Below are 53118 nucleotides of genomic sequence, written 5' to 3' on the forward strand. Positions count from 1 at the left end.
GCCAGACCAATGGAATTCAACGTCAAGACCCTCGAGGGAAAAGACGCAGGGAAGGTTTCTCTTTCTGACGCGATTTTCGGTCTCGAGCCCCGCGAAGACATTCTCGCCCGCGTAATCCGCTGGCAGCTTGCCAAGAAGCAGCAGGGCACTCACCAGGCAAAGGGCCGCGCCGACGTATGGCGCACCGGCGCCAAGATGTACAAGCAGAAGGGTACGGGCCGCGCTCGTCACCATTCGGCTCGTGCTCCGCAGTTCCGCGGCGGTGGTAAGGCTCACGGCCCGGTTGCTCGCAGCCACGAACACGACCTTCCGAAGAAGGTTCGCGCTCTCGGCCTGCGTCTGGCTCTGTCGGCTAAGCTGAAGTCCGATGATGTCATCATCATCGACAACCTGGTTGCTGCTGAAGCAAAGACCAAGGCTCTGGCTTCGACCTTCGCAACGCTCGGCCTGACCAACGCTCTCTTCATCGGCGGCGCCGAACTTGATGGCAACTTCAAGCTCGCAGCCAAGAACATCCCGAACATCGATGTTCTGCCGATCCAGGGCATCAACGTTTATGACATCGTGCGCCGTGGCAAGCTCGTGCTTTCCAAGGCTGCCGTTGAAGCTCTAGAGGAGCGTTTCAAGTGTCCGATCTTCGCCACTATGATGTGATCGTCTCGCCGTCGATCACCGAAAAGTCCACTCTGGTATCGGAAAACAACCAGGTTGTTTTCAACGTCGCTAAGACGGCGTCGAAGCCGGAAATCAAGGCTGCAGTCGAGGCGCTCTTCGGCGTCAAGGTCACGGCCGTCAACACTCTGCTCCGCAAGGGCAAGACCCGTCGTTTCCGCGGTTTTGTCGGCAAGCAGAAGGACGTGAAGAAGGCAATCGTGACTTTGGCTGAAGGCCAGACGATCGACGTCTCCACCGGTCTCTGAGGAATAAAAACATGGCATTGAAAACATTCAATCCTACGACCCCGAGCCAGCGTCAGCTGGTCATCGTCGACCGCTCTTCGCTCTACAAGGGCAAGCCGGTCAAGGCGCTGACGCAGGGTCTGACCAAGAGCGGCGGTCGTAACAACCTCGGTCGCATCACGGCTCGCTTCATCGGCGGCGGTCACAAGCGTACGTATCGTCTGATCGACTTCAAGCGTCGCAAGTTCGAAGTTGAAGGCACGGTCGAGCGTATCGAATACGACCCGAACCGTACCGCGTTCATCGCGCTCATCTCCTACGCCGACGGCGAACAGGCCTACATCATCGCTCCGCAGCGCCTTGCTGCCGGCGACAAGGTCATCGCCTCTGAAAAGGCTGTGGACGTAAAGCCGGGCAACACCATGCCCCTGCAGTACATCCCGGTTGGCTCCATCATCCACAACGTGGAAATGAAGCCGGGCAAGGGCGGTCAGATCGCTCGCTCCGCTGGTTCCTACGCACAGCTCGTAGGCCGCGATGCGGGTCTGGCGATCCTTCGTCTGAACTCTGGCGAACAGCGCCTCGTGCCGGGCTCCTGCCTTGCTTCGATCGGTGCGGTTTCGAACCCTGACCACGCCAACATCAACGACGGCAAGGCCGGTCGTACCGTATGGCGCGGCAAGCGTCCGCATAACCGCGGTGTTGTCATGAACCCTGTCGACCACCCGCACGGTGGTGGTGAAGGCCGCACTTCCGGTGGTCGTCACCCGGTTACCCCTTGGGGTAAGCCGACCAAGGGCAAGCGCACCCGGTCGAACAAGTCGACCGACAAGATGATCATGCGCTCGCGTCATCAGCGTAAGAAGTAAGAGAGGAAGTCTCCAATGGCTCGTTCAGTATGGAAAGGTCCGTTCGTTGACGGCTATCTTCTCAAGAAGGCTGAGAAGGTTCGTGAAGGCGGACGTGCAGAAGTAATCAAGATCTGGAGCCGTCGCTCCACGATCCTGCCCCAGTTCGTCGGTCTCACCTTCGGCGTCTACAACGGCAGCAAGCATATTCCGGTCAACGTCAATGAAGACATGGTCGGTCACAAATTCGGTGAATTCTCTCCGACCCGGACCTACTACGGTCACGGTGCGGACAAGAAGGCAAAGAGGAAGTAACGATGGGCAAGGCAAAAGCCGAACGCCGGCTGAAGGACAACGAGGCGCAAGCAGTCGCCCGCACGCTCCGCGTCAGCCCACAGAAGCTCAACCTGGTTGCCGCGGCTATCCGCGGCAAGAAGGTCGAGCGCGCACTCGCTGAGCTGGAATTCTCCCGCAAGCGCATCGCAGGCGCCGTCAAGAAGACGCTCGAATCTGCGATCGCAAACGCCGAGAACAACCATGATCTCGACGTTGACTCGCTGGTCGTAGCGGAAGCTTACGTCGGCAAGTCGATCGTCATGAAGCGTTTCCACGCTCGTGGCCGTGGTCGTGCATCGCGCATCGAAAAGCCCTTTGCGCACCTCACGATCGTTGTTCGCGAAGTTGAAGCCGCCACCGAGGAGGCCGCATAATGGGTCAGAAAATCAATCCAATTGGTTTCCGTCTTGGCATCAACCGTACCTGGGATAGCCGCTGGTTCGCGGACAATGCCGAATACGGTCAGCTGCTGCACGAAGACCTGAAGATGCGCAAGTTCGTCATGAGCGAACTGAAGCAGGCTGGTATCTCCAAGGTGGTTATCGAGCGTCCGCACAAGAAGTGCCGCGTCACGATCCACTCGGCTCGTCCGGGCCTGATCATCGGCAAGAAGGGCGCAGACATCGACAAGCTCCGCAAGAAGCTGTCGGACATGACGAACTCCGAAACGCACCTCAACATCGTTGAAGTTCGCAAGCCGGAAGTCGACGCTGTTCTGGTCGCTCAGTCGATCGCTCAGCAGCTCGAGCGTCGTGTTGCTTTCCGTCGCGCCATGAAGCGCGCCGTTCAGTCCGCAATGCGTCTTGGCGCCGAAGGCATCAAGATCACCTGCGCGGGCCGTCTCGGCGGTGCTGAAATCGCTCGTACGGAATGGTACCGCGAAGGTCGCGTGCCGCTGCATACGCTGCGCGCTGACATCGACTACGGCACAGCCGAAGCGGAAACCGCTTTCGGTATCTGCGGCATCAAGGTTTGGATCTTCAAGGGCGAAATCCTTGAGCACGATCCGATGGCCTCCGAGCGCCGCGCACTCGAGGGTGATGCTCAGGGTCCGGCTAGCCGTGACCGCGATCGTCGCCGCGACAACGCTTAATAGCGTTGGTGGCAGATAAGTTCGGAGAATAAGAAAATGTTGCAGCCCAAGAGTACCAAGTACCGCAAGCAATTTAAGGGCCGCATCAAGGGCGTCGCCAAGGGTGGTTCCGACCTCGCCTTCGGTGAATTCGGCCTTAAGGCTCAGGAGCCAAACCGCGTAAATGCACGCGAGATCGAAGCGGCCCGCCGCGCGATCACGCGCTACATGAAGCGTGCTGGCCGTGTATGGATCCGCGTGTTCCCGGATGTTCCGGTAACCGCAAAGCCGACCGAAGTCCGTAGGGGTAAGGGTAAGGGCTCTGTTGAATATTGGGCATGCAAGGTCAAGCCAGGCCGCCAGATGTTCGAGATCGACGGCGTCAGCGAAGAAATCGCTCGCGAAGCGCTTCGCCTCGGCTCTGCCAAGCTCTCGGTCAAGACGCGCTTCGTACAGCGCATTGCAGAGTAAGGAGCAAGGCACATGAAAGCCGAAGAAGTTCGCGGCCTGACGGCCGATCAGCTCAAGGACAAGCTCGCCGACCTGAAGAAGGAGCAGTTCAACCTGCGCTTCCAGAAGGCCACCGGTCAGCTCGAAAAGTCCTCCCGCGTCAACGAAGTTCGCAAGGACATCGCCCGCGTGAAAACCATTGCCCGCCAGAAGGCGGCAGAAGCAAAGGCCTAAGAATATGCCGAAGCGCATCCTGCAGGGCGTCGTCGTTGGCGACAAGAACGAGAAGACTGTAGTTGTCCGCGTTGAGCGTCGTTTCGCTCATCCGCTGATGCAGAAGACCGTTCGTCGTTCCAAGAAGTACAAGGCCCACGACGAAAACAATCAGTACAAGATTGGCGATACCGTATCCATCGAGGAATGCGCGCCGATCTCCAAGGACAAGTGCTGGACGGTCATTTCCGGCCAGGCAAAGTAAGAATTTCTCGCGAGGCCTTGCGTCTCGCGGAAATTTCTGTATGAAGCAGCGTCAGAACGCTCGTTCGTCGAGCGTTCTTTTGCTTTGAGCGCACGGAAGGTCCCGTTTGGGAAACCACCCTGGCACGATCGATCCCGCGCTAGTCAAGCTAATGCCGTGTTTTCGCCTGCTCTCGTGGCAAGCGGCCGGCTGACAATTTTCATATGCCGGGGTAGGGGGCGACAGCCCAACCATTCCGGTAAACACAAGAAGGCGACCTGATATGATTCAGATGCAAACAAACCTCGACGTGGCGGATAATTCCGGCGCACGTCGTGTCATGTGCATCAAGGTGCTGGGCGGTTCTAAGCGCAAGTATGCCTCGATCGGCGACGTTATCGTCGTTTCGATCAAGGAAGCTATTCCGCGCGGCCGCGTGAAGAAGGGTGACGTGATGAAGGCGGTTGTCGTTCGCACCGCCAAGGAAATCCGTCGCGTAGATGGTTCCATCATCCGCTTCGACACCAATGCAGCAGTCCTCATCGACAACAAGAAAGAGCCGATCGGCACCCGTATCTTCGGACCGGTTCCGCGCGAACTTCGCGCCAAGAACCACATGAAGATCATCTCGCTCGCTCCAGAAGTACTGTAAGGAGCACGAACGATGCAAAAGATTCGTAAGGGCGACACGGTCGTCATGCTCGCAGGCAAGGACAAGGGCCGTACCGGCGAAGTCCTTCAGGTTCTGCCCAAGGAAGATCGCGCCGTAGTCCGTGGCGTCAACGTCGTAAAGCGCCACCAGCGCCAGACGCAGACCCAGGAAGCCGGCATCATCAGCAAGGAAGCCTCGGTTCACTTGTCCAACGTCTCGATCATCGACAAGGACGGCAAGCCGACCCGCGTTGGTTTCAAGGTTGTTGACGGCAAGAAGGTCCGTGTGGCCAAGCGTTCCGGTGAGGTGATCTGATGGCTCAGGCAAAGTACGAGCCGCGGCTCAAGAAGGAATATGTCGAGCGCATCCGTGCGGCGATGCAGGAGAAGTTCTCCTACGCCAACGAGATGATGATTCCGAAGCTCGACAAGATCGTAATCAACATGGGTGTTGGTGAAGCAACGGCTGATTCGAAGAAGCCGACTGTTGCCGCAGCTGACCTGGCCGCTATTGCTGGTCAGAAGCCGGTCATCACCCGTGCACGCAACTCCATCGCTGGCTTCAAGGTCCGCGAAGATATGCCGATCGGCGCAAAGGTTACCCTGCGCGGCGCTCGCATGTACGAGTTCCTGGACCGTCTCGTGAACATCGCGCTTCCGCGCGTTCGCGACTTCCGCGGCCTGAACCCGAAGAGCTTTGACGGCCGTGGCAACTTCGCCATGGGCATCAAGGAGCACATTGTGTTCCCTGAGATCAACTACGATAAGGTTGATCAGATGTGGGGCATGGACATCATCGTTTGCACGACGGCCACCAAGGACGACGAAGCACGGGCTCTGCTCACAGAGTTCAACTTCCCGTTCCGTCAGTAACCGTAACGACGAGCGTAGAAAAGGAACCACACATGGCGAAGACCAGCGCAGTTGAAAAGAACAAGCGCCGCCGTATTACGGTCGCCAACCAGGCCGCTAAGCGCGCCGAGTTGAAGGCGATCATCATGAACCAGGCTCTTCCGATCGAAGACCGGTTCAAGGCCTCGATCAAGCTGGCATCCCTGCCGCGCGATGGATCGAAGACCCGTATTCGCAACCGTTGTGAAGTATCGGGCCGTCCGCGCGCATACTACCGCAAACTGCGCATGTCGCGTATCGCGCTGCGTGAACTCGGCAATCTCGGCAAGGTGCCGGGCATCGTCAAGTCCAGCTGGTAAGGAGCAGGTTAGATGACAATGACTGATCCGTTGGGCGATATGCTCACCCGCATCCGTAACGGCGCTTCCCGCCGCAAGTCGTCGGTCTCGACGCCTGCTTCGAAGCTCCGTGCACGTGTTCTCGATGTTCTCCAGGCTGAAGGCTACATCCGTGGCTACGCTCTTGTCGATTTCGGCAATGGCAAGTCTGAAATCAACATCGAGTTGAAGTACTACGAAGGCGCATCGGTGATCCGTGAGATCGGCCGTGTGTCCAAGCCGGGCCGCCGGGTTTATGTCTCGGTCAAGTCCATTCCGCAGGTCGCGAACGGTCTCGGCATCACCATCCTTTCGACTCCGAAGGGTGTGATGGCTGATCACCAGGCTCGCGAACAGAACGTTGGTGGCGAGGTTCTTTGCTCGGTATTCTAATACCGAGCATCGATCTCCATAGCGAACAGACAGGATATAAAAATGTCTCGTATCGGTAAGAAGCCCGTTCAGATTCCTGCTGGGATTACGGCTACGGTCGAAGGCCAGAAGGTTACTGCAAAGGGCCCGAAGGGCGAGCTGTTCTTCGTCGCAAACGACGAAGTCGGCGTTAAGCTCGAAAACAATGCGGTTGTCGTGACGCCGCTCACGCAGTCGAAGGATGCTCGTTCGAAGTGGGGCATGTCCCGCACGATGATCGAGAACATCTTCACGGGTGTTAAGGACGGCTACGAGCGCAAGCTCGAAATCAACGGCGTTGGTTACCGCGCGTCGCTTCAGGGCAAGAACCTGCAGCTCGCTCTCGGTTTCAGCCACGACGTGGTTTATGAGCCGCCGGTCGGCATCACGATCGCTGTGCCGAAGCCTACTGAAATTGTTGTCACTGGCATCAATAAGCAGCAGGTCGGCCAGGTTGCCGCTGAAATCCGCGAATACCGCGGTCCTGAGCCTTACAAGGGCAAGGGCGTCAAGTATGCCGGCGAACGTATCGTTCGCAAAGAAGGCAAGAAGAAGTAAGGATCACGCGAAATGGCTAGCAGGAAAGAAGCACTTGCACGTCGTGCCAACCGCGTGCGCCGTCATCTCAAGTCGGTGGCCAATGGCCGTCCGCGCCTGTCGGTTCATCGCTCCTCGAAGAACATCTACGTTCAGGTTATCGACGATGTTGCCGGCAAGACCCTCGCGGCTGCCTCGACGCTCGATAAGGACCTGCGCGGTTCTCTGAAGACCGGTGCTGACACCGCGGCAGCCGCCGCCGTTGGCAAGCTCGTCGCCGAGCGCGCCTCCAAGGCTGGTGTCAAGGAAGTCGTATTCGACCGTGGCGCCTTCATCTATCACGGCCGTATCAAGGCCCTGGCAGATGCAGCCCGCGAAGGCGGTCTGACCTTCTAATGAATTTCCGGCCGGAGCCCAGCGCTCCGGCCGGATTTTAACCGGACCGCAAACGCTCCTCGATAGGGGAGGCTGATGCGGTCCTCGTGTTGTCTGCCGTTCCACCCGCAAAAGAAAAAGGAAAAGGACAATGGCACAGGAAAGAAAAGGTTCGCGCGACGATCGCCAGAACCGCGAAGAGCGCGATAGCGAATTCGTCGACAAGCTGGTCGCGATCAACCGCGTCGCCAAGGTCGTCAAGGGCGGCCGTCGTTTCGGTTTCGCAGCCCTCGTCGTCGTCGGTGACCAGAAGGGCCGCGTTGGCTTTGGTCACGGTAAGGCACGTGAAGTGCCGGAAGCAATCCGCAAGGCAACTGAAGCTGCCAAGCGCGAACTGATCTTCGTACCGCTGCGTGACGGCCGTACGCTGCATCACGACGTTCACGGCCGCCACGGCGCCGGCAAGGTTCTGCTTCGTTCGGCCAAGGTCGGTACCGGTATCATCGCCGGTGGTCCGATGCGCGCTGTTTTCGAAACGCTCGGCGTTCACGACGTCGTCGCCAAGTCGACCGGTTCCTCGAACCCATACAACATGGTTCGCGCTACCTTCGACGCTCTGAAGCACCAGGTTCACCCGAAGGACATCGCAGCACAGCGCGGCATCAAGTATGCAACGCTTCAGGCTCGCCGTGCCGCTTCCGGTAACGCTTCTGAAGAATAAGAGGAGCTGATCCATGGCCAAGGCTACAAAGAAGACCGAAGCAAAGACGGTTACCGTCGAGCAGATCGGCAGCCCGATTCGCCGTCCGGATGTCCAGCAGCGCACGCTGATCGGTCTCGGGCTGAACAAGATGCACCGTCGTCGCACGCTGGAAGATACCCCTTCCGTTCGTGGCATGATCCGTGCTGTCCAGCATCTCGTTCGCATCGTCGACGAGAAGTAAGCAGGGAGTATTCGCTATGAAACTCAATGAAATCAAAGACAACGAAGGTTCGACCCATAGCCGCAAGCGCCTCGGCCGCGGTATCGGTTCGGGCTCCGGCAAGACCGGTGGTCGCGGTGTCAAGGGTCAGAAGTCCCGTTCGGGCGTAGCCATCAACGGCTTCGAAGGCGGTCAGATGCCAATCTACCGTCGCCTGCCGAAGCGCGGCTTCAACAACATCTTCAAGGCCGACTTCGTTGTCGTGTCCCTGGAGCGTGTTCAGGCTGCTATCGACGCTGGCAAGCTCGACGCCAAGTCCACGGTTGATGCAGCAGCTCTCAAGGCTGCCGGCGTTATCCGTCGCGTCAAGGACGGCGTTCGCGTTCTCGCCGACGGCGAGCTGAAGGCAAAGGTCAAGTTCGAAGTTGCTGGCGCTTCCAAGCCGGCTGTCGAAAAGATCGAAAAGGCTGGCGGTTCCGTCACGCTTCTTTCTGCCGCAGCTGCAGAATAATTTAATCTATGATAAACCGCCCGGGGTGCTTCACACCGGGCGGTTTTGCTCCCATATGTGAGCCTCACAAAAACCGGTCGGATGCACGTGCGTCAGGACAGGTTAAACGAACAACAGGGTGAGGCATAGGTTGCGCCCGCAATCCGTCCGAAGCCCGCTTTTGAATAATTCAGAAATGCCGATCCGGCGTTCTGCCTTTCGCTTGGTCAGAGCCCGAAACCGGTAGCGCGGAGATACGCATGGCGTCTGCAGCGGAACAGTTGGCTTCCAACCTCAATTTCTCGACCTTCGCCAAAGCCGAGGATCTCAAGAAGCGCCTGTGGTTTACACTGGCAGCTCTCCTCGTCTATCGGTTGGGAACGCACATTCCGCTTCCCGGCCTCAACCCGCAGGCCTATGCACAGGCCTTCCAGGGGCAGGCAGGCGGCATTCTCGGCCTCTTCAACATGTTCTCGGGCGGCGCTGTTCAGCGCATGGCGATCTTCGCGCTCGGCATCATGCCTTACATTTCCGCTTCGATTATCGTGCAGCTGATGACCTCGGTCGTGCCTGCGCTCGAAAACCTGAAGAAGGAAGGCGAGCAGGGCCGCAAGATCATCAACCAGTACACCCGTTACGGCACCGTGCTTCTCGGTACGCTGCAGGCTTATGGCATTGCCATTGGTCTGGAGAGCGGGCAGGGGCTCGTGGTCGATCCGGGCATCTTCTTCCGCGTCTCCACCGTCATCACGCTGCTCGGCGGCACGATGTTCCTGATGTGGCTCGGCGAGCAGATCACCTCGCGCGGTATCGGTAACGGCATCTCGCTCATCATCTTCGCCGGCATCGCTGCTGGTCTGCCTGCGGCTCTTGCCGGTACGCTCGAACTCGGCCGCACAGGCGCGCTGTCGACGAGCCTTATCCTGTTGGTCATCGTCGTTGCGATCGCCGTCATCGCGATCATCGTCTTCGTCGAACGCGCCCAGCGCCGCCTTCTGATCCAGTATCCGAAGCGCCAGGTGGGCAACCGCATGTTCCAGGGCGATACCTCGCACCTGCCGCTGAAGCTCAATACCTCGGGCGTTATCCCGGCGATCTTCTCGTCCTCGCTGCTGCTCCTGCCGGCAACGATCGCGGGCTTCGCCAGCACCACCAACATGCCGACCTGGGTGACCTCGATTGTCGCGGCTCTTGGCCATGGCCAGCCGCTCTACATGCTCCTCTACGGTCTGCTGATCGCCTTCTTCGCGTTCTTCTATACGGCCATCGTCTTCAATCCGAAGGACACGGCCGACAATCTGAAGAAGCATGGCGGCTTCATCCCGGGCATCCGTCCCGGTGAGCGCACCGCCGAGTACATCGATTACGTGCTGACCCGCATCACGGTCATCGGCGCGATCTACCTCGTATTCGTCTGCATTCTTCCGGAAATCCTCGTGTCGCAGACAGGGATCCCATTATCCCTTGGTGGCACTTCGCTTTTGATTGTCGTTAGCGTAACTCTTGACACGGTCGCGCAGATTCAGGGTCACCTGATCGCGCAGCAGTACGAAGGCCTGATCAAGAAATCGAAGTTGCGTGGAGGAAAGAGGGGTCGATGAGACTTATACTTTTGGGGCCGCCGGGCGCGGGTAAGGGGACTCAAGCTCAGCGGATCGTGGAAAAGTACGGCATTCCGCAACTTTCCACGGGTGACATGCTTCGCGCCGCCGTTCAGGCCGGTACCGAAGTCGGCAAGCGCGCCAAGGCCGTCATGGATGCTGGCAAGCTGGTCTCTGACGACATCGTCATCGCAATCGTGTCGGAGCGTATCGACCAGCCCGATTGCGAGAATGGCTTCATCCTCGACGGTTTCCCGCGTACGCTGGTTCAGGCCGATGCGACGGAAGCCATGCTCAAGGGCAAGGGCATCGAACTGTCGAAGGTCGTCGAGATCCAGGTCGACGACGCTATCCTTGCGGACCGCGTTTCGGGCCGCTACACCTGTGCGAACTGTGGTGCCGGCTATCACGACACCAACGTCAAGCCGAAGGTGGAGGGCGTCTGCGACCGCTGTGGTTCGACTCACTTCAAGCGTCGTCCCGATGACAACCGCGAAACCGTGGTGACGCGTCTCGGCGCTTACTACAAAGAAACATCGCCGCTGATCGGCTACTACTATGCCAAGGGCAAGTTGCAGTCGGTGGATGGCATGGCAGACATCGATCACGTCACCGGCGAGATCGAGCGCATACTTTCGAAGCTGTAAGGCTTTGGAAATAAAACTTGGCGGGAGCGGTTGCTTTTCAGCACTGATTCCGTTAAACACCGCGCCAACTCGCGATATCTGATGCGATCGGCGCGGACTTCCGATAGGAATTCCGGGTTCGATCGTTTTGACTTGTTGAGAACCTGAATTGTAATTGCGGCCTTTCAAGGTCGTGTAACGAGACACCACTTGCCGGATGGCAACTGGAACGCAAGGAGAATAGGCGTGGCACGTATCGCTGGCGTCAACATCCCGACCGCAAAGCGCGTTGTAATCGCGCTGACGTACATTCACGGGATCGGTCCGAAATTCGCACAGGAAATCATCGAGAAGGTCGGTATTCCTGCTGATCGTCGCGTGAATCAGCTCACCGACGCTGAAGTCCTGCAGATCCGCGAAACCATCGACCGCGATTACCAGGTCGAAGGTGACCTGCGTCGCGAGACCTCGATGAACATCAAGCGTCTGATGGACCTCGGCTGCTACCGCGGCCTGCGTCATCGTCGTGGCCTTCCGGTCCGCGGTCAGCGCACGCACACCAATGCTCGTACCCGCAAGGGCCCGGCAAAGGCTATCGCTGGTAAGAAGAAGTAATTTCCGGGAAACCGGAGGTGAGGGGGCTGGCGGTCTGCGCCGGCCTCTTTTGAGTTTGGGGCAGGGCCGCAAGGTCTCGTTCCGGTGTAGCCGCTGGTATTACGGCGGTGCAGAGATCCAAGAAAGGGATTAAAATGGCCAAGGAAGCCGTACGCGTTCGCCGTCGCGAACGTAAAAACATTTCGTCGGGCGTCGCTCACGTCAACTCGACCTTCAACAACACGATGATCACGATCACCGACGCACAGGGCAACGCCATTGCCTGGTCGTCTGCTGGCGCCAAGGGCTTCAAGGGCTCGCGCAAGTCGACCCCGTTCGCCGCTCAGATCGCTGCTGAAGACTGCGCCAAGAAGGCTCAGGAACACGGCATGAAGTCGCTGGAAGTTGAAGTTTGCGGTCCGGGTTCGGGTCGTGAATCCGCTCTGCGCGCCCTCCAGGCTGCTGGTTTCATGATCACGTCCATCCGCGACGTGACCCCGATCCCGCACAATGGTTGCCGCCCGCGCAAGAAGCGTCGCGTCTGATCATCGCCATTCACAACATCGGTGAGCGGATCCTCGCTCCCGATGCTTCTCAAGCTCGGTTGTCACGATTGGATGGTGGCAACGAACGGAAGGCAAAAATATGATTCAGAAAAACTGGCAGGAATTGATCAAGCCGAACAAGGTCGAGTTCTCTTCGAGCTCGCGTACCAAGGCGACGCTCGTAGCAGAGCCGCTGGAGCGCGGTTTCGGCCTCACCCTCGGCAACGCGCTTCGCCGCGTTCTGCTGTCCTCGCTGCGCGGTGCCGCAGTGACGGCCGTGCAGATCGATGGCGTGCTGCATGAATTCTCGTCGATCCCTGGCGTTCGTGAAGATGTCACCGACATCGTCCTGAACATCAAGGAAATCGCCATCAAGATGGATGGCGACGACGCAAAGCGCATGGTCGTGCGTAAGCAGGGTCCGGGCGTTGTAACGGCTGGCGACATCCAGACGGTCGGCGATATCGAAATCCTCAACCCCGAGCATGTGATCTGCACGCTCGACGAGGGCGCCGAAATCCGCATGGAATTCACCGTCAACAACGGCAAGGGCTATGTTCCGGCCGATCGCAATCGTGCGGAAGATGCTCCGATCGGTCTCATCCCGGTCGACAGCCTTTATTCGCCGGTCAAGAAGGTGTCCTACAAGGTTGAAAATACCCGCGAAGGACAGGTTCTCGACTACGACAAGCTGAACATGACCATCGAAACCGATGGCTCAATCTCCGGTGAAGATGCCGTCGCTTTCGCGGCTCGCATCCTGCAGGATCAGCTTGGCGTGTTCGTCAACTTCGACGAGCCGCAGAAGGAAACCGAAGAAGAAGCAGTCACCGAACTCGCTTTCAACCCGGCTCTCCTCAAGAAGGTGGACGAACTCGAACTGTCTGTTCGCTCGGCAAACTGCCTGAAGAACGACAACATCGTCTACATCGGCGACCTCATTCAGAAGACCGAAGCAGAAATGCTCCGCACGCCGAATTTTGGTCGCAAGTCGCTGAACGAAATCAAGGAAGTTCTCGCTTCCATGGGCCTGCACCTCGGCATGGAAGTGCCGGCATGGCCGCCTGAGAACATCGAAGATCTCGCCAAGCGTTACGAAGACCAATACTAACCATCAAACGGCGGGCGAGATGCCTGCATGTGAAGGAGAATAGCAATGCGCCACGGTAAAGCCGGCCGCAAGCTGAATAGAACCGCTAGCCACCGCAAGGCAATGTTTGCCAACATGGCGGCTTCGCTCATCACCCATGAGCAGATCGTGACCACCCTGCCGAAGGCAAAGGAAATCCGTCCGATTGTTGAAAAGCTCGTAACCCTCGGCAAGCGCGGCGACCTGCACGCTCGTCGTCAGGCGATCTCGCAGATCCGCGACGCCGCTGTTGTTTCGAAGCTCTTCGACACGATCGCTTCGCGCTACGCAACCCGCAACGGCGGCTACCTGCGTATCATGAAGGCTGGCTTCCGCCAGGGCGACAACGCCGCTCTCGCCGTCATCGAATTCGTTGACCGCGACACCTTCGCCAAGGGCGCAGCCGACAAGGCTCGCGTTGAAGCCGAAGCAGCTGCTGCTGAAGCCGCTTAATATTTTCCGGTTCGCCGGAAGCAAAACAGCCGGGCTGAAAAGCCCGGCTGTTTTCGTTTGAGGTATTGATCTGTCATCGAGTGTGCTTCGGCCGCTTGCCGGTCTTACTGAAGTGCTGAAGCCGCGCCGGTGGTGCGCCGTCTATGATCTCGACATCACCCTGCGCCTCTAGCGCTGCCTTGAAACGCGCAGCATTTCGCTTTCCCCATACTCCAAGAAAACAGGCCCCGGTCAGGTCGTCCTTGAAGACGATCGCGCCACCAAAGGCCGCGCTTAGGCCAGCCTCGCCAACGAGCCCGCCGCCACCGTAGGCGTCTACGACGATGTCAAGCGGCGCTGCGGCAACGACTGTGTCCCCGGCCGGGGCGAAATGCGGGTCACGGTAGATGTATAGTGGCGACGCGGCTTCCATGCGGGCAGTCTGTCAGCCCTCACGGTCTCAAACAAGAGCTCAGCCGGCAGCCTGGGCAGGACGCGTTCTGCCGCCTTGCCCGTTTCGGCTACGCTTCCTGCTCCGCGCAATTGGCCGCCATGACCGATAGAGGATCATCAGGATGATCAGGCCGACATAGACATACTGCTCGAGATCCAGAAGCTTCGTCGACAGCGCGAAATGCACCGCGCCACAGGCGGCGATGATGTAGATCAGCTTGTGCAGCCAGATCCATTTCGAGCCGAGCTTCCGGATCGACAGGTTGTTGGAAGTGACAGCCAGCGGTACGAGCAGCACAAGGCCGGCCATGCCGAACATGATGAAGGGCCGCTTCATCACATCGTCGAGGACGGCGGAAACGTCGAGCGCTTGGTCAAGGACCATGTAGACCGTGAAGTGCATGACCACGTAGTAAAAACAGAGAAGCCCGAGCGCGCGGCGATAGCGCAGATAGTTCCAGCCGAGGAGATCGCGGGCAGGGGAGACGGCGAGCGTCAGCACCAGGAAGCGGATCGCCCACAGCCCGAGGAACAGCTCGAACGTCTTGACCGGATCGGCGCCCAGCTGGTCGGTGGCGCCGAGATAGAAGGTCCAGGCGGCAGGCAGCAGCCCGACGATATAGAGCAGCCAGACGGAGGCCGAGTGCCATCGCTTCGGCAGGCTGAACGAGAGCGTTGCCATCAGAAGTTCGCCTTCAGGTCCATGCCCGCATAGAGGCTCGCCACCTCATCGCCATACCCGTTGAACGGCAGCGTCGGATGGCGGCTGGCGCCGAAGAAGCCGCTCTCTCCGATCCGTCGTTCGGTCGCCTGGCTCCAGCGCGGATGATCGACGGCCGGATTGACGTTGGCATAGAAGCCGTATTCCTGCGAATTGGTGACCTGCCAGGTGTTCTTCGGCTCCTTGTCCGTCAACGTGATCCGCACGATCGACTTGATGCCCTTGAAGCCATATTTCCAGGGAACGACCAGCCGGATCGGCGCGCCGTTCTGGTTGGGCAGCGTCTCGCCATAAAGCCCGACGGCAAGCAGCGTCAGCGGGTGGTTGGCCTCGTCGAGGCGCAAACCTTCCACATAGGGCCAGTCAAGCGATTGGAAAATCCCCTTCTGCCCCGGCATCTCCTCAGGGCGCACAACGGTCTCGAAGGCGACATACTTGGCGCTCCCGAGCGGCTCGACCTTGCTGAGCAGCGAGGCCAGCGGAAAGCCATCCCACGGGATCACCATCGACCATGCTTCGACGCAGCGCATGCGATAGGTGCGGCTCTCGATCGGGAATTCCTTCATCAGCACGTCGAGATCGAAGGTGCCCGGCTTGTTGACCATGCCGTCGACCTTGATCGTCCAGGGCGTGGGCTTGAAGTCACCCGACAGCGCCGCCGGATCACCCTTGTCGAGCCCGAACTCGTAGAAGTTATTGTAAGTGGTCACATCCTTGATCGGCGTCAGCTTCTCGTCGACCTTGTACTTGCTGTCGATGGTCGTAAGCGCGGCCGCACTGGCTGTGCCGGCACCCAAGAGGCCGACGGCTCCGATCGCGGCAGCGCTGAGGAACTGACGGCGATCGAGATAGGTCTGGCGCGGCGTAATCTCCGAAGAGGCGATCCTGGGTGGACGGTAGACGGGCATAGTATCCTCCTGAGCAACATAAGCTCGGCATGGACCTTGAACGCATTCAAGGTTGTTTCGGATCACTGTTTACGCCTTGAAGCGGCCGGCCGGGAAGCCAACTTATCGTGTAGCGAAAACGTGGCGTCCGTCTGTAACAAACCACGTTCTGCCCACGTATATGATCGATGGGCGCCTGAGGCGTACCGAGGAGTACCGCTTTTGCCTTTCCCGGTAGTGACAGCATATACTCTTTGGATTAGGACAATTCCAAAAAGCAGCGATAGTAGAAGCGTGTTGTCAAAATCCGCCCGCTATCGCGGAAGACTTCCGATGTTGTGAGGAAACACCAATGCCAGCTTATCGTTCGAGAACCACGACCCACGGCCGCAACATGGCGGGTGCGCGCGGCCTTTGGCGCGCCACGGGCATGAAGGATTCGGATTTCGGCAAGCCGATTATCGCGGTGGTCAACTCCTTCACCCAGTTCGTGCCGGGTCACGTCCACCTGAAGGACCTCGGCCAGCTCGTCGCGCGGGAGATCGAAGCGGCCGGCGGCGTTGCCAAGGAGTTCAACACGATCGCCGTCGACGACGGTATCGCCATGGGCCATGACGGCATGCTCTATTCGCTGCCTTCGCGCGAATTGATCGCCGACAGCGTCGAATACATGGTCAACGCCCACTGCGCCGACGCCATGGTCTGCATCTCCAACTGCGACAAGATCACCCCCGGCATGCTGATGGCCTCGCTGCGCCTCAATATACCGACGGTTTTCGTCTCCGGCGGTCCTATGGAAGCCGGCAAGGTGGTGCTGAACGGCAAGAAGGTCGCGCTCGACCTCGTCGATGCCATGGTCGCGGCCGCCGACGACAAGATCAGCGATGAAGACGTCGCCGTCATCGAGCGCTCCGCTTGCCCGACCTGCGGCTCCTGCTCTGGCATGTTCACGGCAAACTCGATGAACTGTCTGACGGAAGCCCTGGGCCTGTCCTTACCAGGAAACGGCTCGACGCTTGCCACCCATTCCGACCGCAAGGAACTCTTCCTTGAAGCCGGTCGTCGCGTCGTCGAGCTTGCCCGCCGTTATTACGAACAGGACGATCTGACCGCTCTACCGCGCACCATCGCCAGCAAGGGCGCGTTCGAAAACGCCATGGCGCTCGACATCGCCATGGGCGGCTCGACCAACACCGTCCTCCACATTCTTGCGGCCGCGCATGAAGGCGAGATCGATTTCACGATGGACGATATCGATCGCCTGTCGCGCCGCGTTCCCTGCCTGTCGAAGGTCGCGCCGGCCAAGGCCGACGTCCACATGGAAGACGTTCACCGCGCAGGCGGCATCATGGCTATCCTCGGTGAACTCGACCGCGCCGGTCTGCTGAATGTCGATCTTCCGACGGTCCACGCTCCGACCATGCGCGAAGCGCTGGCGCAGTGGGATGTCGCTGTCACCGACAACAAGGCTGCCTTCGATCTCTTCAGCGCCGCTCCCGGCGGTGTTCCGACGCAGGTCGCCTTCAGCCAGAGCTCGCGTTGGGAAGAACTCGACCTCGACCGCGAAACCGGTGTCATTCGCGATGCCCAGCATCCTTTCTCCAAGGATGGCGGTCTGGCCGTCCTGAAGGGCAACCTCGCGCTCGACGGCTGCATCGTGAAGACGGCAGGCGTCGATGAATCGATCCTGAAGTTCTCCGGCCCGGCCAAGGTCTATGAAAGCCAGGACGCGGCCGTGAAGGCGATCCTGTCCAACGAAGTCGTCGCCGGCGATGTTGTGGTCATCCGCTACGAAGGTCCGAAGGGCGGCCCGGGCATGCAGGAAATGCTCTATCCGACGAGCTACCTGAAGTCGAAGGGCCTCGGAAAGGCTTGCGCGCTGATCACCGACGGCCGCTTCTCCGGCGGCACCTCGGGTCTGTCGATCGGCCACGCCTCTCCGGAAGCGGCCAATGGCGGCACCATCGGCCTCGTGCGCGAAGGCGACATGATCGACATCGACATCCCGAACCGCACCATCAGCCTGCGCGTGGATGACAAGGAACTGGCAACCCGCCGCGCCGAACAGGACGCCAAGGGCTGGCAGCCGGCCGAAAAGCGCAAGCGCAACGTGACGACCGCGCTGAAGGCTTATGCCGCCTTCGCAACCAGCGCCGACCGTGGCGCCGTTCGCGATCTCGGCGATCGCTGAACCTGCTGATTAAAAGTCAGTTGCTCTATTAAACCGGTCGCCTCAAAGCGGCCGGTTTATGTTTTTGTAGCTTTCGGCCAGCTGCTTCAGCCGCTCGTCATAGGCGGCCTGGATGCAGGCGACGTCGGCGGCGCACTCCTGGCGCTTCTTCAGCCACGCCGTCTGCTCGTCCTGCATCGTGCCGCGCGAGCCCATGGCAAGCAGGCCGGACAACAGGTCGAAGGTCGTCACCATCTTCACGTCGGCGTCGTTCAGCGCGCGGTTATCGCAGATCGCCTTCTCGTCCGGCTTCAACTCCTTGGCCTCGCAATCGAAGCTTGCCGCGTGGCTTGTCCCGGCGCAGCAAAGCAGCAGGGCGGCGGCGGTGAAGAGAAGGGGCTGGCGATATCGCGTCATGCAGTGGTTCCTGTCTGGTCTAGCTGGCTCTCAAGAATGCCATGCCGACGAAGATGATGCAGCAAAGCCAGATGGCAAGGATGACGATCAGCCCGGCGCGGCTGGACGGCCGCTCGATACGTGCTGCGGCGTCGACGCGCAGGTCCGCCATCACATTGAAGGGGATGAGCCTGACGGCGAGCATGATGCCGAGCGGCACGATCAGGAGATCGTCGAGATAACCGAGCACGGGAATGAAATCGGGGATCAGGTCGATCGGCGACAACGCGTAGGCAGCGACGCCGCCAGCGACCGCCTTGGCGTACCAGGGCACCCGCTTGTCGCGCGCGGCGAGCCACAAGGCCACGATGTCACGCTTCAGTGATTTCGCCCAGAGTTTGGCCTTTGATATCAGTCGCATGCCTGTCGTTCCTGACTCAGTTTGGCAAGTATGTCGCGCATCGGTTCACCCGCCTTGATCTTCCATGCTTCTGCCCTCTTTCCTTTCTAGCGTCCGGCACTACAACGTTCTCTCAAGACGATTTCAAGAAGGGATTCTTATGCACGACCTGTTGAAGCGCGCCTCTCTGCCGCTGCTTGCTCTGGTGCTTGCACTGCCGATCAATGCTCATGCCCAAACGGCAAATGGCGAGACGGCCAAGACCGTGCCGCAGAGCCAGATGGAAATGCAGCTGTCCTTCGCGCCGCTCGTCAAGCAGACGGCGGGTGCGGTGGTGAACGTTTATGCGGAAAAGACCGTCCGCCGCCAGTCGCCCTTTGCCGGCGATCCCTTCTTCGAGCAGTTCTTCGGTCAGCAGATGCCGAACCGTACGCAGAAGCAGTCCTCGCTCGGCTCCGGCGTCATCGTCGAGGCGAACGGTACGATCGTGACCAACAACCACGTCATCGAGGGCGCCGACGAAATCAAGATCGCGCTCTCGGATGGCCGCGAGTTTCCCTGCAAGGTCATTCTGAAGGACGATCGTCTGGATCTCGCCGTGCTCAAGGTCGATACCAAGCAGACATTCCCGGCGCTTTCGATCGGCAATTCCGACGCCGTTGAAGTTGGCGATCTCGTGCTTGCCATCGGCAATCCGTTCGGTGTCGGCCAGACGGTCACCTCTGGCATCGTCTCGGCGCTGGCGCGCAACCAGGTCGTCAAGGACGAGTTCGGCTTCTTCATCCAGACGGACGCCTCGATCAACCCCGGCAATTCCGGCGGCGCGCTGATGAACATGAAGGGCGAACTGATCGGCATCAACACCGCGATCTTCTCACGCGGCGGCGGCTCCAATGGTATCGGCTTCGCCATCCCCGCCAACCTCGTGAAAGTCTTCATCGCTTCCGCCGACGCGGGCGTGAAGACCTTCGAGCGTCCTTATGTCGGCGCGACCTTCGATGCGGTCACCTCCGACGTCGCCGATGCGCTCGGCCTCGAAAAGGCGCGCGGCGCCATCGTCGTCAAGGTCACGGAAGGCGGCCCGGCCGCAAAGGCGGGCCTGAAGGCAGGCGAAGTCATCACCGCCGTCGATGGCATCTCGGTGGAGCATCCCGACGCACTGTATTACCGCCTGACCACGGCCGGTCTCGGCAAGCCTGTCGATCTCGCCATCATCGACAATGGCAAGGAAGAGCATGTGAAGATGACGCTCGGCCAGGCGCCCGAGACGACGCCGCGCGACCAGCGCACGATCGGCGGCCGTTCGCCGTTCACAGGCACCGTCGTCGAGAACCTGTCGCCGCGCGTGGCCGATGAACTGCGCATGGCAAGCGAGAGCACGGGTGTCGTCGTTTCGGAAGTGAAGGATGGCTCCGTTGCCCAGCAGCTCGGCTTCGAGCCGAAGGACATCATCGTTTCCGTCAACAGCGCCGATGTGAAGTCCACCAAGGATCTCGCTACGCTCGCCGCGCAGAACCCGAGCTTCTGGCGCGTCGAGATTGAGCGCAACGGCCAGCGCATCCGGCAGTTCTTCCGATGAGCAATGATCTCTTCGCGCCGCGCATTCCGCCGGAGGTCGCCAACAGGCGGCCGCTGGCGGATCGGCTTCGCCCGCAGACCATCGCCGACGTCACCGGTCAGGATCACCTGACCGGCGAGGACGGTGTGCTCAGGCGGATGATCGAAAGCGGCTCGTTGGGATCGATGATCTTCTGGGGGCCACCAGGAACCGGCAAGACCACCGTCGCGCGCCTGCTGTCGGGCGAGGCGGGTCTTGCCTTCGAACAGATTTCGGCGATCTTCTCAGGCGTCGCCGATCTCAAGAAAGTCTTCGAGGCCGCCCGGCTGCGCCGCATGGATGGGCGCCAGACGCTTCTCTTCGTCGACGAGATCCATCGCTTCAACCGTGCCCAGCAGGATAGCTTCCTGCCCGTCATGGAAGACGGCACCGTCATCCTCGTCGGTGCCACCACCGAGAACCCGTCCTTCGAGCTCAACGCCGCTCTTTTGTCGCGCGCCCGCGTGCTGACCTTCAAGTCGCATGACGATCAGAGCCTTGCCGAGCTTTTGAACCGCGCCGAAGCGATCGAGGGCAGGGAGCTGCCGCTTACGCCGGAAGCCCGCGTCAGCCTGTTGCGCATGGCCGATGGCGATGGCCGCGCCGTGCTGACGCTCGCCGAGGAAGTCTGGCGCGCTGCCCGCCGCGACGAAATCTTCGACACCGAGGGACTGACGAAGATCGTCCAGCGCCGCGCCCCCGTCTACGACAAGGCCCAGGACGGCCACTACAATCTGATCTCGGCACTGCACAAATCCGTGCGCGGCTCCGATCCCGATGCGGCACTCTATTATTTGGCGCGCATGTTTGATGCCGGTGAGGACCCGCTCTATCTCGGCCGCCGGCTGGTGCGCATGGCGGTCGAGGATATCGGCCTTGCCGATCCCCAGGCGCTTGTCATCTGCAACGCCGCCAAGGATGCTTACGACTATCTCGGCTCGCCCGAGGGGGAGCTGGCGCTCGCGCAGGCGTGCGTCTACCTCGCCACCGCGCCGAAATCCAACGCCGTCTACACCGCCTTCAAGGCCGCCACCATGGCTGCCAAGCAGAACGGCTCGCTATTGCCGCCCAAGCACATCCTGAACGCGCCGACCAAGCTGATGAAGGATGAGGGCTACAACGAAGGCTATCGCTACGACCACGACGAGCCGGACGCTTTTTCCGGCCAGGACTATTTCCCGGAGAAGATGGGCCGCCAGACGTTTTACGATCCGCCCGAGCGCGGCTTCGAGCGTGATATCCGCAAGCGGCTTGAATGGTGGTCGAAACTCAGGAAAGAGCGCAATCAGCGCTGATCAAGACGCCCGCTTCTGGCCTGATGGAGTGGTGATGATCTTGACGGACGATTCCGCAAGGCCATGATGACCTTCCATGTCGACCACGAGATGCCAGTGGCCGCTGTCGGGGATCGGCACCCTAATCGGGGATTTGCGCGCAACGCCGCCCACATATTTGAAGTCGAGCACTTCGGTGAAACGCTGGTAGTTCGGCGAGGTCATGAGCCGAACATTGGCGACCGCGTTCAAGGTCACCTCGATCACCGTTCCGGCGCGCTGCTCCTTGAGATCGTAATGAGTGAAGCGGAAATTCGGCTTGTTCGGCATCGTGTCTGCTCGGCGTGGGGTAGGGGCAGATGATACGAAACGGCGGTTAAGGAAGCGTTCGCCAACGCCTGCGGGAACGCCGTCGCGCGCTCCCGCGGAGGTGGATCATGTCCCGTCAGTGCACATGTCCGCGACTATCGGGCCGATTGAACGGCAGCAGCGTGCGGGTGCGGATGATCGCGATCTGCGTGGCATCGTGATCGCACTCGTCGGAGGCGAAGTGCAACGCGGCGCTCTCGCTGATAAACAGACCGCCGACACGCCCCTCGCGATCCTGAACCACCCATCCGCCGCCCTTGCTCCGGCCGATGGTGAAGCGCGGCAGTGGGTTAGGCTGGATGGTCGCGGCGAGGGCGCGCGCGTTGGAGGAGGGCATGATCTTTCCTTTCAGGCTGGATGATCGAGGCTGTGATTGGAGTTGTTAGCCTTAGACGGCCCGCGCTTGGCGACGGCTCTCGGCCAGCCCTGTCAGGGCGGCGAAGACCGCAGCCTTCTCGGTGGTATCAAGGCCGACCATCGGCAGGCGGACGTCAGGGGACGTGCCAAGCAGCACATGCAGCGCGTATTTGACGGGAGCCGGCGAGCCATCTTCCGCAAGCGCCCGGATGAGTGGCTGCAGACGATCATGCAGCGCCGTGGCCGCTGCCACGTTGCCCGTCTTCGCTAGGCGATGAAGCGAAGCAAACAAGCGCGGCTCGACATTCGCACCAGACGACAGCATGCCGTCTCCGCCGCAAGCGAGAAACGAAAGCGCGCTGGCGTCATCGGATGACAAAGAGACGAAGCGCCGGCGCAAACGCGGCGCAAGCCGGGCCGCACCGCCTGAGTGGACGATGCCGAGAATGCGCTCGACGGGCGCCAGCGCATCGAGGCTCTCAGGCGCCAGGCTGCTGGCGCAACGGGAGGGGTTGTCATCGATGATGACAGGCAGATCGCTCTCCGCCGCCACCTGCTCAAGATGGTGGACGATGCCCTTCTGCCCCGGCTTCGCATAATAGGGCACCGTGACCAGCGCCGCGTCAGCACCGAGCTTCCGCGCCTCCAGCGTTAGCGCGATCGTGGTCGATGTGGCATTGGTGCCGGTGGCGGCGATGACGGGCACCCGCCCGGCCGCGACCCTGACGCAGGTACGGATGATGGCCGCCCGCTCGGTGGGCGACAATGTCGGCCCTTCGCCGGTTACGGTGCAGACAGCCAGTCCGTCGATGCCGGAATTGATCTGCCTCTCCGCCAGCCGCTCGAGCATTGCAAGGTCGAGCCGGTCGTTCCTGAATGGCGTGACCAGCGCCGTGATCACCGTTCCCAGTCGTAGTCGCGTGTCCATCCGCATGGCCGTGTCAGAAACTGCCCCAGATGACGTAGATCTCGACGGCGGCAAGCACGAGGCCGAAGATGATCAGTAAATGCGCCGTGCGCTTCTCGCGCATTTGCCGTTTGACCATCGGCCGTCGGGGCCGGCCGGTTGGAGGGTGGGGAAACAGGAAGTCTCGCATGACGTCTACCTCTGAATTTCGACCACAGGCTAACGCCGCGCGGCGTATGAAATCCATTCGCGGGTCTTCGACGGGAAATAGAAATCTCATAAAGGCGGGCTGGCTCGTGGCGGACAGCGATCGCTAAATCGAATTCGAAATCATGGACTTGCTGCGCGTTTCGGACTCGACTTGCGAAGCACTTGAATCAGAATGACAAGGCACGGGAGGAGATTGTGCAAGCGCATGTCGGGAGCGCGTCATGCCGTTCGTCCTTGCATGATAAGGCGGCGCGATCGCGCTGCGGAGCGTTCACGTATCAGCCGCTATCGGCACAGGGAGAGAAATATGGGCAGGACAATCGCAATTCTGATCGCAAGGCTGATCTTCGCCGGCGTGTTCATCATGGCGCTGAGCTTCAAGTTCATGGATATCACGGCCACGGCCGGTTACATCGCCAGCGCCGGCTTTCCATTCCCGCTCTTTCTTGCCTGGATCGCGGCCTTCTTCGAACTGGGGCTGGCGCTCGCTTTCCTGACCGGCATCTTCTTTTCACCGGCCGCCCTGCTGGCGGGGATCTATGTGATCTTTCTCGCCGTGTCATTCCACGGACCCGGGCGCTGGGCCGGCAATCAGGCGGAGTTCGGCTTCTTCATCGACCACTTCACCTTCCTGGCCGGTCTGCTCTTCGCGGCGGTCCACGGCCCCGGCGAGGCGCTGGTCGTCAGGACCGGTCAAGCCCGCCGGCCGTCTGCCCTAGCGCAGTAGGCCGTCGAGAGCGGGCATGCCGAGGAAGGCCGAGGCGCCGATCAGCCCGTAGCAGATGATCCGGAAGGTGCTCTCCTTGGCGAAGCCGAAAAGCTTGGAGCCGAGAAACAGGCCGATCGTATAGCTCGGCAGGATGACCAGCGTCAGCGCGAACACTGTATCGACGAACAGCCCGCCGGCGTAATAGCTGGCGACGCTGAAGCAGGTGGAGATCGCGAAATAGATGATGATGTTGGAGCGGACCTTGGTGAATTCCGTCTTTCCGCCCAGCCAGTAGGCGACGACGGGCGGCCCGCCGAGTTGGGCGGCACCACTGAACAATCCCGCCACCAGCCCGACCGCAGCACTCAGATAGGAATGCGGCTCCCCATGATAGCGCCAGCCCGAGACCAATAGCGCAAGCAGCAGCAGCGCGATGACGGTGATCGACCAGCGCAAGAGCAGCGGGTCCATCAGCGTCAGCACGGCGGTTCCGGCGGGAACGCCGAGCATCGCACCCGCAGCCATGGTGAAGACCTCGCGCCGGTTCGCCCGCTTCCACGCGGGCGGGATCATCCCCAGTGTTGCCAGCCCGTCGATGACGAGCAGTACCGGCGAGATCAGCTTCGGCCCGATGATGGCACCGCCGAGCGGAATGAAGATCAGCGCCGCCCCAAATCCGGAAAAGCCGCGGGCAAGCCCGGCAATGCAGGCTATGGCGATCAGCGTATAAAGTCCATGATCCGGCAGCGCGGCGGAAAGCCACGCCCCGATATCGGCCATGCTACCGGAAAACGACATGAACGTCCGACCTCGCTCAGGAGGCCAGCATCAGGTCCATGTTCTGCACGGCGGCACCCGAGGCACCCTTGCCGAGGTTGTCGAGCAGGGCGACGAGATTGACCTGCGAACCACCAGGCGTGCCGAAGACGAAGAGCTTCATCGTGTCCTTGCCAGCGAGCTCGACGGCATCGACGCGCGCCATCTTGCTGCTGTCTGCGAGCGGCACGACCGTGACGATATCCTGGCCGGCATAGTGCGCGGTCAGCGCCGCGTGAATGCTTTCCAGCGTCGTGCCTGCGGCCAGCATGTCGAGATGCAGCGGAACCTGCACGATCATCCCCTGCGCGAACTTGCCGACCGATGGCGCGAAGATCGGCGCGCGGTCGAGCAGGCCGTGGATCTTCATCTCAGGCACATGCTTGTGCGTCAGCGTCAAGCCATAGAGGAAGTGCGGCGCGCTTATCGCGTCGTCGCGGCTCTGGTCTTCCATCTGCGCGATCATCTGCTTGCCGCCGCCGGTATAGCCGGAGACAGCGTTGACGGTGACAGGATAGCCGTCCGAAAGAATGCCGGCGGCCCGCAGCGGTCGCATCAGGCCGATGGCGCCGGTCGGATAGCAGCCGGGATTGGCGACGAAGCGCGCCGAACTGATCTTGCCAGCCTGCTCCTTGTCCATCTCCGCGAAGCCATAGGCCCACGAAGGGTCGACGCGGTAGGCGGTCGAGGTGTCGATAACGCGGACATTGTTGTTGGCCGAGACCATCTGCACGGCTTCCTTCGATGCGTCGTCGGGCAGGCAGAGAATGGCGATATCGGCGCTATTGAGCATATCCTCGCGGATCGCGGCATTGCGGCGCTCCGCCTCCGGAATGGACAGAAGCTCGACATCGCGGCGGCCGGCCATGCGCGTGCGGATCTGCAGGCCCGTCGTGCCGTGTTCGCCATCGATGAAGATCTTCGGTGCCATTGTCTTGCTCACACTTTCAATAGTTTAGAAAGAAGTCCGGAATCATTTTGGAAGATGGATGAGTCAGCCGTGTGACGCTGTCGCGCGTCGTTCGGCGTGCAGCCCCAGCATATACATCGCGACCGTCGCCCCCGCAATGGCGGTGATGTCGGCATGGTCGTAGGCGGGAGACACCTCGACCACGTCGGCGCCGCGGATATCGAGCTGGTGCAGCCGCTGCAGCACGGAGAGGATCTTGGCGCTGGACGGGCCGCCCGAAACCGGCGTGCCGGTGCCGGGCGCATAGGCCGGATCCAGGCAGTCGATATCGAAGGTCAGATAGCTGGGCGCGCCCTTGGTGTGCGAGATGATCGTCGAGGCGATCTCGGAGGCACTCATCTCCTCGACCTGATGGCCGTACAGAATGCTGATGCCGAAATCGTCGGGCGCATGCGTGCGGATGCCGATCTGGATCGAACGATCGGGATCGATGATGCCGTCGCGGACCGCGCGCGCCACGAAGGAGCCATGGTCGATCCGCTTGCTGTCGTCGAACCACGTATCCTGATGCGCGTCGAACTGCACCAACGCCAGTGGGCCATGCTTGGCCGCATGCGCCTTGAGGATCGGCCATGTCACATAGTGGTCGCCGCCCAGCGTCAACATGAAGGCGCCAGCATCAACGATCGTCTTCGCCTGCCGCTCGATCGCTTCAGGCGTCTCATGGTGATTGCCGTAATCCAGCAGGCAATCGCCGTAGTCGATCACGGCCATCTCGGCAAAGAGATCGCGATTGAAGGGATATTGCGGATCATTGTCGAAAATCGCCGAAGCCCGCCGGATCGCTTGCGGCCCGAAACGCGTACCCGGCCGATTGGAGGTCGCGGCATCGAAGGGAACACCCCAGACCACTACATCCGCGCCCGTCAGATCCTTGGTGAAGCGCCGGCGCATGAAGGACAGGGCACCCGCAAACGTCGGGTCCGTTGCCGCCGAAGTGAGGCTCGTTGCCGTGAAAGCATGATCGATCGACTTGTTGGCCAAGTGAATACTCCTTCTCGCCTGTTCGAAGAGGTATGCGATTTGAATATCGATTCAACAATTCCCAAAACGAAAAAAGGCCGGGTTTGCACCCGACCTTTCCACATTCCGAAGTCCGAAGCGATTAACGCTTGGAGAACTGGAACGAACGGCGGGCCTTGGCCTTACCGTACTTCTTACGCTCGACGACGCGGCTGTCGCGGGTCAGGAAGCCACCCTTCTTCAGAACCGAGCGTAGGCCTGGTTCGAAGTAGGTGAGTGCCTTGGAGACGCCGTGACGAACGGCACCGGCCTGGCCGGAAAGGCCGCCGCCGGCAACCGTTGCGATGATGTCGAACTGGCCGTCACGGGCAGCAGCGACGATCGGCTGACGCAGAATCATCTGCAGAACCGGACGTGCGAAGTATTCCGTGAATTCCTTGCCGTTGATGACGATCTTGCCGGAGCCCGGCTTGACCCATACACGAGCAACAGCGTTCTTGCGCTTGCCGGTCGCGTAGGAGCGGCCAAGCGAATCGACCTTACGGACGTGTGCCGGAGCCGAAGCTTCGGTAGCCGTGCCGAGATCCTTCAGGGAGGAGAGGTCAGCCATTCTTAGGCGCTCCTTACGTTCTTCTTGTTCAGCGAGGCGACGTCGAGAGCGACAGGCTGCTGAGCTTCATGAGGATGGTTGGAACCAGCGTAAACGCGCAGGTTCTTCATCTGGCGACGACCGAGCGGGCCACGCGGAACCATGCGCTCGACCGCCTTTTCAAGAACGCGCTCCGGGAAGCGGCCTTCCATGATCTGGCGAGCGGTACGCTCCTTGATGCCGCCGGCGAAACCCGTGTGCCAGTAGTAAACCTTGTCGGAATACTTCTTGCCGGTGAATACGACCTTGTCGGCATTGATGACGATGACATTGTCGCCGTCGTCAACGTGAGGAGTGAAGGTAGCCTTGTGCTTGCCGCGCAGACGCATGGCGATAACAGAAGCGAGACGACCAACGACAAGCCCTTCGGCGTCGATGATGACCCACTTCTTCTCTACCTCTGCAGGCTTCTGGGAGAAGGTTGCCATAGTAGTTACTCTCTTTTGATCCCTTGGCCCGAAGGCGAAAGGGCGTTTCTTGTTGCTTGATTTGGGAGCCCTGGGGCGCACCAAAAAGAAAGCAGCCGGAAAGGGCTGCGTTCTGGCGGTGTGTATAGAGGTTGAGGCCGATAGCGTCAATATTGCCGCGGGCTGCGGCCGCAAAAACAAATAAATGAAATCAATGCGTTAGGTATGTGGTATTTTGATACCGCAATTTTCAGCGCCGCGATGGCAGCGCTTTGGCGCCAACGGCATCGCTTCTCCTCGAAATGACTGGCCTTTTATGGCAGGACTGATAGCACGAAATCGACATGCAGGGAGTTTCATCATGGCCGAAGTTCTATCGTTCCGCACCGATGCCAGCAAATCCAGCGGTTCGCTCGTGCTGCGCCAGCTTTCCGATGGCGTGCTGCGGCTGACCCTGAACAATCCTCCCGTCAATCACCTGTCGCTCGCCATGATGGAGACGTTGATGGGCGAGCTGCAGAATGCGGCCGAAGACGACGACGTGCGCGTCGTGATCATCGCATCGACGGGCGATGTCTTCTCGGCCGGCCAGGATCTCAAGGAGTTGACCGAGCATCGCGCCGATGCCGATGATGGCGAGGCCTTCTTCGAGGAGACCTTCGCGCTCGCGGCCGATCTGATGCTGGAGATCACCAAGCTGCCGAAGCCCGTCATCGCCGAGATCGACGGCCTTGCGACTGCCGCCGGATGCCAGCTCGTCGCTTCGTGCGATCTCGCGATCTGCACCGATACGGCGACCTTCTGCACGCCGGGCGTCAATATCGGCCTCTTCTGCGCGACGCCGATGGTGGCGCTGACGCGCTCCGCCCATCGCAAGCAGGCGATGGAGATGCTTTTGACTGGCGAGACGATCGACGCGTCCACCGCCAAGGATTTCGGTCTCGTCAACCGCATCGTGCCGAAACAATATCTGCAGCAGGTCGTCACCAAATACGCGTCGGTGATTGCAAGCAAATCGCCCATGGCGCTCCAGATCGGCAAGGAAGCCTTCTATCGACAGGTCGAAATGCCGGTCGAGGAGGCCTATGGCTATGCCGCCGAAGTCATGGTCGACAGCATGATGACAGAGGATGCGGAAGAGGGGATCGGAGCATTCCTGGAAAACCGGATGCCGGATTGGACGCGGGACTGAACCCGGCGGAGCTCGGAGCCGTCTACGCCAGCTTCAGCAATAGCCCGCCGAGCGCGATGATCGCGCCGGCGAGATAGCGCCAGGGGCTGGCTTTCTCTTTCAGGAATACGACGGAGATGATGAGCGCGAAGAGGATCGACGTCTCGCGCAGCGCGGCGACGGTGGCGACGGGCGCCTTGGTCATGGCCCAGAGCGCCAGCCCATAGGAGGCGATCGATCCGGTGCCGCCGATCAATCCGCGCCACCAATTCACCTTCACATGCATCGCAACCGCGTAGGCGCCGCGCCGTGAGATCGCCCAGCTGAGCAGCAGCACTGGCGGCAACAGCGACATCCACAGCGTATAGGAGATCGCATTGCCGGATATTCGCGCCCCGATGCCGTCGACATAGGTGTAGGTGGCGATGACCACGGCATTGGCAAGGGCCAGACGAATGGCGTGGCCGCTGCCGCGCTTGGCCTCGAAGGCGAGCGTCAGGATGCCGGCGCAGATCGTGATCGTGCCGATCAGCGCGCCGCCCGACAGGCTCTCGCCAAGAACAAAGCCGCTCGTCGCCGCCACCAGCAGCGGCGCGCACCCACGCATCAGCGGATAGACGAGGCCGATGTCGCCGGCTCGATAGGCGCCTGCGACCAGCTGGAAATAGGCGAACTGCAAAATCGCCGAAGCGCCGATATAGGGCAGGGCCTCGATAGAGGGAAACGGCAGGAACGGGAGGAACGGCAGGGCCGCGATCGCTCCACCCGCCGAGATCAGGCTGGCGTCCAGCGCCTTGTCCGTCCCGGCCTTGATCAAGGCGTTCCATGTCGCATGAAGAAGCGCGCCGAACAGGACCAGCAGGATGACGGTGAGGGACAAAAGAACTACCTGATGGTGTGGCGAAAAGACGGGACAAAGCTTGTTACGCCGTCATCAGGAAAATGCAACAGCGGCCATTGAGACGAAGCTATGCAGTTCCCTCTCTGCTTAATCGATTATGCAACCTTCGGACGATCATATCGCCAAGCGGTCGTTGCGATACGTACGCCAGAAGTTTCAAACATTTTTTCCTCATTCAACTATGAGGTGTTTCTAAAATGGCAATGAACAAATGAGGACATAAACGGGATATACAGTGAACATCGATCGCAGTGCGTGCATTAACCCGGATGGGTGATGTAAATAGATCACAAAAAGCCACGCGGGGGCGAGGGCGGCCTGTCAAAATTGGTGGGTTTTATGCCCGTCCGATGGGCAGTCGCTCAACCGAAATTTCGGGTCTCAGAGCGAATAGTCAGGAATGAACAGCATCCCGTCCAGGTTGTCGATATTCTGACAGTTCAGGACCCGGCATTTCGGGTTGTCCTTGGTTGGAACTGTCGTCCATTCGGCATATTCGTTGGCGTCGCACATCCGGCTGTTGCGCACATATCTGTCGTAGAGCGTCATGCCGCGAACGCGCGTGGAGGGATAGCGCAAGATGACCGCTCCCTCGTTGTGGATGGCGGCGCGCGCACGATCGCAGCTTATCGTCTGCGAATTATAGCGCGATATCGCGAGCGCCGGCGTGGCGGCGAGCAGCGCGGCGGCGAACACAAGCACTTTTCTCACGGCGATCTCCTCCTTCGGCATCCAGCGTACCTATTATATATAGGAAACGCTTTAGCGCTGTCATTGAGTTGGAGACAAGGAAAGATGGATCACGATCACTATAGCGACGAATACATCGTCGATATCCTCCGGTCGGTGAAGACGATCGCGCTCACCGGCGCGTCGCCCAATCCCGCAAGGCCGAGCAATGGCGTCATGGGCTACCTTCTGTCGCGCGGCTACGAGGTCGTGCCCGTCAATCCCGGCCAGGTCGGCAAGCGCATCCAGGGGCAGGAGGTCTTCGGCCACCTCGCTGACGTGCCTGTTACGGTCGACATGGTCGACGTCTTCCGGGCCTCGAACTACCTGTCGGAGGTGGTGGACGAGGCGCTGGCGATGAACCCGCGACCGAAAGTGATCTGGGCGCAACTCGGCGTGCGCGACGATGCCGCTGCCGCCAAAGCCGAGACAGCCGGTATCAAGGTTGTCATGGACCGCTGCCCGGCAATCGAGTACCCACGCCTCATCGGCTGAGAAGGGCAAATTTTTCGCCAAACGCGTCTCGGTTGAAACGGATGGCGATTAACTTTTGCCGATCGTCCGCTATGCTCCGCCCAGCGAAGTTAAAGCAGCAAAGTCAAATCAGAACGGGAGGACTTCATGACCGCGAATGATCCGGGTTTCAATACGTTGGCCGTCCATGCAGGCGCAAAGCCCGATCCGGCGACCGGCGCCCGCGCCACGCCGATCTACCAGACGACGGCTTACGTCTTCAACGATGCCGATCATGCGGCGGCACTCTTCGGCCTGCAGGAATTCGGCAATATCTACACCCGCATCATGAACCCCACCCAGGCGGTGCTCGAAGAGCGTGTCGCAGCGCTTGAGGGCGGCACGGCAGCGCTCGCCGTCGCCTCTGGTCATGCCGCGCAGATGATCGTCTTCCACACGCTGCTGCGCCCAGGCGAAAATTTCGTTGCCGCCAAGCGGCTCTATGGCGGCTCCATCAATCAGTTCGGCCATGCCTTCGATAACTTCGGCTGGCAGGTGCGCTGGGGTGATTCCGCTGATCCGGCGAGTTTCGAAAGCCAGATTGATGAAAACACCCGGGCGATCTTCATCGAAAGCCTCGCCAATCCCGGCGGCACCTTTGTCGATATCGCGGCAATCGCCGATGTCGCCCACAAGCACGGCCTGCCTCTGATCGTCGACAACACCATGGCGAGCCCCTATCTCATCCGCCCGATCGAACACGGCGCCGATGTCGTCGTGCATTCGCTGACCAAGTTCCTCGGCGGCCACGGCAATTCCATGGGCGGCATCATCGTCGATGGCGGCACCTTCGACTGGTCGAAATCCGGCAACTATCCGATGCTCTCGAGCCCAAGGCCCGAGTATAACGGCGTCGTCCTGCATTCGACCTTCGGCAACTTCGCCTTCGCCATCGCCTGCCGCGTTCTCGGCCTGCGCGATCTTGGCCCGGCGATCTCGCCCTTCAACGCCTTCCTGATCCTGACCGGCATCGAGACGCTGCCGCTGCGCATGCAGCGCCACAGCGAAAACGCCGCGACGGTGGCCAAATGGCTGAAGGCGCACAGCAAGATCGCCTGGGTCAATTACGCTGGCCTGGAGGACGATCCGAACCACGCGCTGCAGCAGCGCTATTCGCCAAAGGGGGCGGGCTCCGTCTTCACCTTCGGCGTCAAGGGCGGCTACGAAGCCGGCAAGTCGCTGGTCGAAGGCCTGCAGCTCTTCTCTCACCTTGCCAATATCGGCGACACCCGCTCGCTGGTCATCCACCCGGCCTCGACGACCCACCGCCAGCTGACCGACGAGCAAAAGACCGCCGCCGGCGCCGGCCCGGACGTCGTGCGCCTGTCGATCGGCATCGAGGACGTCAAGGACATCATCGCCGATCTCGAACAGTCGCTGGCGAAGGTGTGAGGCGCAATGGCAAAGCAGCTCAAGCTCGATATTGCCGGCGTCGAACCTGAAGTCGGCGCCCCGGCGGAGGATCGGTTGATCGCTGGCGATCCGCAGTTTCGGACATGGAACCTGGAGGAGGCCGATGGCGGTCTCTATGCGGGCATCTGGGAGGCAACGCCGGGCAAGTGGCGCATCGTTTATGATGAGTGGGAATATTTCAACGTATTGTCAGGCCATTCGGTCGTCACCGAAGACGATGGCGAGCCCGTCCATCTGCGCGCCGGCGACCGGATGATCCTGAGACCCGGCTTCAAGGGAACGTGGGAAGTCATTGAAACGACTCGCAAGGACTACGTCATCAGGCTCTGATGGCGCTGTCCCTGCGCAGGGACATCCTTGCTGCGCTCTTCAATCCTGATCCTGTCGGGCCCCGGAAAATGCCGCGGCAAAGCCTGGCGATGCGATGAGATCCATCGTTCGCCGGAGGTTTTCGGAGGCTTCTTTTCCGAAGGCCGCGTCGAAACGCGCCTGTGCCTCGCGCCACAGGCCGTTCGTGTTGCTCCACAATCGATTGCCCTTCTCGGTCAGCCGCACCCGCTTGACGCGGCGGTCGTGCTCGTCGGCCACAAGCTCAACCAGCCCATCGCGCTGCAGCGGCTTCAGCGTGTGGCCGAGCGCGGAGAGATCCATCACCATCGCCTCCGCAAGTAGCTTCAGCGGCGTTTCGCGGCCAAGCTTGATCTGCGTCAGCAGCGTGTACTGCGTGATCTTCAAGCCGCTCGGCGCCAGCAGGTCTTCATAAAGCTGGCCCAATTGCCGTGAGGCGCGCTTGAGCGCGCTGTTGCTGCAATAATTCCATGCCCCGTCAGGGGTGTTGCTCTCTGCCATCGCATGTTCTCCATCGGTGATGTCTTCCGATTGGTGGCGGTCCGTCAACCGCTAAACGACACATCTTTTTCAGCGCCTCTTGCGCACGCCGATCCGTCGCCTAAATATAGTGGCATATACCAGTAAATTTCAACGCGCCCCGTGAGACCAAGCAGGGCGGGTTCAAACAAAGAAGGAATGCCGCAATGTCCACCGCTTCTCTCGGAACCGCACTCGTCACCGGCGCCTCGTCCGGCATCGGCGCCACCTATGCCGATCGCCTTGCCAAGCGCGGCCATGATCTCGTTCTCGTCGCCCGCGATGCCGCGCGCCTGCAGGCGCTGGCCGACAGGTTGATTGGAGAGACCGGCGTGAAAGTGAGCGCGCTGCCGGCCGACCTTACCGATCGCGCCGACGTGCGTGTTGTCGAGAAACGCCTGCGCGAGGACGCTGATATCAGCCTGCTCGTCAACAATGCCGGCATCGGCCCCAAGGGCACGCTGGTGGAGGATGACATCGATTATCTTGAAACGATGATCGAGCTGAACGTCGTTGCCGCCAACCGGCTGGCCGTTGCCGCCGCGCAGGCGTTTGCGGCGCGGGGCAGGGGTGCGATTATCAACATCGCATCGGTGGTCGCCTATATCCCGGAGCGTTTCAACGGGACCTACAGCGCCACCAAGGCTTTCGTTCTCAACCTCACCCAGGCCATCCATTCGGAAGTCGCGGAAAGGGGCGTCAAGGTTCAGGCGGTCATGCCCGGCCTGACCCGCACGGAAATCTTCGAGCGCGTGGGCCGCTCCTTCGACCAGATGCCGCCATCGATGGTCATGGACGTGAACGACATGGTGGACGCGGCGCTTGCGGGCTTCGATCAGGGCGAACTTGTCACCATCCCGTCCTTGCCTGATAGCGCCGATCTCGACGCCGCAACGGCAGCACGATTTGCGCTCGGTCCCAACCTCTCGCACAACAAGCCGGCAGCGCGCTATGGCGTAACGGCGGGCTAGCTTCGCTCGTCGCTCGGCGCGAAGTCGGCACGCACGATGCCGTGGCGCTGCAGCTTGTCGTAGAAGGTCTTTCGCGGGATGCCGAGTTCCGCGATCGTCCTGCGTACATCGCCGTCATTGGCGTCGAGCACGTCGCGGATGATGCTCGCCTCGTAGCGGTCCAGCCGGTCGGGCAGGGGCAGGCCTTCGCCGAGATCGGCAGGCTTCGCCTCGGACGCGCTGCCGGCGAACTGCTCGACCCCAAGCACGAAGCGCTCGGCGAAATGCGAGAGTTCACGGACGTTGCCGGGCCAGTCGTGGCCCTGCAGATGCCGGTGCACGGCGGACGACGCGACCGGCATGTCGCGCTTGAACCGCTTCGCCGCGCGCTCGGCGAAATAGCCGAAGAGCAGCGGAATGTCGTCGCGTCGTTCCCTGAGCGGCGGGATGGAGATCGTCACCACATTCAGCCGGTAATAGAGATCCTCGCGGAACTCGCCGCGCTGCCGGGGATCGCCGAGATCGACCTTGGCGGCTGCGACCACACGCAGGTCGACCGGCCGCACCTCGTTGGTTCCGAGCGGCGTCACCTCGCGCATTTCAAGCACGCGCAGCATCTGCACCTGCGTCGACGGCGCCATGCTCTCAATCTCGTCGAGAAACAGCGTGCCGCCGCTGGCATGCTCGATGCGCCCGACACGCTTCTTCTGCGCACCGGTGAACGCGCCCGGCTCGTGGCCGAACAGCTCGCTCTCGATCACGGTCTCCGGCAGGGCGCCGCAGTTGAGCGCCACGAAGTTCCCGGCCTTGCGCCGCCCCCACTGGTGCAACAGGCTGGCCACGACTTCCTTGCCGCTGCCGGTCTCGCCGGTCACCAGCACGTCGACATCGGTATTGGCGATTTGCCGCAGCGTATGACGCAGCCGCTCCATCGCCGGCGTCTGGCCGATCAGCGGCAGGTCGTCGCGCACCTGCTCGCTCGCCTTGCGCAAGGCACGGTTCTCCAGCACCAGACGCCGCTTCTCCACGGCCCGTCGCACGCTCTGCACCAGCCGGTCGGCGGGGAAGGGCTTGCTGATGAAATCATACACACCCTTCTGGATCGCCTTCACCGCCATCGGAATGTCGCCGTGACCGGTGACCAGGATGACGGGAAGGTCTTGGTCCTGCCGCTGCACGCGGTCGAATAGCTGCAGGCCGTCCATCTGCGGCATGCGGATATCGGAGACGATGATCCCCGGAAAATCCGGCGTCAGCGCCGCCAGCGCATCGACCGCCGAGGAGAAGGCCGAAACGGTAAAGCCCGCCAGTTCCAGCGTCTGCTTGGTGGCGCGCAGAAGCTCCTTGTCGTCGTCGACGAGGAAGATGGATGCGGCGTCTGTCATGGCTTTGCTCTCACGAGATGCACGATGAAGCTGGTTCCCTGGTCGCTGCTGGAGACCTCGATGCGTCCGCCGTAATCGGCGACGATGTCCTTCGAGATCACCAGGCCAAGGCCGAGGCCCTTCTCCTTGGAGGTGTTGAAGGGTGTAAACAGCGAGGCGAGAATGGCGGCGGGTATTCCCGGGCCGTTGTCGGCGACGATCACCTCGACGTCCTCATCCGTCGCGACGGCGGAGATTTCCACCCGCGCGTCGCTACGCCCCTCCAGCGCTTCCAGCGCGTTCTGAAACAGGTTGATCAGGATCTGCTCAAGCCGAACCCTGTTGCCGAGAACCTGCAGCCCCGGCGGCGGCAGCTTGATGCTGAGCGCCTGCAATTGTCCGGCAAAGCGGCTCTTGAGCAGCACCACAGCGCCCTCGATCACATCGCGCAACTCCACCGGCTCCGGCGCCGTCCGACCTTTGCGCGCAAAGGCCTTCAACTCATCGGTGATCGAACCGATCCGCTCGGTGAGATCAGCTATGGCGCCGAGGTTCTCCTTCACCGGCTCGGCCTGCTCGCGGTCTAGGAAGACGCGGGCATTATCAGCATAGGCGCGGATGGTCGCTACCGGCTGGTTGATCTCATGTGCGACGCCGGCCGCGACCTGGCCGAGAATGGCAAGCCGGTTTGCCTGGACAAGCTCCTGTTGCACGACCTGCAGCCTGGATTCGGTGTTCCTGTGGTCGGCGATCTCTTCCTGCAGACGGTCGCGCGCGCGGCTCAGATCCTCGGTGCGGGCGACGACGCGTCGCTCGAGCTCCTCTCGCATCGACAATTCGACCGCGATGCGCATCGCTGCACTTTGCCGGCGTCTAAGCAGGAACGCCGCGACCGCGAGGATGGGCACGAGCACGGCGAGCGACAGCAACCGCATCTCCCGCACGGAAGAGGCAACGGCGGCCTCCGTCGGCACCAGATACTCCAGCCGCCATGGCGTCGTCGGCACAGTAGCATAGAGGCGCAGATATTCGGCCGGGCCGCTGCCGGGAAGGATCGCGGAAACCAGCGATGTCTTGGGGTCGATGATATCGGGCCTGACGACCGGCAGCGGCGTCAGCGGCGCGTCGCCGAATTGCAGGCTCTCGCGGATGGCGGCGAGCTCCTGCTGTGGCACGGGCACAGCCGTCATGAAGCGCCATGAGGGGATGCTGGTGATCAGCACCACGCCATGCTCGTCGGTCACGTAGACCGGCCGGCGCGTGTCGCGCCAGTCGGTCTCGAGCTGGTCGAATTCGAGCTTCACCACCACGACCCCGAGCGGCGCGTCGGCGCTGCCGACCCGGCGGGAGATGTAGAGGCCTGGGCGCTTGCTGACGCTGCCGAGCGCGAAATGCTCCGCCGTTCCCTGCTGCATCGCCCGCTTGAAATAGTCGCGGAACGTATAGTCGTTGCCGACGAAGCTGATCGGCTCGCGCCAGTTGCTGGACGCGATGGCGAGACCGTCGGTGCCGATGACATAGAGGACCGCGGCCTGCGTGCCCGTCACCAGCCGTTCCAGCTTGCGGTTCAATATGTCGATATCGGTGACGCTGGTGGAGGAGAGCGCATTCAGGACCTGCTGGTCCTCGGCGAGCAGCAATGGCAGGGCGCGGGGACGCTCCAGCACGGCCGTCAGCAGCGCCACCTTCAGGCTGGCATCAGTCTGGCTCTGGGCCGCGAGCGCGTTGATCGACGAACTGCGCCCGTAAAGTGCCGCGCCGATCAAGGCTGCGACAAGCAAGGCGGCCGAGAACGCGACGAAGAGGATCCAGCCGCGTCGCGTCCTGCGATCGACGTCGTCAATGGTCTCAAATCCCTGAATGCTCGGCGTATTTGGCATGGGGTAAAATGTGCGGATTTTCGCACATTCGTCAAATGAAATTGTGCGATAATTCGCGCAAACCAGATCCGGCGGCGTTTCGGGCCGGAAGAAAAGTCTTTTGAATCATGGCGATATTGCGGCGCGTGGAAACTGGCACGGTCATTGCAAAGTAGCTGCGAATAGCCGGAAGGCTGTTGATTGAAACGCAGTTGCCCCGGGAGGCCGGTCAGGTTGGGGGCTTTATGGAGGACACTATGGGTGTTGCAATTCCAGCCGCCGAGCCGCGGACCAAGATGCCGTTCTATCGGCATCTCTATTTCCAGGTCGTCGTCGCCATCATCGCCGGCATGCTGATCGGCCATTTCTGGCCGGACTTCGGCGCCAGCCTGAAGCCGCTCGGCGATGCCTTCATCCGCCTCGTCAAGATGATCATCGCACCGGTCATCTTCCTCACGGTCGCCACCGGCATTGCCGGCATGTCGGACCTGAAGAAGGTCGGCCGCGTCGCCGGCAAGGCGATGCTCTATTTCATCGTCTTCTCGACGCTGGCGCTGATCGTCGGTCTCATCGTCGGCAACTTGCTGCATCCGGGCTCCGGCATGAACATCGATCCGGCCACGCTCGATGGCAAGGCGGTCTCGACCTACGCCACCAAGGCGCACGAAACGACGATCACCGGCTTCCTGATGAACATCATCCCGGAAACCATCGTCGGCGCATTCGCCCAGGGCGACATCCTGCAGGTGCTGTTCTTCTCGGTCCTGTTCGGCATCGCGCTCGGCATGGTCGGCGAAAAGGGCAAGCCGGTCACGGATTTTCTGACCGCGCTCACTGCCCCGGTTTTCCGCCTCGTCGCCATCCTGATGAAGGCTGCCCCGATCGGTGCGTTCGGCGCCATGGCGTTCACCATCGGCAAGTACGGTATCGGCTCGGTCGCCAATCTCGCCTACCTCATCCTCACCTTCTACATTACTGCGCTTCTCTTCGTGCTGGTCGTGCTGGGTGCGGTTGCGAAGTATAACGGCTTCTCGATCCTGTCGCTGATCCGCTACATCAAGGAAGAACTGCTGCTCGTCCTTGGCACGTCCTCGTCTGAAGCAGCTCTGCCGGGTCTGATGCAGAAGATGGAACGCGCCGGCTGCAAGCGCTCGGTCGTCGGCCTGGTCATCCCGACCGGCTATTCGTTCAATCTCGACGGCACCAACATCTACATGACGCTGGCAGCGCTCTTCATCGCCCAGGCAACCGGAATCGATCTGTCGCTCGGCGACCAGATCTTGCTGCTCCTCGTTGCGATGCTGTCGTCCAAGGGTGCCGCAGGCATCACCGGCGCCGGCTTCATCACGCTGGCCGCGACCCTGTCGGTCGTGCCTTCGGTGCCGGTCGCCGGCATGGCGCTGATCCTCGGTATCGACCGCTTCATGTCGGAATGCCGCGCTCTGACCAACCTAGTCGGCAACGCTGTCGCCACCGTGGTGGTCGCCCGCTGGGAAAATGAACTCGACCAGGAAAAGTTCGCCGCCGCCATGGCCGGCCAGCTTCCGGAAGAGCTCGACCAGCCGGTTCCCGGCCTGCAGGCCGCCGAATAAGGCAAACGAACCAAAGAACAGCCTGCCTTTAACAGGCAGCTGTGCCTCCCAAGGCGGATGGCCGCGCTCCCGAAAGGGAGCGCGGTCGTTTTATTTAGTCGGCCAGCTGAGGTCGAGCCGGTCGAGCCCGTGGAAATGGTAGACGTCCTTTACTTCGGGCGTTTTAGCGAGCTTCAGGCCGGGCAAGCGCTCGAACAGGATCGGCAAGACCACGTTGAGCTCCAGCCGCGCCAGCGGCGCGCCGATGCAGAAGTGAATGCCGGCGCCGAAGGAGAGGTTGGCCGCCTCGCGGCGATCCGGCTTGAAGGTCAGCGGATCGGTGAATTTCAGCGGGTCGAGGTTGGCGGCAGCCAGGATCAGGCTCACCTTGTCGCCGCGCTTGAACGATATGCCGTCGATTTCGGCCGGCTCCAGCGCCCAGCGCTGGAAGATGTGAACCGGCGCGCAGATGCGCAGCGATTCCTCGACGGTCCGCTCGGTCGTTTCCTCGTCCTTGAACAGTTCTGAAGGCGCAAAGCCGCTGTCGAGGATCATCCGCACTGAGTTGCCGATCTGATGCACGGTCGCCTCATGCCCGGCATTCAAAAGCACGATCGTCGTCGAGACGAGTTCGTCCTCGGTCAGATACTGGCCCTTGTGCTCGGTGTGAATCATGTGCGTCAAGAGATCGTCGCGCGGATTGGCGCGGCGCTCGGCGATCACGGTCTTCACGTAGTCTGCGAATTCCTTCGCAGCCTTCTCCGCGCCATCCTCGTCGGCGCGGGTGCGGCCGAAGAGATACATGCGGATATAGGCGTGCGACCACTTGAGGAGCTGCGGCCCCATCTCCTCGGGGATGCCGATCATCCGCGCGATCATCGTGACCGGGATGATGTCAGCGAAGGCCGAAAGCAGCTCGACCTCGCCCTTGTGCTGGAACTGGTCGATCAGCCGGTTGGCGAGTTCCTCGAGCTCCGGCTTCATCTTCTCGACATGGCGCGAGACGAAAGCGCGGTTGACGAGCGTGCGCAGGCGCGTGTGCTCCGGCGGCTCGAGCTCAAGCAAGGAGTAGCGTTCGGCAAGGTCGAAATTGACGACGTGCTGGTCGGGTTCGGGAAGCCCCAGTTCTTCGCGGCTGGCGATATGCAGGATCTGCCGGCCGAAGCGACGGTCGCGCAAAAGCGCGTTCACATGGTCATATGAGGTGAAGAACCACTGCTTCTGCTCTTCCCAGTAAAATGTGGGACAGTGGGTATGCAATGCCGCATATGCGGCATTGGGATTGCTGTAGAACAAGGGGCTGCGTGCATCGATGGAGACGCGGCGCGCGGCAGGGTCAATGGACATGTAAGGCAATGTGATCATGCCCGAGGCTTAGCGGATTTGCCCAATCTCGGGAAGAGAGGACAACCTCTGGGCACAACCTATTGTCAGCGTCCGAGTGAACCTACGCGACGCAGCGCATGGATCTGGTCGTCGAGCGTCGGCACGAGCTCGCCCGTGGTGTGATCCGGCTTTTCTTCCGGCGGCGGGGGTGCTGCCGCCTCGGCCTCGCCGAAGGTGACGGTACAGTTGCGGCCCGCGGCCTTGGCGGCGTAGAGCGCGCGGTCGGCTGCCGATACCAGCTTGTCCATATTGGCCTCGATGGGCGAGGCAAGGGCAACGCCAATGCTGACGGTGGCCGGAATGATGGCATCGCCGGTGCTGACGGGAACGCGGCAGAACTCGGTGCGTATCGTTTCGGCCAGCGCTTCGGCCTCCGTCTGGTCGGCGACGCTTGCGAACGCGCCGAATTCCTCGCCGCCCATGCGGCCGAACACGCCTGCGGGGGTGAACTGCTGCGCCATGCGGGCGAAGACCGTCAGCACGGCATCGCCGCCCTGGTGGCCGAAGCGATCGTTGATGCGCTTGAAATTGTCGAGATCGAACAGAAGAACGGCGATCTGCCGGTTCTCGTCGAACGCCTTCGTCTGGATGCGCGTGAACTGCGCAAACAGGCCGCGGCGATTAAGAACACCTGTCAGCGTGTCGGTGAGGCTGAGAATACGCAATTTCTGCTCCGAGCGCTCCATGATGAGCCGAACCGTCAGCGCGCAGGCAAGCGTCAGCATGAGCGCCGTACCCATGGCCGCGAGCCCCGCGATGTTGGCTGCTTCCATATCACCCGGCGATAGCACGGCGATCGCGCCGGCGGCGATAAAACAGACGCAGGCCTGCAGAATGAACATGACTGCGAGCTTGGCGCGAGCCGATTCCCGGTTGAGGCCGGGCGAGCTGACCGCCATGGTCAGCGCCGTCGCGCCCGTTGCCGAGGCGAGATTGTAGAGGGCGACCCGGTTCGGATAGTCGTCGTGCACCCAGGGCAGGAACACGCCGGCCAGCCAGACGACCGGCGGCAACAGTACCCACCATTCGATCTTGCGCCGGTCAAGCGCGAGATATCCCGCGACCCAGGCGCTCTGGCCAACAAGCGCGATGGTATTGCCCACCTCGATCGACAGGTAGCTCGGAACGTGGCCGCGCAACGCGACCAGTGCAAATCCGATGCCGCTGAGTGCAAAGCCCCAGCCCCAATAGAAATAAGTTTTATCTCGGACATTGTGGCGCCAGGCAATGAACGCGACCAGCGCGAGCGTCATAGCCTCGGAGCACCAAATGGCCAGTCCTGTCGTAACATTGAACACGGCAATACCCCTTGTATGGCCGCATCCTCGCTAAATAAGCTGGCGACTTTGTTAATCGCGGACCGGCAGCCCACGGGCCTTGTCCGTTATCTGGCGATAGGCTTTCCACGAGGTAAATGACCGGCGTCCCATACTGGACGAATTCAGCATTTCTTCATCTTGCTGAAGAGAAAAGCTGTGAGCCGGGAGTATGGCCCTCCGCTGTTAATGACGGTTTTGAAGAATCTCCCTACAGAGGGCCCATGAAAACAGGCATGGTTTCCCACCGTCTTAACGTTATCCCAAGGCGCGTCTTGAAGAGAAGGGTAGGGAAGTTCTATGTAGGGATAAGGCATTTTCTTTGATTCCCGGCGTCGGGCCGGAAAGACGTTGACAAAGGACGCACATGAGAAACCCAGTCGATACCGCTATGGCCCTCGTGCCGATGGTTGTGGAACAGACCAATCGCGGTGAACGCTCCTACGACATTTATTCGCGCCTGCTCAAGGAACGCATCATTTTCCTGACGGGTCCGGTCGAGGATCACATGGCGACGCTTGTCTGCGCCCAGCTGCTTTTCCTCGAAGCCGAGAACCCCAAGAAGGAAATCGCGCTCTACATCAATTCGCCGGGTGGCGTCGTCACTGCCGGCATGGCGATCTACGATACGATGCAGTTCATCAAGCCTGCCGTTTCGACGCTGTGCATCGGCCAGGCCGCGTCCATGGGCTCGCTGCTTCTCGCAGCCGGCGACAAGGACATGCGCTTCGCCACGCCGAACTCGCGCATCATGGTTCACCAGCCGTCGGGCGGCTTCTCGGGCCAGGCTTCGGACATCGAGCGTCACGCACGCGACATTCTCAAGATGAAGCGCCGCCTGAACGAAGTGTACGTCAAGCACACGGGCCGGACCTACGAGGAAGTTGAAAAGACGCTCGACCGTGACCATTTCATGGATGCGGCGGAAGCCAAGGACTGGGGCGTGATCGACAAGGTCCTCACGTCTCGTGTCGAGATCGAAGGCGCTGCGCCTAGTCAGAACTAGGGATGGTGTTTTCCCCGCCACAGTTCTATCTCATTTGTGATCGAACTAGGGAATAAACCGAGTGGCGGGTGAACCATTCTCAAGTATTAATGCTATGTTGAATTTTTATGACATAGCATTTGGCTTCGAGGGGAGTTCGTTGCCGCCGGGGCCAAGACGGCCTAGTCTGGACCCGGTTCGTACCCCTTGACGGCCTTGGCCGGCTGTAGCTCCAAGTGGGGCAGGCCAATGAGTTGACCGCACTTTCACCTTGAAATGCGGCGTGCTGGAAGGAAAGTGATATGAGCAAAGTCAGCGGCAGCAACGGCGGCGACTCTAAGAACACCCTGTACTGCTCCTTCTGCGGAAAGAGCCAGCACGAAGTCCGCAAGTTGATTGCCGGACCGACAGTTTTCATCTGCGATGAATGCGTCGAATTGTGCATGGACATCATCCGCGAGGAAAACAAGTCCTCGATGGTCAAGTCCCGTGATGGCGTTCCCACGCCCCAGGACATCATCAAGGTCCTCGACGAATACGTCATCGGCCAGCGTCAGGCGAAGAAGATCCTGTCCGTTGCCGTTCACAACCATTACAAGCGTCTCGCGCACGCCACCAAGAACGGCGAAATCGAGCTTGCGAAGTCGAACATCATGCTGGTCGGTCCGACCGGTTGCGGCAAGACCTATCTTGCCCAGACGCTCGCCCGCATCATCGACGTTCCCTTCACGATGGCCGATGCCACGACGCTGACCGAAGCCGGCTATGTCGGTGAAGACGTCGAAAACATCATCCTGAAGCTTCTGCAGGCTGCCGACTACAACGTCGAGCGCGCGCAGCGCGGCATCGTCTACATCGACGAAGTCGACAAGATCTCGCGCAAGTCCGACAACCCGTCGATCACCCGCGACGTGTCGGGCGAAGGCGTGCAGCAGGCGCTTCTGAAGATCATGGAAGGCACGGTCGCTTCCGTACCGCCGCAGGGCGGCCGCAAGCATCCGCAGCAGGAATTCCTGCAGGTCGACACCACGAACATCCTGTTCATCTGCGGTGGCGCCTTTGCCGGTCTCGACAAGATCATCTCGGCCCGTGGCGAAAAGACCTCGATCGGCTTCGGCGCAAGCGTTGCCGCTCCGGATGATCGTCGCGTCGGCGAAGTTCTGCGCGAACTGGAGCCGGAAGATCTCGTCAAGTTCGGCCTGATCCCCGAGTTCATCGGTCGTCTGCCGGTTCTGGCGACGCTCGAGGACCTGGATGAGGACGCACTGATCCAGATCCTGTCTGAGCCGAAGAACGCGCTCGTCAAGCAGTATCAGCGCCTGTTCGAAATGGAAGACGTCGAACTGACCTTCCACGAGGACGCCCTTCGCGAAATCGCCCGCAAGGCGATCACCCGCAAGACCGGCGCCCGCGGCCTTCGTTCGATCATGGAAAAGATCCTGCTCGACACGATGTTCGAACTGCCGACGCTCGAAGGCGTGCGCGAAGTCGTCATTTCCGACGAAGTCGTCCGCGGCTCCTCGCGTCCGCTCTACATCTACGCGGATCGCCAGGAAGAAAAGGCCAACGCCTCGGCCTAAGTATCAGCGCGATACGAACCGTGAATTTAAGGGGCTTGCCGTTGGCAGGCCCCTTTCTATTTGAAAAACCGTTCGCGGCACCTCCAAATGCCGATAAAACTTGCTGATGACGCCTGAAACCACGTTCGTTGCCGTTGCGAATTCATCCGCCCTTGGCAATTATGCAATGATTCCGTTGGTGTGTTTCGGCGTTGTATTTTAGCCGGTTCGGAAATGGTCAGCGCCGGTCCAGCTAGGCGCGACATAGTGAGGTGTTCCGTTGTAGCATAGCTGTCATGTCCAAGCGGACACGGGCCATGTGGCAGCTTGAAAAGCATAGTCAGAACCTCCACTTGTTAATGCAAGTGAGAGTGCGGCCGGTCCCAAACGGTCGCGCCAGAAGAGCCCGGCAACGGGACGATGGAAAGGAAATAAAATGACGAAGAAAACGTCAGTTGCGAGCACCGCTTATCCAGTATTGCCCCTGCGCGACATCGTGGTCTTTCCGCACATGATCGTACCTCTCTTCGTAGGCCGCGAGAAATCGATCCGCGCGCTCGAAGAAGTCATGGGCTCGGACAAGCAGATCATGCTCGTCACGCAGATCAATGCCAGCGACGATGATCCCGAGCCGTCCGCCATCCACAATGTCGGCACCGTCGCCAATGTTCTGCAGCTGCTGAAGCTTCCAGACGGAACCGTCAAGGTTCTCGTCGAAGGCCGCGCGCGCGCTGAAATCGACGCCTACACCGACCGCGAGGATTTCTATGAAGCCCTCGGTCACGTGCTCGAAGAGCCGCACGACGATCCGGTCGAACTGGAAGCGCTGAGCCGCTCGGTCGTGTCCGAATTCGAGAGCTACGTGAAGCTCAACAAGAAGATCTCGCCCGAGGTCGTTGGCGCCGCCAGTCAGATCGATGATTACTCGAAGCTGGCCGATACGGTTGCCTCGCACCTGTCGATCAAGATCACCGAGAAGCAGGAGATGCTGGAAACCACCAGCGTCAAGGCACGCCTCGAAAAGGCGCTCGGCTTCATGGAAGGTGAGATCTCGGTCCTTCAGGTCGAGAAGCGCATCCGCTCGCGCGTCAAGCGCCAGATGGAGAAGACCCAGCGCGAATACTACCTGAATGAGCAGATGAAGGCGATCCAGAAGGAGCTCGGCGACGGCGAAGAAGGCCGCGACGAGATGGCCGAACTGGAAGAGCGCATCTCCAAGACCAAGCTCTCCAAGGAAGGTCGCGAGAAGGCCGATGCCGAGCTGAAGAAGCTGCGTCAGATGAGCCCGATGTCGGCGGAAGCCACCGTCGTGCGCAACTATCTCGATTGGCTGCTCGGTATTCCGTGGTCGAAGAAGTCGAAGATCAAGACGGATCTCAACAACGCCGAAAAGATCCTCGAAGCCGATCACTTCGGTCTCGACAAGGTCAAGGAGCGCATCGTCGAGTATCTGGCTGTCCAGGCCCGTGCGACCAAGATCAAGGGTCCGATCCTGTGCCTCGTCGGCCCTCCGGGTGTCGGCAAGACCTCGCTCGCCCAGTCGATCGCCAAGGCGACCGGCCGTGAGTATGTCCGCATGGCGCTCGGCGGCGTTCGTGATGAAGCTGAAATCCGCGGTCACCGCCGCACCTACATCGGCTCGATGCCCGGCAAGGTCATCCAGTCGATGAAGAAGGCGAAGAAGTCCAACCCGCTCTTCCTGCTCGATGAAATCGACAAGATGGGCCAGGACTTCCGCGGCGATCCGTCTTCGGCTCTGCTCGAAGTGCTCGATCCGGCACAGAACTCGACCTTCATGGACCACTATCTTGAGGTCGAATACGATCTGTCGGACGTGATGTTCATCACGACGGCGAACACGCTGAATATCCCTGCGCCCTTGATGGACCGCATGGAAGTCATCCGTATCGCCGGCTACACCGAGGACGAAAAGCGCGAGATCGCCAAGCGGCACCTGCTGCCCAAGGCCATCAAGGAACACGCTCTGCAGCCGAACGAATTCTCGGTTTCGGACGATGCCCTGATGGCGATCAGCCAGCAGTACACACGCGAAGCCGGTGTCCGTTCGTTCGAGCGTGAACTGATGAAGCTCGCCCGCAAGGCGGTCACCGAGATCATCAAGGGTAAGACGAAATCGGTCGCGGTTACCGCCGAGAACATTTCGGACTACCTGGGTGTTCCGCGCTTCCGTCACGGCGAAGCCGAGGGCGAGGATCAGGTCGGTGTCGTCACCGGTCTGGCCTGGACCGAGGTTGGTGGTGAACTGCTGACGATCGAAGGCGTCATGATGCCGGGCAAGGGTCGCATGACCGTCACCGGCAACCTGAAGGACGTCATGAAGGAATCGATTTCCGCGGCGGCGTCCTACGTCCGCTCGCGTGCTGTCGATTTTGGCATCGAGCCGCCGCGCTTCGACAAGTCGGACATCCACGTCCACGTGCCGGAAGGCGCCACGCCGAAGGACGGCCCATCGGCCGGCGTCGGCATGGCAACCGCGATCGTCTCGATCATGACCGGCATCCCGGTGCGTAAGGACGTGGCGATGACGGGCGAAATCACGCTTCGTGGTCGCGTCCTTCCGATCGGCGGATTGAAGGAAAAGCTGCTCGCCGCACTGCGCGGCGGCATCAAGACTGTTCTGATCCCGGAAGAAAACGCCAAGGACCTGGCGGAGATTCCGGATAACGTGAAGAACAATATGGAGATCATCCCTGTGTCCCGTATGGGCGAGGTGATCAAGCATGCTCTGGTCCGCAGACCGGAGGCGATCGAGTGGGATGGCACGGTGGAAACGCCTGTTATCGCAACGGTCGAAGGGCACGACGAAAGCGGCACTTCCATCGCTCATTGAGCCTTGTTTGCCACATTCGTGCCCTATTGCTTAAAAACCCTGAAAAGGCTGGCATTTTTGCCAGCCTTTTTTTGTGAAAACCGTACGGAGACGCTTGCTTTTCCTTAATTTGCAGGCTCTTTGGGGTGCGGCGGGCCTGATGCACCAACTTCCGTGCCCGGCTATAGATTTGAGTCGTTTCGAACCATTTGAAAGGGGTGGAAACATGAACAAGAATGAACTCGTGTCCGCAGTTGCCGAAAAGGCAGGACTCTCGAAGACCGATGCCGCTTCGGCCGTCGACGCTGTTTTCGAAGTTGTCCAGGCTGAGCTCAAGGGCAAGGGCGACGTTCGCCTCGCTGGTTTCGGTAGCTTCACCGTTTCCCATCGCGCTGCCACCAAGGGCCGCAATCCGTCGACCGGCGCTGAAGTCGACATTCCGGCACGCAACGTGCCGAAGTTCACGCCCGGCAAGGGCCTGAAGGAAGCCGTCAACGGCTGATTGGATTTGCTTGGCAGCCGGGCAACGAGACCGGCAGCACAAGTATTCGAAGGGTTCGGCGAAAGCCGGACCCTTTTCGCATTTGCGAGACTTGCCGCGATTGCCGGTTTGAATTACGCATGGATCGTTCTCAGGGCGGGGTGCAATTCCCCACCGGCGGTAAGAGCGCAAGCTTGAGCCCGCGAGCGCCTTTTTACCTCAGGTGGAAAGGGTCAGCAGATCCGGTTGAATTCCGGAGCCGACGGTCATAGTCCGGATGAAAGAGAATGAGCAGGGTACGCGGGGCGGCATCGTCCGCCGCGTCGGCACCCGCGTTCATGCGTCCTGATTTATGTTGGTCCTTTTGTTCGGATGAATGACATGAATCAGACTACCCAGATTTCCATATCCGCATCGCGTGCACTCGCCGGCGCAAGCTGGATGGTGCTTGCCGGCATCGCCTTTGCCGTTCTCAACGTCGTCACCCAATGGCTGACGATGACCTTGGCCTTTCCGTCGGCCTCGGTCGCCTTCTGGCAATACGCTTTCGCGCTCGTCTTCTCGCTACCCTTCCTGTGGAAGACTGGCCTTGGCGCGATGCGCACTCAATACGCTTGGCGCCACATCGTTCGCGTCGTGCTGGCAGCCCTCGGCGTCCAGACCTGGGTTGCGGGTCTCGCGAGCGTGCCGATCTGGCAGGCGATCGCGCTGGTCATGACCTCGCCCTTCTTCATCATCCTCGGCGCCCGCCTGTTCCTCGGTGAACGGGTAGGGCCAGTGCGCTGGGGCGCCACGGCCTGTGGCTTCGTCGGTGCAATGATCATCCTGCAGCCCTGGTCGGACGGTTTCAGCTGGGCGGCACTGTTGCCGATCCTGTCGGCACTGCTCTGGGGCGCCTCGTCGCTGATCACCAAGAGCCTGACGGGGATCGAGAAGCCGGAGACGATCACTGTGTGGCTGCTCGTGCTCCTCACGCCCGTCAACGGTGGTCTCGCTTTTGCGGCCGGCTTCGCGATGCCAACAGGCACGGTATTGATGCTGCTCGTCGCGGCCGGCCTTCTGACGGCGATCGCCCAGTATCTTCTGACGCTCGCCTACAGTGCCGCCGATGCCGCCTATGTTCAGCCCTTTGACGATCTGAAGCTGCCGCTCAACGTTCTCGCTGGTTGGCTGGTCTTCGGCTATGCGCCAGCCGGCTATTTGTGGCTCGGCGCCGCCCTGATCCTCTGCGCCTCGCTGTTCCTCATGCACCACGAGATGAAGCGCGAGCGCGGAACCGCATAAGCGCTGCTCCGGGCGCTCACGAGATTGTCATGTGGATGGTCCCGAGCGCCCGGCATATGTCACATCGCTGTAATGCAAACCCCATAGGCGGAGGGCGTTTCTTCGCAATGCCAATTGGGGGTATCTCTTATGAAGACCATTATTTCCGCGGCCGCTGCCGTTCTCTTCACGGCCGGCGTCGCTGCCGCTTCCGACTATGTTTCCTACCTCGACTATCCGCAGCCGAAGGACGACAGCAAGGAATTCTTCACGGCGATCGAGATTCCGCAGGGAAGCTTCACCAAGTACGAAATCGACGCCAAGACCGGCCACATCGTCGTGGACCGCTTCCAGTCGATGCCGGTCATCTACCCGGCCAACTACGGCTCGATCACCAGCTCGCTCGGCGGTGATGGCGATCCGCTCGACGCGCTCGTCTACACCCGCGAGCCGGTCGTTCCGGGCGCCATCATCAAGGTTCGTGCCATCGGCCTCCTGAAGATGATCGACGGCGGTGAGCAGGACGACAAGGTCGTCGCCGTTCCGGCCAGCGACATCGATCCGAGCTACGACAAGATCAAGGAAATCTCTGATCTTCCGGAGATCGAGCAGGAGCGCCTGCAGGCCTTCTTCCGCGTATACAAGCAGCTGCCGGCCAAGCGCAAGGTTGTCGAGCTGAACGGCTTCGAGAACGCCGAGAAGGCGCAGGGCGAAGTTGCCGCCGCCATCAAGGCTTACGCTGAAAAGAAGTAAACCGGGCAAAGCCCAGATAAGGAAATGGCCGGGTCGATGCCCGGCCATTTCTGTTTGGTGAAATAGCTACAGCTGTTACCAGCGCTGGTGCACATGCGGCGCGATCAGCCGGTCGTAGATCTCGTGGCTCGCGGCCATCACCTCATGCGTCAGCGGCGCCAGGCTGGCGGCCGCAGCATTGGCCTTCGCCTGTTCGGCATTGCGGGCGCCGGGAATGACCACCGTGACCGCATCGCTCATCAGGATCCAGCGCAGCGCGAACGCCGCCATCGTGGCGCACTCGGGAACCAGCTTGCGAACCTCTTCCACCGCCTGCAGGCCGACTTCGAACGGAACGCCCGCGAAGGTCTCGCCGACATCGAACGCTTCGCCATGGCGATTGAAGTTGCGATGGTCGTCGCTGGCGAATGTCGTCTCACGGCTGATCTTGCCGGAGAGCAGGCCGCTTGCCAGCGGCACGCGGGCGATAACGGCAATGTTCTTCTGCCGCGCCTCCTGGAAGAACAGATGGCTCGGGCGCTGGCGGAAGACATTATAGATGATCTGGATGCTGACCACGCCGGGGAACTCGATCGCCTTCAGCGCTTCCTCGACCTTCTCGACGCTGACGCCATAGCCGCGAATCTTGCCTGCCTTCTGCAGCTCGTTCAGCCCCTCGAACACCTCCGGCCGGTAAAGCACCTCCGTCGGCGGGCAGTGCAGCTGCACGAGGTCGAGGCTGTCGACCTTGAGGTTCTTCAGGCTGCGGTCGATAAAGCCCTCGAGATTGGCCTTGGTGTAGCCGTCGGCCACATGCGGATTCAACCGCCGACCTGCCTTGGTGGCGACCATCGGGCGCTCGCCGCCACGGCTCTCAAGCACATCGGCGATGATCTTCTCCGAACGGCCGTCGCCATAGACGTCGGCGGTGTCGATGAAGGTGATCCCGGCATCGAGCGCCGCATTGAGCGCGTCGCGTCCATCAGCTTCGCTGACATCGCCCCAGGCGCCGCCGATCTGCCATGCGCCAAAACCGATATTGCTCACCGTATGGGGCAGGTGGCCGAAAGAATGCTGCTTCATTGGAATGATCCTCCTCGTTTCGCTGATGGCAGTATCAGTCCGCACAAAGGCCGACAAGCGCATGAGAGGGAGGAGATAGGGCAGCGCGGCGCGTCCGCCTCTGCCAGTTTTCCGTAAAGCCTCCGCGACTCAGAGCCGCTTCAGGCAGAAGGAGAAGTGCGCGTGTGATTCGACGGTGAGGAATTCGAACTGCCAGCCATAATCCTTGCAGAACTTGGTGACGGCCTCGACCACGCCATAAACGATCGGCTTCACCGTATTGCCGGTGCAGAAGTCGTGACCGGCGATGCGGCCGGTCCGCTTGACCTTGCGGTCGCAGAGCAAAAGCTCCTGCCAGGTGAGTTCGAACGAGTGATCCGTGTCGATATAGGCCCAATCGAGGAAATCGTCCTCGAATTCGGCGAGCTTCTCCAGCGAGGTGCCCTGCATCAGGTGCAGTTGCCCGCTTTCGATCTGCTTGCCGAACTGCGTGTGGATCTGGTCGAGGCCGGAGCTGTAGCGGTCCATGCTCCAGGGATCGATGAGATAAAGCTGAGCCGGGCGATTCTTTTCGAGAATCTCCGCCGTATACTCTCCAAACGCCGCGCCGATCTCGACACCCACGCCGCCATTGGGGATTCGATAGAGCAATTCGCCGCGATCGGGCAGCAGGCGCGCGTTTTCCATGTGGTGGGCGCTGAGCTGCGTGCGCGGCATGGCTGCCCGCTGTGCCTGGCGATCTTCGCGTGTTTTCATGATTCTATCTCCGCCTGAAGCACATGAGGTGCCGTTCGATTTGGCCGGAACCTAATCGCCGAAAACGGGATTAGCAACCGCGGCAAAATCAAAGCTTCGGGTCGATCAATCACATAAAGGGGAGAGAAAATGGTGGGCGATGAGAGACTCGAACTCCCGACATCCTCGGTGTAAACGAGGCGCTCTACCAACTGAGCTAATCGCCCTCCGCGGTGCGGATCATGTCCGCCGCGTCGATGGCCGTGATCTATGCGGATCGCGGACAAACCGCAAGAGCGTTTGTGAAGATTTTTTGATTTTTTTCGATCGGCATCCACCAATGCCCCGGTTTCCCGGTAATTCCGTCTGTGGAAAAGAAAAATCGACGAGGGGAGGCCAAGGGGCGCGCAGTGATCGGACCATCAGCTGGCGGGTCTCTGGAGCGCCGGCGCTTGGAAGGCCCTTCTATAAGGGTGATTTTCGATCTGATTTCATTCACCCACAAACAAATCGCAGGCTGTCATCGTTTTGTCTCCAAACCTGCTTGACACTCAAATGCGAACCCCGTAGTTAGCCGCTCATCGAAGCGGCAAGCTGCTTTGACACGGACGCGAAAGCATCCGGATTGCTTGAAATGAATGCGGGTGTAGCTCAGTCGGTTAGAGTGCCGGCCTGTCACGCCGGAGGTCGCGGGTTCGAGCCCCGTCACTCGCGCCATTTCATGTAAATGCTGAAAAGCATGGTCCGGAACGACGCAGTCTGAAAATGCGCGGGTGTAGCTCAGTCGGTTAGAGTGCCGGCCTGTCACGCCGGAGGTCGCGGGTTCGAGCCCCGTCACTCGCGCCATTCTCTTCCAGAATGTCTCCATAATATACATCACCTACAAGGTGCGCTTGCGCCCTTCTGTTCTTGAGGCGCATTTTATGCGCATCGCTGTTTTAGTCCTGCGCGTTTCGCTATGCCTTCGGCATGGGCCGTCGTCGCCAAGAGGGCAGGCGGCGGCGCGTGGCCTGCCAGGAGCCGCGACAGTCGCGCTCAGACGCCTCTTCGGTGCCTCTCGATACTCAATCGACCTGCCGCGTCCTCGGTTGCCGATAAAGCCACCTGTCGCTGCCGTGCTTGAGTTGCTTTGTCCTTATAATGAACTGTCGGAATGGGCCTCTCCAGCGAGGTTATTTCGCGCAACTTATGGATTTAAGTAGCGTGCGCGCATGTCCGGAATCGCGGGTCTTGAGAGTGCGTCTGATGAGGCCGCCGCGCACCCGCCCGATCACCCCGCACGGCCCGTTCCGGGACTCGGGCATGCGCAATATCCACTGGCCGAAATGCCCTTTATTTAGCCATCTGGCCTGCGACATAGCGACCCGATTGGCGCAGTTTTTCAGTCGAATCGGAGCAGATACTCCGCATTGCCGACAATTCACCGACATTAGATGAGGAAACGCACACTTGGCCGCCGCAAAATCACCGATTTTGCCCGTCCGCTCCATGCTGCGGCCCGGTGCGTCGCACACGTTGTCCGACCGTTGCTCGAAAATGAGTATTGTATATCAAATACATAGACATGAGCC

At 60.6% G+C, this 53118-nt stretch carries 63 protein-coding genes, 3 tRNA genes and 1 riboswitch; of the genes, 43 read left to right on the forward strand and 23 right to left on the reverse strand.

What is annotated here, in order from left to right:
- Positions 1–9 precede the first annotated feature (9 nt).
- From rplD to rplQ, 25 genes are all read left to right on the forward strand, one after another.
- On the forward strand, positions 10–654 hold the full coding sequence (gene rplD / locus ACIQUB_RS05090; protein ID WP_402929119.1) for a 50S ribosomal protein L4: 645 nt from the start codon (positions 10–12) through the stop codon (positions 652–654).
- Positions 627–920 carry a 50S ribosomal protein L23 gene (locus ACIQUB_RS05095; RefSeq protein WP_402928802.1) on the forward strand — a complete coding sequence of 98 codons (294 nt, stop codon included), beginning with the start codon at positions 627–629 and terminating at the stop codon, positions 918–920. Before rplD ends, ACIQUB_RS05095 begins: the two co-directional genes overlap by 28 nt.
- An 11-nt stretch (positions 921–931) precedes the next feature.
- Positions 932–1768 (forward strand): 50S ribosomal protein L2, encoded by an 837-nt coding sequence (rplB, locus tag ACIQUB_RS05100; protein ID WP_018900273.1) that lies wholly within the window; start codon positions 932–934, stop codon positions 1766–1768.
- A 15-nt stretch (positions 1769–1783) separates the two neighbouring features.
- Positions 1784–2062, forward strand: a complete 279-nt coding sequence (gene rpsS / locus ACIQUB_RS05105) for a 30S ribosomal protein S19 (RefSeq protein WP_018900272.1) — start codon at positions 1784–1786, stop codon at positions 2060–2062.
- A 2-nt stretch (positions 2063–2064) separates the two neighbouring features.
- Positions 2065–2457 carry a 50S ribosomal protein L22 gene (gene rplV, locus ACIQUB_RS05110; protein WP_018900271.1) on the forward strand — a complete coding sequence of 131 codons (393 nt, stop codon included), beginning with the start codon at positions 2065–2067 and terminating at the stop codon, positions 2455–2457.
- Positions 2457–3176: a 30S ribosomal protein S3 gene (gene rpsC, locus ACIQUB_RS05115; RefSeq protein WP_018900270.1), complete on the forward strand. Its 720-nt coding sequence runs from the start codon at positions 2457–2459 to the stop codon at positions 3174–3176. The genes rplV and rpsC overlap by 1 nt, the downstream gene beginning before the upstream one ends.
- 36 nt (positions 3177–3212) lie before the next feature.
- Positions 3213–3626 carry a 50S ribosomal protein L16 gene (gene rplP, locus ACIQUB_RS05120; protein WP_402928805.1) on the forward strand — a complete coding sequence of 138 codons (414 nt, stop codon included), beginning with the start codon at positions 3213–3215 and terminating at the stop codon, positions 3624–3626.
- Positions 3627–3638: 12 nt separating this feature from the next.
- On the forward strand, positions 3639–3839 hold the full coding sequence (gene rpmC, locus ACIQUB_RS05125; protein WP_016553554.1) for a 50S ribosomal protein L29: 201 nt from the start codon (positions 3639–3641) through the stop codon (positions 3837–3839).
- Between the two features lie 4 nt (positions 3840–3843).
- Entirely contained in the window at positions 3844–4083 is a 240-nt protein-coding gene (gene rpsQ / locus ACIQUB_RS05130) for a 30S ribosomal protein S17 (protein ID WP_018900269.1), read from the forward strand.
- A gap of 262 nt (positions 4084–4345) precedes the next feature.
- Positions 4346–4714, forward strand: a complete 369-nt coding sequence (rplN, locus tag ACIQUB_RS05135; protein ID WP_018900268.1) for a 50S ribosomal protein L14 — start codon at positions 4346–4348, stop codon at positions 4712–4714.
- A 12-nt stretch (positions 4715–4726) separates the two neighbouring features.
- Complete coding sequence (rplX, locus tag ACIQUB_RS05140; protein ID WP_018900267.1) at positions 4727–5029, forward strand: 50S ribosomal protein L24; 303 nt, start codon at positions 4727–4729, stop codon at positions 5027–5029.
- Positions 5029–5586 carry a 50S ribosomal protein L5 gene (rplE, locus tag ACIQUB_RS05145; protein ID WP_018900266.1) on the forward strand — a complete coding sequence of 186 codons (558 nt, stop codon included), beginning with the start codon at positions 5029–5031 and terminating at the stop codon, positions 5584–5586. Before rplX ends, rplE begins: the two co-directional genes overlap by 1 nt.
- Positions 5587–5618: 32 nt before the next feature.
- Complete coding sequence (gene rpsN / locus ACIQUB_RS05150) at positions 5619–5924, forward strand: 30S ribosomal protein S14 (protein ID WP_018900265.1); 306 nt, start codon at positions 5619–5621, stop codon at positions 5922–5924.
- A 12-nt stretch (positions 5925–5936) separates the two neighbouring features.
- Entirely contained in the window at positions 5937–6335 is a 399-nt protein-coding gene (rpsH, locus tag ACIQUB_RS05155; RefSeq protein WP_018900264.1) for a 30S ribosomal protein S8, read from the forward strand.
- A gap of 42 nt (positions 6336–6377) precedes the next feature.
- On the forward strand, positions 6378–6911 hold the full coding sequence (rplF, locus tag ACIQUB_RS05160) for a 50S ribosomal protein L6 (RefSeq protein ID WP_018900263.1): 534 nt from the start codon (positions 6378–6380) through the stop codon (positions 6909–6911).
- Between the two features lie 12 nt (positions 6912–6923).
- Positions 6924–7286, forward strand: coding sequence for a 50S ribosomal protein L18 (rplR, locus tag ACIQUB_RS05165; protein ID WP_018900262.1), 363 nt, complete (start codon positions 6924–6926; stop codon positions 7284–7286).
- Between the two features lie 130 nt (positions 7287–7416).
- Positions 7417–7986, forward strand: a complete 570-nt coding sequence (rpsE, locus tag ACIQUB_RS05170; RefSeq protein WP_018900261.1) for a 30S ribosomal protein S5 — start codon at positions 7417–7419, stop codon at positions 7984–7986.
- 13 nt (positions 7987–7999) lie between these two features.
- Complete coding sequence (rpmD, locus tag ACIQUB_RS05175) at positions 8000–8209, forward strand: 50S ribosomal protein L30 (protein ID WP_016553562.1); 210 nt, start codon at positions 8000–8002, stop codon at positions 8207–8209.
- A 16-nt stretch (positions 8210–8225) separates the two neighbouring features.
- The gene (gene rplO, locus ACIQUB_RS05180; protein WP_016553563.1) at positions 8226–8699 is read left to right on the forward strand and encodes a 50S ribosomal protein L15; all 474 of its coding nucleotides are present in this window, start codon (positions 8226–8228) and stop codon (positions 8697–8699) included.
- A gap of 239 nt (positions 8700–8938) precedes the next feature.
- On the forward strand, positions 8939–10279 hold the full coding sequence (gene secY, locus ACIQUB_RS05185; protein WP_113239817.1) for a preprotein translocase subunit SecY: 1341 nt from the start codon (positions 8939–8941) through the stop codon (positions 10277–10279).
- Positions 10276–10926: an adenylate kinase gene (locus tag ACIQUB_RS05190; protein ID WP_113239818.1), complete on the forward strand. Its 651-nt coding sequence runs from the start codon at positions 10276–10278 to the stop codon at positions 10924–10926. The genes secY and ACIQUB_RS05190 overlap by 4 nt, the downstream gene beginning before the upstream one ends.
- Positions 10927–11151: 225 nt before the next feature.
- Positions 11152–11520, forward strand: coding sequence for a 30S ribosomal protein S13 (gene rpsM, locus ACIQUB_RS05195; protein ID WP_018900258.1), 369 nt, complete (start codon positions 11152–11154; stop codon positions 11518–11520).
- Positions 11521–11654: 134 nt separating this feature from the next.
- A complete protein-coding gene (gene rpsK, locus ACIQUB_RS05200; RefSeq protein WP_003547577.1) occupies positions 11655–12044 on the forward strand; it encodes a 30S ribosomal protein S11 in 390 nt (129 codons plus the stop codon).
- Between the two features lie 100 nt (positions 12045–12144).
- A complete protein-coding gene (locus ACIQUB_RS05205) occupies positions 12145–13155 on the forward strand; it encodes a DNA-directed RNA polymerase subunit alpha (RefSeq protein ID WP_007787729.1) in 1011 nt (336 codons plus the stop codon).
- A 45-nt stretch (positions 13156–13200) separates the two neighbouring features.
- Positions 13201–13626, forward strand: coding sequence for a 50S ribosomal protein L17 (gene rplQ, locus ACIQUB_RS05210; protein WP_018900257.1), 426 nt, complete (start codon positions 13201–13203; stop codon positions 13624–13626).
- A 73-nt stretch (positions 13627–13699) separates the two neighbouring features.
- Here rplQ and ACIQUB_RS05215 read toward each other — a convergent pair whose 3' ends face one another.
- From ACIQUB_RS05215 to msrP, 3 genes are read right to left on the reverse strand one after another with little or no spacing between them, the layout of a single operon-like run.
- Entirely contained in the window at positions 13700–14038 is a 339-nt protein-coding gene (locus ACIQUB_RS05215) for a hypothetical protein (protein ID WP_113239819.1), read from the reverse strand.
- Positions 14039–14077: 39 nt separating this feature from the next.
- Positions 14078–14740 (reverse strand): protein-methionine-sulfoxide reductase heme-binding subunit MsrQ, encoded by a 663-nt coding sequence (gene msrQ / locus ACIQUB_RS05220; protein ID WP_113239820.1) that lies wholly within the window; start codon positions 14738–14740, stop codon positions 14078–14080.
- Complete coding sequence (msrP, locus tag ACIQUB_RS05225; RefSeq protein WP_402928809.1) at positions 14740–15687, reverse strand: protein-methionine-sulfoxide reductase catalytic subunit MsrP; 948 nt, start codon at positions 15685–15687, stop codon at positions 14740–14742. Before msrP ends, msrQ begins: the two co-directional genes overlap by 1 nt.
- A 331-nt stretch (positions 15688–16018) precedes the next feature.
- On the opposite strand from msrP, the gene ilvD reads away from it, so the two are divergent.
- Complete coding sequence (gene ilvD / locus ACIQUB_RS05230) at positions 16019–17857, forward strand: dihydroxy-acid dehydratase (protein WP_113238536.1); 1839 nt, start codon at positions 16019–16021, stop codon at positions 17855–17857.
- 42 nt (positions 17858–17899) lie between these two features.
- On the opposite strand, the gene ACIQUB_RS05235 is transcribed toward ilvD, so the two are convergent.
- Together ACIQUB_RS05235 and ACIQUB_RS05240 are read right to left on the reverse strand one after the other, a co-directional pair.
- On the reverse strand, positions 17900–18253 hold the full coding sequence (locus ACIQUB_RS05235) for a hypothetical protein (RefSeq protein WP_018900252.1): 354 nt from the start codon (positions 18251–18253) through the stop codon (positions 17900–17902).
- A gap of 19 nt (positions 18254–18272) precedes the next feature.
- Positions 18273–18653 (reverse strand): YkvA family protein, encoded by a 381-nt coding sequence (locus tag ACIQUB_RS05240; RefSeq protein ID WP_113238537.1) that lies wholly within the window; start codon positions 18651–18653, stop codon positions 18273–18275.
- Positions 18654–18792: 139 nt separating this feature from the next.
- Between ACIQUB_RS05240 and ACIQUB_RS05245 the strand changes: the two genes are divergently transcribed.
- Both ACIQUB_RS05245 and ACIQUB_RS05250 read left to right on the forward strand, forming a co-directional pair.
- On the forward strand, positions 18793–20211 hold the full coding sequence (locus ACIQUB_RS05245) for a DegQ family serine endoprotease (RefSeq protein ID WP_113238538.1): 1419 nt from the start codon (positions 18793–18795) through the stop codon (positions 20209–20211).
- Positions 20208–21524 (forward strand): replication-associated recombination protein A, encoded by a 1317-nt coding sequence (locus ACIQUB_RS05250; RefSeq protein WP_113238539.1) that lies wholly within the window; start codon positions 20208–20210, stop codon positions 21522–21524. The genes ACIQUB_RS05245 and ACIQUB_RS05250 overlap by 4 nt, the downstream gene beginning before the upstream one ends.
- Here the strand turns inward: ACIQUB_RS05250 and ACIQUB_RS05255 are convergent, their stop codons facing one another.
- From ACIQUB_RS05255 to dapA, 3 genes are all read right to left on the reverse strand, one after another.
- On the reverse strand, positions 21525–21833 hold the full coding sequence (locus tag ACIQUB_RS05255; RefSeq protein ID WP_113238540.1) for a DUF1883 domain-containing protein: 309 nt from the start codon (positions 21831–21833) through the stop codon (positions 21525–21527).
- A 115-nt stretch (positions 21834–21948) separates the two neighbouring features.
- The gene (locus tag ACIQUB_RS05260; protein ID WP_113238541.1) at positions 21949–22209 is read right to left on the reverse strand and encodes a hypothetical protein; all 261 of its coding nucleotides are present in this window, start codon (positions 22207–22209) and stop codon (positions 21949–21951) included.
- Between the two features lie 51 nt (positions 22210–22260).
- Complete coding sequence (gene dapA / locus ACIQUB_RS05265; RefSeq protein ID WP_113238542.1) at positions 22261–23163, reverse strand: 4-hydroxy-tetrahydrodipicolinate synthase; 903 nt, start codon at positions 23161–23163, stop codon at positions 22261–22263.
- A gap of 490 nt (positions 23164–23653) precedes the next feature.
- Between dapA and ACIQUB_RS05270 the strand changes: the two genes are divergently transcribed.
- The gene (locus ACIQUB_RS05270; RefSeq protein ID WP_113238543.1) at positions 23654–24073 is read left to right on the forward strand and encodes a DoxX family protein; all 420 of its coding nucleotides are present in this window, start codon (positions 23654–23656) and stop codon (positions 24071–24073) included.
- Here the strand turns inward: ACIQUB_RS05270 and ACIQUB_RS05275 are convergent.
- The 5 genes from ACIQUB_RS05275 to rplM form a co-directional block, all read right to left on the reverse strand.
- Complete coding sequence (locus ACIQUB_RS05275; RefSeq protein ID WP_111561270.1) at positions 24062–24853, reverse strand: sulfite exporter TauE/SafE family protein; 792 nt, start codon at positions 24851–24853, stop codon at positions 24062–24064. The two genes, ACIQUB_RS05270 and ACIQUB_RS05275, sit on opposite strands and share 12 nt — an antisense overlap.
- 16 nt (positions 24854–24869) lie before the next feature.
- Entirely contained in the window at positions 24870–25802 is a 933-nt protein-coding gene (gene argC, locus ACIQUB_RS05280; protein ID WP_018900242.1) for an N-acetyl-gamma-glutamyl-phosphate reductase, read from the reverse strand.
- Positions 25803–25865: 63 nt separating this feature from the next.
- A complete protein-coding gene (gene speB / locus ACIQUB_RS05285; protein WP_402928814.1) occupies positions 25866–26825 on the reverse strand; it encodes an agmatinase in 960 nt (319 codons plus the stop codon).
- Between the two features lie 121 nt (positions 26826–26946).
- Positions 26947–27414 carry a 30S ribosomal protein S9 gene (gene rpsI, locus ACIQUB_RS05290; RefSeq protein ID WP_037177440.1) on the reverse strand — a complete coding sequence of 156 codons (468 nt, stop codon included), beginning with the start codon at positions 27412–27414 and terminating at the stop codon, positions 26947–26949.
- A 2-nt stretch (positions 27415–27416) separates the two neighbouring features.
- Complete coding sequence (gene rplM / locus ACIQUB_RS05295; protein WP_018900238.1) at positions 27417–27881, reverse strand: 50S ribosomal protein L13; 465 nt, start codon at positions 27879–27881, stop codon at positions 27417–27419.
- A 340-nt stretch (positions 27882–28221) separates the two neighbouring features.
- On the opposite strand from rplM, the gene ACIQUB_RS05300 reads away from it, so the two are divergent.
- A complete protein-coding gene (locus ACIQUB_RS05300) occupies positions 28222–29052 on the forward strand; it encodes an enoyl-CoA hydratase (RefSeq protein WP_113238545.1) in 831 nt (276 codons plus the stop codon).
- A gap of 22 nt (positions 29053–29074) precedes the next feature.
- Here the strand turns inward: ACIQUB_RS05300 and ACIQUB_RS05305 are convergent, their stop codons facing one another.
- Entirely contained in the window at positions 29075–29911 is an 837-nt protein-coding gene (locus tag ACIQUB_RS05305) for a DMT family transporter (RefSeq protein ID WP_113238546.1), read from the reverse strand.
- A 402-nt stretch (positions 29912–30313) separates the two neighbouring features.
- On the reverse strand, positions 30314–30643 hold the full coding sequence (locus ACIQUB_RS05310) for a hypothetical protein (protein WP_113238570.1): 330 nt from the start codon (positions 30641–30643) through the stop codon (positions 30314–30316).
- Positions 30644–30727: 84 nt separating this feature from the next.
- On the opposite strand from ACIQUB_RS05310, the gene ACIQUB_RS05315 reads away from it, so the two are divergent.
- The 3 genes from ACIQUB_RS05315 to ACIQUB_RS05325 all read left to right on the forward strand — a co-directional run bounded on the left by ACIQUB_RS05315 (position 30728) and on the right by ACIQUB_RS05325 (position 32917).
- The gene (locus ACIQUB_RS05315) at positions 30728–31156 is read left to right on the forward strand and encodes a CoA-binding protein (protein ID WP_113238547.1); all 429 of its coding nucleotides are present in this window, start codon (positions 30728–30730) and stop codon (positions 31154–31156) included.
- Between the two features lie 126 nt (positions 31157–31282).
- Complete coding sequence (locus tag ACIQUB_RS05320) at positions 31283–32566, forward strand: O-acetylhomoserine aminocarboxypropyltransferase (RefSeq protein WP_113238548.1); 1284 nt, start codon at positions 31283–31285, stop codon at positions 32564–32566.
- Between the two features lie 6 nt (positions 32567–32572).
- Entirely contained in the window at positions 32573–32917 is a 345-nt protein-coding gene (locus ACIQUB_RS05325; protein ID WP_113238549.1) for a cupin domain-containing protein, read from the forward strand.
- Between the two features lie 39 nt (positions 32918–32956).
- On the opposite strand, the gene ACIQUB_RS05330 is transcribed toward ACIQUB_RS05325, so the two are convergent.
- The gene (locus ACIQUB_RS05330; protein WP_162737559.1) at positions 32957–33436 is read right to left on the reverse strand and encodes a MarR family winged helix-turn-helix transcriptional regulator; all 480 of its coding nucleotides are present in this window, start codon (positions 33434–33436) and stop codon (positions 32957–32959) included.
- Between the two features lie 185 nt (positions 33437–33621).
- Between ACIQUB_RS05330 and ACIQUB_RS05335 the strand changes: the two genes are divergently transcribed.
- Positions 33622–34425: an SDR family oxidoreductase gene (locus ACIQUB_RS05335; protein WP_113238551.1), complete on the forward strand. Its 804-nt coding sequence runs from the start codon at positions 33622–33624 to the stop codon at positions 34423–34425.
- Here ACIQUB_RS05335 and ACIQUB_RS05340 read toward each other — a convergent pair.
- Together ACIQUB_RS05340 and ACIQUB_RS05345 are read right to left on the reverse strand one after the other, a co-directional pair.
- Positions 34422–35789 (reverse strand): sigma-54 dependent transcriptional regulator, encoded by a 1368-nt coding sequence (locus ACIQUB_RS05340; protein WP_113238552.1) that lies wholly within the window; start codon positions 35787–35789, stop codon positions 34422–34424. The two genes, ACIQUB_RS05335 and ACIQUB_RS05340, sit on opposite strands and share 4 nt — an antisense overlap.
- A complete protein-coding gene (locus ACIQUB_RS05345; RefSeq protein WP_113238553.1) occupies positions 35786–37648 on the reverse strand; it encodes a sensor histidine kinase in 1863 nt (620 codons plus the stop codon). Before ACIQUB_RS05345 ends, ACIQUB_RS05340 begins: the two co-directional genes overlap by 4 nt.
- A 236-nt stretch (positions 37649–37884) precedes the next feature.
- On the opposite strand from ACIQUB_RS05345, the gene ACIQUB_RS05350 reads away from it, so the two are divergent.
- Positions 37885–39219 carry a dicarboxylate/amino acid:cation symporter gene (locus tag ACIQUB_RS05350; protein ID WP_113238554.1) on the forward strand — a complete coding sequence of 445 codons (1335 nt, stop codon included), beginning with the start codon at positions 37885–37887 and terminating at the stop codon, positions 39217–39219.
- A gap of 90 nt (positions 39220–39309) precedes the next feature.
- On the opposite strand, the gene ACIQUB_RS05355 is transcribed toward ACIQUB_RS05350, so the two are convergent.
- The gene (locus ACIQUB_RS05355; protein WP_402928820.1) at positions 39310–40563 is read right to left on the reverse strand and encodes a cytochrome P450; all 1254 of its coding nucleotides are present in this window, start codon (positions 40561–40563) and stop codon (positions 39310–39312) included.
- Positions 40564–40628: 65 nt separating this feature from the next.
- Positions 40629–41882 (reverse strand): GGDEF domain-containing protein, encoded by a 1254-nt coding sequence (locus tag ACIQUB_RS05360; protein ID WP_402928821.1) that lies wholly within the window; start codon positions 41880–41882, stop codon positions 40629–40631.
- A gap of 385 nt (positions 41883–42267) precedes the next feature.
- On the opposite strand from ACIQUB_RS05360, the gene clpP reads away from it, so the two are divergent.
- The 6 genes from clpP to ACIQUB_RS05390 all read left to right on the forward strand — a co-directional run bounded on the left by clpP (position 42268) and on the right by ACIQUB_RS05390 (position 49771).
- Entirely contained in the window at positions 42268–42906 is a 639-nt protein-coding gene (gene clpP, locus ACIQUB_RS05365) for an ATP-dependent Clp endopeptidase proteolytic subunit ClpP (protein WP_026283311.1), read from the forward strand.
- Between the two features lie 281 nt (positions 42907–43187).
- On the forward strand, positions 43188–44465 hold the full coding sequence (clpX, locus tag ACIQUB_RS05370; RefSeq protein ID WP_018900222.1) for an ATP-dependent Clp protease ATP-binding subunit ClpX: 1278 nt from the start codon (positions 43188–43190) through the stop codon (positions 44463–44465).
- A gap of 415 nt (positions 44466–44880) precedes the next feature.
- Complete coding sequence (lon, locus tag ACIQUB_RS05375; RefSeq protein WP_018900221.1) at positions 44881–47295, forward strand: endopeptidase La; 2415 nt, start codon at positions 44881–44883, stop codon at positions 47293–47295.
- 205 nt (positions 47296–47500) lie between these two features.
- The gene (gene hupB / locus ACIQUB_RS05380) at positions 47501–47776 is read left to right on the forward strand and encodes a DNA-binding protein HupB (protein WP_018900220.1); all 276 of its coding nucleotides are present in this window, start codon (positions 47501–47503) and stop codon (positions 47774–47776) included.
- 122 nt (positions 47777–47898) lie between these two features.
- Positions 47899–48048, forward strand: a riboswitch (FMN riboswitch).
- Positions 48049–48136: 88 nt separating this feature from the next.
- Complete coding sequence (locus ACIQUB_RS05385) at positions 48137–49039, forward strand: DMT family transporter (RefSeq protein ID WP_113238557.1); 903 nt, start codon at positions 48137–48139, stop codon at positions 49037–49039.
- 129 nt (positions 49040–49168) lie between these two features.
- Positions 49169–49771 (forward strand): inorganic diphosphatase, encoded by a 603-nt coding sequence (locus tag ACIQUB_RS05390; protein ID WP_113238558.1) that lies wholly within the window; start codon positions 49169–49171, stop codon positions 49769–49771.
- A 75-nt stretch (positions 49772–49846) separates the two neighbouring features.
- Here ACIQUB_RS05390 and ACIQUB_RS05395 read toward each other — a convergent pair whose 3' ends face one another.
- From ACIQUB_RS05395 to ACIQUB_RS05405, 3 genes are all read right to left on the reverse strand, one after another.
- Complete coding sequence (locus ACIQUB_RS05395; protein WP_113238559.1) at positions 49847–50833, reverse strand: aldo/keto reductase; 987 nt, start codon at positions 50831–50833, stop codon at positions 49847–49849.
- Between the two features lie 129 nt (positions 50834–50962).
- A complete protein-coding gene (locus tag ACIQUB_RS05400) occupies positions 50963–51568 on the reverse strand; it encodes a class I SAM-dependent methyltransferase (RefSeq protein WP_018900215.1) in 606 nt (201 codons plus the stop codon).
- Between the two features lie 130 nt (positions 51569–51698).
- Positions 51699–51774 (reverse strand) — tRNA-Val (locus ACIQUB_RS05405).
- A gap of 413 nt (positions 51775–52187) precedes the next feature.
- Between ACIQUB_RS05405 and ACIQUB_RS05410 the strand changes: the two genes are divergently transcribed.
- Together ACIQUB_RS05410 and ACIQUB_RS05415 are read left to right on the forward strand one after the other, a co-directional pair.
- Positions 52188–52264: transfer RNA gene (locus ACIQUB_RS05410), tRNA-Asp, on the forward strand.
- Between the two features lie 52 nt (positions 52265–52316).
- Positions 52317–52393, forward strand: a tRNA-Asp gene (locus ACIQUB_RS05415).
- The last annotated feature ends 725 nt before the right edge of the window (positions 52394–53118 follow it).

Source organism: Rhizobium sp. NPDC090275 (genome assembly GCF_044772225.1).
Classification (GTDB): Bacteria; Pseudomonadota; Alphaproteobacteria; order Rhizobiales; family Rhizobiaceae; genus Rhizobium.

Excerpts from the sequence above, each read along its gene's own strand:
- dapA (WP_113238542.1), bottom strand. The coding sequence starts at position 23,163 with ATGCGGATGGACACGCGACTACGACTGGGAACGGTGATCACGGCGCTG.
- rplV (WP_018900271.1), top strand. The coding sequence starts at position 2,065 with ATGGGCAAGGCAAAAGCCGAACGCCGGCTGAAGGACAACGAGGCGCAA.
- ACIQUB_RS05400 (WP_018900215.1), bottom strand. The coding sequence starts at position 51,568 with ATGAAAACACGCGAAGATCGCCAGGCACAGCGGGCAGCCATGCCGCGC.
- ACIQUB_RS05330 (WP_162737559.1), bottom strand. The coding sequence starts at position 33,436 with ATGGCAGAGAGCAACACCCCTGACGGGGCATGGAATTATTGCAGCAAC.
- ACIQUB_RS05240 (WP_113238537.1), bottom strand. The coding sequence starts at position 18,653 with ATGCGACTGATATCAAAGGCCAAACTCTGGGCGAAATCACTGAAGCGT.
- ilvD (WP_113238536.1), top strand. The coding sequence starts at position 16,019 with ATGCCAGCTTATCGTTCGAGAACCACGACCCACGGCCGCAACATGGCG.
- clpX (WP_018900222.1), top strand. The coding sequence starts at position 43,188 with ATGAGCAAAGTCAGCGGCAGCAACGGCGGCGACTCTAAGAACACCCTG.
- msrP (WP_402928809.1), bottom strand. The coding sequence starts at position 15,687 with ATGCCCGTCTACCGTCCACCCAGGATCGCCTCTTCGGAGATTACGCCG.
- ACIQUB_RS05300 (WP_113238545.1), top strand. The coding sequence starts at position 28,222 with ATGGCCGAAGTTCTATCGTTCCGCACCGATGCCAGCAAATCCAGCGGT.
- ACIQUB_RS05315 (WP_113238547.1), top strand. The coding sequence starts at position 30,728 with ATGGATCACGATCACTATAGCGACGAATACATCGTCGATATCCTCCGG.
- ACIQUB_RS05350 (WP_113238554.1), top strand. The coding sequence starts at position 37,885 with ATGGGTGTTGCAATTCCAGCCGCCGAGCCGCGGACCAAGATGCCGTTC.
- ACIQUB_RS05205 (WP_007787729.1), top strand. The coding sequence starts at position 12,145 with ATGATTCAGAAAAACTGGCAGGAATTGATCAAGCCGAACAAGGTCGAG.
- rpsC (WP_018900270.1), top strand. The coding sequence starts at position 2,457 with ATGGGTCAGAAAATCAATCCAATTGGTTTCCGTCTTGGCATCAACCGT.
- ACIQUB_RS05275 (WP_111561270.1), bottom strand. The coding sequence starts at position 24,853 with ATGTCGTTTTCCGGTAGCATGGCCGATATCGGGGCGTGGCTTTCCGCC.
- rplN (WP_018900268.1), top strand. The coding sequence starts at position 4,346 with ATGATTCAGATGCAAACAAACCTCGACGTGGCGGATAATTCCGGCGCA.
- ACIQUB_RS05255 (WP_113238540.1), bottom strand. The coding sequence starts at position 21,833 with ATGCCGAACAAGCCGAATTTCCGCTTCACTCATTACGATCTCAAGGAG.
- ACIQUB_RS05190 (WP_113239818.1), top strand. The coding sequence starts at position 10,276 with ATGAGACTTATACTTTTGGGGCCGCCGGGCGCGGGTAAGGGGACTCAA.
- hupB (WP_018900220.1), top strand. The coding sequence starts at position 47,501 with ATGAACAAGAATGAACTCGTGTCCGCAGTTGCCGAAAAGGCAGGACTC.
- argC (WP_018900242.1), bottom strand. The coding sequence starts at position 25,802 with ATGGCACCGAAGATCTTCATCGATGGCGAACACGGCACGACGGGCCTG.
- clpP (WP_026283311.1), top strand. The coding sequence starts at position 42,268 with ATGAGAAACCCAGTCGATACCGCTATGGCCCTCGTGCCGATGGTTGTG.
- rpmC (WP_016553554.1), top strand. The coding sequence starts at position 3,639 with ATGAAAGCCGAAGAAGTTCGCGGCCTGACGGCCGATCAGCTCAAGGAC.
- rplD (WP_402929119.1), top strand. The coding sequence starts at position 10 with ATGGAATTCAACGTCAAGACCCTCGAGGGAAAAGACGCAGGGAAGGTT.
- ACIQUB_RS05245 (WP_113238538.1), top strand. The coding sequence starts at position 18,793 with ATGCACGACCTGTTGAAGCGCGCCTCTCTGCCGCTGCTTGCTCTGGTG.
- ACIQUB_RS05385 (WP_113238557.1), top strand. The coding sequence starts at position 48,137 with ATGAATCAGACTACCCAGATTTCCATATCCGCATCGCGTGCACTCGCC.
- rpsH (WP_018900264.1), top strand. The coding sequence starts at position 5,937 with ATGACAATGACTGATCCGTTGGGCGATATGCTCACCCGCATCCGTAAC.
- rpsI (WP_037177440.1), bottom strand. The coding sequence starts at position 27,414 with ATGGCTGACCTCTCCTCCCTGAAGGATCTCGGCACGGCTACCGAAGCT.
- rplO (WP_016553563.1), top strand. The coding sequence starts at position 8,226 with ATGAAACTCAATGAAATCAAAGACAACGAAGGTTCGACCCATAGCCGC.
- rplM (WP_018900238.1), bottom strand. The coding sequence starts at position 27,881 with ATGGCAACCTTCTCCCAGAAGCCTGCAGAGGTAGAGAAGAAGTGGGTC.
- rpsE (WP_018900261.1), top strand. The coding sequence starts at position 7,417 with ATGGCACAGGAAAGAAAAGGTTCGCGCGACGATCGCCAGAACCGCGAA.
- ACIQUB_RS05235 (WP_018900252.1), bottom strand. The coding sequence starts at position 18,253 with ATGACGCGATATCGCCAGCCCCTTCTCTTCACCGCCGCCGCCCTGCTG.
- ACIQUB_RS05390 (WP_113238558.1), top strand. The coding sequence starts at position 49,169 with ATGAAGACCATTATTTCCGCGGCCGCTGCCGTTCTCTTCACGGCCGGC.
- rplR (WP_018900262.1), top strand. The coding sequence starts at position 6,924 with ATGGCTAGCAGGAAAGAAGCACTTGCACGTCGTGCCAACCGCGTGCGC.
- rplB (WP_018900273.1), top strand. The coding sequence starts at position 932 with ATGGCATTGAAAACATTCAATCCTACGACCCCGAGCCAGCGTCAGCTG.
- secY (WP_113239817.1), top strand. The coding sequence starts at position 8,939 with ATGGCGTCTGCAGCGGAACAGTTGGCTTCCAACCTCAATTTCTCGACC.
- rpmD (WP_016553562.1), top strand. The coding sequence starts at position 8,000 with ATGGCCAAGGCTACAAAGAAGACCGAAGCAAAGACGGTTACCGTCGAG.
- ACIQUB_RS05270 (WP_113238543.1), top strand. The coding sequence starts at position 23,654 with ATGGGCAGGACAATCGCAATTCTGATCGCAAGGCTGATCTTCGCCGGC.
- ACIQUB_RS05340 (WP_113238552.1), bottom strand. The coding sequence starts at position 35,789 with ATGACAGACGCCGCATCCATCTTCCTCGTCGACGACGACAAGGAGCTT.
- ACIQUB_RS05395 (WP_113238559.1), bottom strand. The coding sequence starts at position 50,833 with ATGAAGCAGCATTCTTTCGGCCACCTGCCCCATACGGTGAGCAATATC.
- rplP (WP_402928805.1), top strand. The coding sequence starts at position 3,213 with ATGTTGCAGCCCAAGAGTACCAAGTACCGCAAGCAATTTAAGGGCCGC.
- ACIQUB_RS05345 (WP_113238553.1), bottom strand. The coding sequence starts at position 37,648 with ATGCCAAATACGCCGAGCATTCAGGGATTTGAGACCATTGACGACGTC.
- rpsS (WP_018900272.1), top strand. The coding sequence starts at position 1,784 with ATGGCTCGTTCAGTATGGAAAGGTCCGTTCGTTGACGGCTATCTTCTC.
- rpsQ (WP_018900269.1), top strand. The coding sequence starts at position 3,844 with ATGCCGAAGCGCATCCTGCAGGGCGTCGTCGTTGGCGACAAGAACGAG.
- ACIQUB_RS05325 (WP_113238549.1), top strand. The coding sequence starts at position 32,573 with ATGGCAAAGCAGCTCAAGCTCGATATTGCCGGCGTCGAACCTGAAGTC.
- lon (WP_018900221.1), top strand. The coding sequence starts at position 44,881 with ATGACGAAGAAAACGTCAGTTGCGAGCACCGCTTATCCAGTATTGCCC.
- ACIQUB_RS05260 (WP_113238541.1), bottom strand. The coding sequence starts at position 22,209 with ATGCCCTCCTCCAACGCGCGCGCCCTCGCCGCGACCATCCAGCCTAAC.
- rplQ (WP_018900257.1), top strand. The coding sequence starts at position 13,201 with ATGCGCCACGGTAAAGCCGGCCGCAAGCTGAATAGAACCGCTAGCCAC.
- rplE (WP_018900266.1), top strand. The coding sequence starts at position 5,029 with ATGGCTCAGGCAAAGTACGAGCCGCGGCTCAAGAAGGAATATGTCGAG.
- ACIQUB_RS05335 (WP_113238551.1), top strand. The coding sequence starts at position 33,622 with ATGTCCACCGCTTCTCTCGGAACCGCACTCGTCACCGGCGCCTCGTCC.
- ACIQUB_RS05355 (WP_402928820.1), bottom strand. The coding sequence starts at position 40,563 with ATGATCACATTGCCTTACATGTCCATTGACCCTGCCGCGCGCCGCGTC.
- rplX (WP_018900267.1), top strand. The coding sequence starts at position 4,727 with ATGCAAAAGATTCGTAAGGGCGACACGGTCGTCATGCTCGCAGGCAAG.
- rpsN (WP_018900265.1), top strand. The coding sequence starts at position 5,619 with ATGGCGAAGACCAGCGCAGTTGAAAAGAACAAGCGCCGCCGTATTACG.
- msrQ (WP_113239820.1), bottom strand. The coding sequence starts at position 14,740 with ATGGCAACGCTCTCGTTCAGCCTGCCGAAGCGATGGCACTCGGCCTCC.
- ACIQUB_RS05250 (WP_113238539.1), top strand. The coding sequence starts at position 20,208 with ATGAGCAATGATCTCTTCGCGCCGCGCATTCCGCCGGAGGTCGCCAAC.
- rplF (WP_018900263.1), top strand. The coding sequence starts at position 6,378 with ATGTCTCGTATCGGTAAGAAGCCCGTTCAGATTCCTGCTGGGATTACG.
- ACIQUB_RS05215 (WP_113239819.1), bottom strand. The coding sequence starts at position 14,038 with ATGGAAGCCGCGTCGCCACTATACATCTACCGTGACCCGCATTTCGCC.
- rpsK (WP_003547577.1), top strand. The coding sequence starts at position 11,655 with ATGGCCAAGGAAGCCGTACGCGTTCGCCGTCGCGAACGTAAAAACATT.
- ACIQUB_RS05320 (WP_113238548.1), top strand. The coding sequence starts at position 31,283 with ATGACCGCGAATGATCCGGGTTTCAATACGTTGGCCGTCCATGCAGGC.